This window comes from Lentzea sp. NPDC037011, from assembly GCF_055607425.1.
This window is the reverse complement of record NZ_JBVJRT010000001.1, coordinates 598,617-649,581: the sequence shown is the minus strand read 5'-3', so window position 1 is coordinate 649,581 and position 50,965 is coordinate 598,617. Positions and strand designations below refer to the sequence as shown.

57 protein-coding genes (1 of these 57 running past the window's edge) are annotated in these 50,965 nt (G+C 71.4%); 10 read left to right on the top strand and 47 right to left on the bottom strand.

Annotated elements, in window-relative coordinates; genetic code table 11:
* From ACZ7CH_RS03325 to menD, 6 genes are all read right to left on the bottom strand, one after another.
* The coding region (locus ACZ7CH_RS03325; RefSeq protein ID WP_470373069.1) for a helix-turn-helix domain-containing protein at positions 1-354 on the bottom strand (354 nt) is incomplete at its 3' end.
* Positions 355-421: 67 nt separating this feature from the next.
* Positions 422-1,636 (bottom strand): WXG100-like domain-containing protein, encoded by a 1,215-nt coding sequence (locus tag ACZ7CH_RS03320; protein WP_470369935.1) that lies wholly within the window; start codon positions 1,634-1,636, stop codon positions 422-424.
* A gap of 27 nt (positions 1,637-1,663) precedes the next feature.
* Positions 1,664-2,200 (bottom strand): DUF3558 family protein, encoded by a 537-nt coding sequence (locus ACZ7CH_RS03315; RefSeq protein ID WP_470373068.1) that lies wholly within the window; start codon positions 2,198-2,200, stop codon positions 1,664-1,666.
* 9 nt (positions 2,201-2,209) lie between these two features.
* Entirely contained in the window at positions 2,210-2,560 is a 351-nt protein-coding gene (locus tag ACZ7CH_RS03310) for a hypothetical protein (RefSeq protein ID WP_470369933.1), read from the bottom strand.
* 210 nt (positions 2,561-2,770) lie between these two features.
* Positions 2,771-4,273, bottom strand: coding sequence for a M1 family metallopeptidase (locus ACZ7CH_RS03305; RefSeq protein ID WP_470369932.1), 1,503 nt, complete (start codon positions 4,271-4,273; stop codon positions 2,771-2,773).
* Positions 4,274-4,339: 66 nt separating this feature from the next.
* A complete protein-coding gene (gene menD, locus ACZ7CH_RS03300; RefSeq protein ID WP_470369931.1) occupies positions 4,340-5,911 on the bottom strand; it encodes a 2-succinyl-5-enolpyruvyl-6-hydroxy-3-cyclohexene-1-carboxylic-acid synthase in 1,572 nt (523 codons plus the stop codon).
* Positions 5,912-5,930: 19 nt separating this feature from the next.
* On the opposite strand from menD, the gene ACZ7CH_RS03295 reads away from it, so the two are divergent.
* From ACZ7CH_RS03295 to ACZ7CH_RS03280, 4 genes are all read left to right on the top strand, one after another.
* On the top strand, positions 5,931-6,833 hold the full coding sequence (locus ACZ7CH_RS03295) for a 1,4-dihydroxy-2-naphthoyl-CoA synthase (RefSeq protein ID WP_458430132.1): 903 nt from the start codon (positions 5,931-5,933) through the stop codon (positions 6,831-6,833).
* 21 nt (positions 6,834-6,854) lie between these two features.
* Positions 6,855-7,892 (top strand): o-succinylbenzoate--CoA ligase, encoded by a 1,038-nt coding sequence (gene menE / locus ACZ7CH_RS03290; RefSeq protein ID WP_360399744.1) that lies wholly within the window; start codon positions 6,855-6,857, stop codon positions 7,890-7,892.
* Positions 7,893-7,981: 89 nt separating this feature from the next.
* A complete protein-coding gene (locus ACZ7CH_RS03285; protein ID WP_470373067.1) occupies positions 7,982-9,070 on the top strand; it encodes a hypothetical protein in 1,089 nt (362 codons plus the stop codon).
* Between the two features lie 45 nt (positions 9,071-9,115).
* On the top strand, positions 9,116-9,988 hold the full coding sequence (locus ACZ7CH_RS03280; protein WP_470369929.1) for a 1,4-dihydroxy-2-naphthoate polyprenyltransferase: 873 nt from the start codon (positions 9,116-9,118) through the stop codon (positions 9,986-9,988).
* Positions 9,989-9,995: 7 nt separating this feature from the next.
* On the opposite strand, the gene ACZ7CH_RS03275 is transcribed toward ACZ7CH_RS03280, so the two are convergent.
* The 9 genes from ACZ7CH_RS03275 to ACZ7CH_RS03235 are packed head-to-tail and all read right to left on the bottom strand — an operon-like array spanning position 9,996 to position 17,257.
* The gene (locus tag ACZ7CH_RS03275; protein WP_360399753.1) at positions 9,996-10,397 is read right to left on the bottom strand and encodes a hypothetical protein; all 402 of its coding nucleotides are present in this window, start codon (positions 10,395-10,397) and stop codon (positions 9,996-9,998) included.
* Positions 10,397-10,846 (bottom strand): hypothetical protein, encoded by a 450-nt coding sequence (locus ACZ7CH_RS03270; protein WP_360399756.1) that lies wholly within the window; start codon positions 10,844-10,846, stop codon positions 10,397-10,399. The genes ACZ7CH_RS03275 and ACZ7CH_RS03270 overlap by 1 nt, the downstream gene beginning before the upstream one ends.
* Before the next feature lie 10 nt (positions 10,847-10,856).
* A complete protein-coding gene (locus ACZ7CH_RS03265; RefSeq protein WP_458430126.1) occupies positions 10,857-11,837 on the bottom strand; it encodes a hypothetical protein in 981 nt (326 codons plus the stop codon).
* Positions 11,834-12,217, bottom strand: a complete 384-nt coding sequence (locus ACZ7CH_RS03260) for a hypothetical protein (protein ID WP_360399762.1) — start codon at positions 12,215-12,217, stop codon at positions 11,834-11,836. Before ACZ7CH_RS03260 ends, ACZ7CH_RS03265 begins: the two co-directional genes overlap by 4 nt.
* A complete protein-coding gene (locus tag ACZ7CH_RS03255) occupies positions 12,214-15,048 on the bottom strand; it encodes a DNA polymerase III subunit gamma/tau domain-containing protein (RefSeq protein WP_470373066.1) in 2,835 nt (944 codons plus the stop codon). Before ACZ7CH_RS03255 ends, ACZ7CH_RS03260 begins: the two co-directional genes overlap by 4 nt.
* Positions 15,045-15,350 carry a hypothetical protein gene (locus ACZ7CH_RS03250; protein ID WP_360399768.1) on the bottom strand — a complete coding sequence of 102 codons (306 nt, stop codon included), beginning with the start codon at positions 15,348-15,350 and terminating at the stop codon, positions 15,045-15,047. Before ACZ7CH_RS03250 ends, ACZ7CH_RS03255 begins: the two co-directional genes overlap by 4 nt.
* A 55-nt stretch (positions 15,351-15,405) precedes the next feature.
* Positions 15,406-16,494, bottom strand: coding sequence for an L-cysteine desulfhydrase Cds1 (gene cds1, locus ACZ7CH_RS03245; RefSeq protein WP_360399771.1), 1,089 nt, complete (start codon positions 16,492-16,494; stop codon positions 15,406-15,408).
* 27 nt (positions 16,495-16,521) lie between these two features.
* Complete coding sequence (locus tag ACZ7CH_RS03240; RefSeq protein WP_360399774.1) at positions 16,522-16,791, bottom strand: DUF4229 domain-containing protein; 270 nt, start codon at positions 16,789-16,791, stop codon at positions 16,522-16,524.
* A gap of 4 nt (positions 16,792-16,795) precedes the next feature.
* Positions 16,796-17,257, bottom strand: coding sequence for an Lrp/AsnC family transcriptional regulator (locus ACZ7CH_RS03235; RefSeq protein ID WP_360399777.1), 462 nt, complete (start codon positions 17,255-17,257; stop codon positions 16,796-16,798).
* Positions 17,258-17,498: 241 nt separating this feature from the next.
* Here ACZ7CH_RS03235 and ACZ7CH_RS03230 point away from each other — a divergent pair, with 241 nt between their 5' ends.
* Both ACZ7CH_RS03230 and ACZ7CH_RS03225 read left to right on the top strand, forming a co-directional pair.
* On the top strand, positions 17,499-17,708 hold the full coding sequence (locus ACZ7CH_RS03230) for a BldC family transcriptional regulator (protein WP_053737033.1): 210 nt from the start codon (positions 17,499-17,501) through the stop codon (positions 17,706-17,708).
* A gap of 57 nt (positions 17,709-17,765) precedes the next feature.
* Positions 17,766-17,933, top strand: coding sequence for a hypothetical protein (locus ACZ7CH_RS03225; RefSeq protein WP_086667950.1), 168 nt, complete (start codon positions 17,766-17,768; stop codon positions 17,931-17,933).
* Between the two features lie 54 nt (positions 17,934-17,987).
* On the opposite strand, the gene ACZ7CH_RS03220 is transcribed toward ACZ7CH_RS03225, so the two are convergent.
* The 4 genes from ACZ7CH_RS03220 to ACZ7CH_RS03205 all read right to left on the bottom strand — a co-directional run bounded on the left by ACZ7CH_RS03220 (position 17,988) and on the right by ACZ7CH_RS03205 (position 22,707).
* Positions 17,988-19,388: a MinD/ParA family ATP-binding protein gene (locus tag ACZ7CH_RS03220; RefSeq protein WP_470373065.1), complete on the bottom strand. Its 1,401-nt coding sequence runs from the start codon at positions 19,386-19,388 to the stop codon at positions 17,988-17,990.
* Positions 19,389-19,490: 102 nt separating this feature from the next.
* A complete protein-coding gene (gene ccsB / locus ACZ7CH_RS03215; protein WP_360399785.1) occupies positions 19,491-20,414 on the bottom strand; it encodes a c-type cytochrome biogenesis protein CcsB in 924 nt (307 codons plus the stop codon).
* A complete protein-coding gene (gene resB / locus ACZ7CH_RS03210; protein ID WP_470373186.1) occupies positions 20,414-21,889 on the bottom strand; it encodes a cytochrome c biogenesis protein ResB in 1,476 nt (491 codons plus the stop codon). The genes ccsB and resB overlap by 1 nt, the downstream gene beginning before the upstream one ends.
* Before the next feature lie 41 nt (positions 21,890-21,930).
* Positions 21,931-22,707, bottom strand: coding sequence for a cytochrome c biogenesis CcdA family protein (locus ACZ7CH_RS03205; protein ID WP_458430123.1), 777 nt, complete (start codon positions 22,705-22,707; stop codon positions 21,931-21,933).
* Between the two features lie 127 nt (positions 22,708-22,834).
* On the opposite strand from ACZ7CH_RS03205, the gene ACZ7CH_RS03200 reads away from it, so the two are divergent.
* A complete protein-coding gene (locus ACZ7CH_RS03200) occupies positions 22,835-23,827 on the top strand; it encodes a M64 family metallopeptidase (protein WP_470369926.1) in 993 nt (330 codons plus the stop codon).
* Between the two features lie 177 nt (positions 23,828-24,004).
* Here ACZ7CH_RS03200 and ACZ7CH_RS03195 read toward each other — a convergent pair whose 3' ends face one another.
* From ACZ7CH_RS03195 to ACZ7CH_RS03110, 18 genes are all read right to left on the bottom strand, one after another.
* Positions 24,005-24,562: a TlpA family protein disulfide reductase gene (locus tag ACZ7CH_RS03195; RefSeq protein ID WP_360399793.1), complete on the bottom strand. Its 558-nt coding sequence runs from the start codon at positions 24,560-24,562 to the stop codon at positions 24,005-24,007.
* Positions 24,559-25,188, bottom strand: coding sequence for a histidine phosphatase family protein (locus ACZ7CH_RS03190; protein ID WP_360399796.1), 630 nt, complete (start codon positions 25,186-25,188; stop codon positions 24,559-24,561). The genes ACZ7CH_RS03195 and ACZ7CH_RS03190 overlap by 4 nt, the downstream gene beginning before the upstream one ends.
* The gene (gene hemL / locus ACZ7CH_RS03185; protein WP_360399798.1) at positions 25,185-26,480 is read right to left on the bottom strand and encodes a glutamate-1-semialdehyde 2,1-aminomutase; all 1,296 of its coding nucleotides are present in this window, start codon (positions 26,478-26,480) and stop codon (positions 25,185-25,187) included. Before hemL ends, ACZ7CH_RS03190 begins: the two co-directional genes overlap by 4 nt.
* A gap of 11 nt (positions 26,481-26,491) precedes the next feature.
* Positions 26,492-27,112 carry a hypothetical protein gene (locus tag ACZ7CH_RS03180; RefSeq protein ID WP_470373064.1) on the bottom strand — a complete coding sequence of 207 codons (621 nt, stop codon included), beginning with the start codon at positions 27,110-27,112 and terminating at the stop codon, positions 26,492-26,494.
* On the bottom strand, positions 27,109-27,531 hold the full coding sequence (locus ACZ7CH_RS03175; RefSeq protein ID WP_470373063.1) for a hypothetical protein: 423 nt from the start codon (positions 27,529-27,531) through the stop codon (positions 27,109-27,111). The genes ACZ7CH_RS03180 and ACZ7CH_RS03175 overlap by 4 nt, the downstream gene beginning before the upstream one ends.
* A complete protein-coding gene (locus ACZ7CH_RS03170) occupies positions 27,531-28,151 on the bottom strand; it encodes a hypothetical protein (protein WP_360399807.1) in 621 nt (206 codons plus the stop codon). The genes ACZ7CH_RS03175 and ACZ7CH_RS03170 overlap by 1 nt, the downstream gene beginning before the upstream one ends.
* The gene (locus tag ACZ7CH_RS03165; protein ID WP_360399810.1) at positions 28,148-28,564 is read right to left on the bottom strand and encodes a hypothetical protein; all 417 of its coding nucleotides are present in this window, start codon (positions 28,562-28,564) and stop codon (positions 28,148-28,150) included. The genes ACZ7CH_RS03170 and ACZ7CH_RS03165 overlap by 4 nt, the downstream gene beginning before the upstream one ends.
* A complete protein-coding gene (locus tag ACZ7CH_RS03160; RefSeq protein ID WP_458430116.1) occupies positions 28,561-29,004 on the bottom strand; it encodes a hypothetical protein in 444 nt (147 codons plus the stop codon). Before ACZ7CH_RS03160 ends, ACZ7CH_RS03165 begins: the two co-directional genes overlap by 4 nt.
* A gap of 9 nt (positions 29,005-29,013) precedes the next feature.
* Positions 29,014-29,529, bottom strand: a complete 516-nt coding sequence (locus ACZ7CH_RS03155) for a hypothetical protein (protein ID WP_360399816.1) — start codon at positions 29,527-29,529, stop codon at positions 29,014-29,016.
* Positions 29,514-30,488, bottom strand: coding sequence for a porphobilinogen synthase (gene hemB, locus ACZ7CH_RS03150; protein WP_458430115.1), 975 nt, complete (start codon positions 30,486-30,488; stop codon positions 29,514-29,516). The genes ACZ7CH_RS03155 and hemB overlap by 16 nt, the downstream gene beginning before the upstream one ends.
* 79 nt (positions 30,489-30,567) lie before the next feature.
* Entirely contained in the window at positions 30,568-32,100 is a 1,533-nt protein-coding gene (locus ACZ7CH_RS03145; protein ID WP_360399822.1) for a bifunctional uroporphyrinogen-III C-methyltransferase/uroporphyrinogen-III synthase, read from the bottom strand.
* An 18-nt stretch (positions 32,101-32,118) separates the two neighbouring features.
* Complete coding sequence (gene hemC, locus ACZ7CH_RS03140; RefSeq protein WP_360399825.1) at positions 32,119-33,054, bottom strand: hydroxymethylbilane synthase; 936 nt, start codon at positions 33,052-33,054, stop codon at positions 32,119-32,121.
* A complete protein-coding gene (locus ACZ7CH_RS03135) occupies positions 33,051-34,367 on the bottom strand; it encodes a glutamyl-tRNA reductase (protein WP_360399828.1) in 1,317 nt (438 codons plus the stop codon). Before ACZ7CH_RS03135 ends, hemC begins: the two co-directional genes overlap by 4 nt.
* 37 nt (positions 34,368-34,404) lie before the next feature.
* On the bottom strand, positions 34,405-35,145 hold the full coding sequence (locus ACZ7CH_RS03130) for a redox-sensing transcriptional repressor Rex (protein ID WP_360399914.1): 741 nt from the start codon (positions 35,143-35,145) through the stop codon (positions 34,405-34,407).
* Positions 35,146-35,353: 208 nt separating this feature from the next.
* A complete protein-coding gene (locus ACZ7CH_RS03125) occupies positions 35,354-36,823 on the bottom strand; it encodes a molybdopterin-dependent oxidoreductase (protein ID WP_458430114.1) in 1,470 nt (489 codons plus the stop codon).
* Between the two features lie 69 nt (positions 36,824-36,892).
* Positions 36,893-37,789, bottom strand: coding sequence for an HAD family hydrolase (locus ACZ7CH_RS03120; RefSeq protein WP_360399834.1), 897 nt, complete (start codon positions 37,787-37,789; stop codon positions 36,893-36,895).
* A 221-nt stretch (positions 37,790-38,010) separates the two neighbouring features.
* On the bottom strand, positions 38,011-39,093 hold the full coding sequence (locus ACZ7CH_RS03115) for a DUF5667 domain-containing protein (protein WP_360399837.1): 1,083 nt from the start codon (positions 39,091-39,093) through the stop codon (positions 38,011-38,013).
* Between the two features lie 54 nt (positions 39,094-39,147).
* Positions 39,148-39,723: a sigma-70 family RNA polymerase sigma factor gene (locus ACZ7CH_RS03110; RefSeq protein WP_360399840.1), complete on the bottom strand. Its 576-nt coding sequence runs from the start codon at positions 39,721-39,723 to the stop codon at positions 39,148-39,150.
* Between the two features lie 207 nt (positions 39,724-39,930).
* Here ACZ7CH_RS03110 and ACZ7CH_RS03105 point away from each other — a divergent pair, with 207 nt between their 5' ends.
* Both ACZ7CH_RS03105 and ACZ7CH_RS03100 read left to right on the top strand, forming a co-directional pair.
* Positions 39,931-41,406 carry an AMP-binding protein gene (locus ACZ7CH_RS03105; RefSeq protein WP_470373062.1) on the top strand — a complete coding sequence of 492 codons (1,476 nt, stop codon included), beginning with the start codon at positions 39,931-39,933 and terminating at the stop codon, positions 41,404-41,406.
* 1 nt (position 41,407) lies between these two features.
* Positions 41,408-41,644 carry a glutaredoxin family protein gene (locus tag ACZ7CH_RS03100; protein ID WP_360399846.1) on the top strand — a complete coding sequence of 79 codons (237 nt, stop codon included), beginning with the start codon at positions 41,408-41,410 and terminating at the stop codon, positions 41,642-41,644.
* Here the strand turns inward: ACZ7CH_RS03100 and ACZ7CH_RS03095 are convergent.
* The gene (locus ACZ7CH_RS03095) at positions 41,633-42,295 is read right to left on the bottom strand and encodes an ArsR/SmtB family transcription factor (protein WP_470373061.1); all 663 of its coding nucleotides are present in this window, start codon (positions 42,293-42,295) and stop codon (positions 41,633-41,635) included. The two genes, ACZ7CH_RS03100 and ACZ7CH_RS03095, sit on opposite strands and share 12 nt — an antisense overlap.
* A gap of 56 nt (positions 42,296-42,351) precedes the next feature.
* Here ACZ7CH_RS03095 and ACZ7CH_RS03090 point away from each other — a divergent pair, with 56 nt between their 5' ends.
* On the top strand, positions 42,352-43,584 hold the full coding sequence (locus ACZ7CH_RS03090) for an isocitrate lyase/PEP mutase family protein (protein ID WP_470373060.1): 1,233 nt from the start codon (positions 42,352-42,354) through the stop codon (positions 43,582-43,584).
* Here the strand turns inward: ACZ7CH_RS03090 and ACZ7CH_RS03085 are convergent.
* From ACZ7CH_RS03085 to ACZ7CH_RS03045, 9 genes are all read right to left on the bottom strand, one after another.
* On the bottom strand, positions 43,553-44,512 hold the full coding sequence (locus tag ACZ7CH_RS03085; RefSeq protein WP_470373059.1) for a lysophospholipid acyltransferase family protein: 960 nt from the start codon (positions 44,510-44,512) through the stop codon (positions 43,553-43,555). The genes ACZ7CH_RS03090 and ACZ7CH_RS03085 overlap by 32 nt on opposite strands.
* Positions 44,513-44,527: 15 nt before the next feature.
* Positions 44,528-45,565, bottom strand: a complete 1,038-nt coding sequence (locus ACZ7CH_RS03080; protein WP_360399858.1) for an NAD-dependent epimerase/dehydratase family protein — start codon at positions 45,563-45,565, stop codon at positions 44,528-44,530.
* 263 nt (positions 45,566-45,828) lie between these two features.
* Positions 45,829-45,930: a 30S ribosomal protein bS22 gene (locus tag ACZ7CH_RS03075; protein WP_015105422.1), complete on the bottom strand. Its 102-nt coding sequence runs from the start codon at positions 45,928-45,930 to the stop codon at positions 45,829-45,831.
* A 131-nt stretch (positions 45,931-46,061) separates the two neighbouring features.
* On the bottom strand, positions 46,062-46,274 hold the full coding sequence (locus ACZ7CH_RS03070; protein WP_053737062.1) for a helix-turn-helix domain-containing protein: 213 nt from the start codon (positions 46,272-46,274) through the stop codon (positions 46,062-46,064).
* 212 nt (positions 46,275-46,486) lie between these two features.
* Positions 46,487-47,296, bottom strand: coding sequence for a pyrroline-5-carboxylate reductase (gene proC, locus ACZ7CH_RS03065; RefSeq protein ID WP_470373058.1), 810 nt, complete (start codon positions 47,294-47,296; stop codon positions 46,487-46,489).
* A gap of 10 nt (positions 47,297-47,306) precedes the next feature.
* Positions 47,307-48,089 carry a thioesterase family protein gene (locus ACZ7CH_RS03060; protein WP_470373057.1) on the bottom strand — a complete coding sequence of 261 codons (783 nt, stop codon included), beginning with the start codon at positions 48,087-48,089 and terminating at the stop codon, positions 47,307-47,309.
* A complete protein-coding gene (locus ACZ7CH_RS03055; RefSeq protein WP_470373056.1) occupies positions 48,086-48,982 on the bottom strand; it encodes a proline dehydrogenase family protein in 897 nt (298 codons plus the stop codon). The genes ACZ7CH_RS03060 and ACZ7CH_RS03055 overlap by 4 nt, the downstream gene beginning before the upstream one ends.
* A gap of 89 nt (positions 48,983-49,071) precedes the next feature.
* Positions 49,072-49,914, bottom strand: a complete 843-nt coding sequence (locus ACZ7CH_RS03050) for a sugar phosphate isomerase/epimerase family protein (RefSeq protein ID WP_360399870.1) — start codon at positions 49,912-49,914, stop codon at positions 49,072-49,074.
* A protein-coding gene (locus ACZ7CH_RS03045; RefSeq protein WP_470373055.1) for a hypothetical protein crosses the window boundary here: on the bottom strand, positions 49,911-50,965 show its 3' portion. The gene runs 322 nt beyond the window's last position; the window shows 1,055 of its 1,377 coding nt (coding positions 323-1,377); its start codon lies beyond the right edge, outside the window; the stop codon is at positions 49,911-49,913. The genes ACZ7CH_RS03050 and ACZ7CH_RS03045 overlap by 4 nt, the downstream gene beginning before the upstream one ends.

The following is a 50,965-nucleotide window of genomic DNA, read 5'->3' as shown; positions in this document are numbered from 1 at the left end:
CACGGCCACCGTCAACGTGTCGTAGTTGAGCATCTTGTCGGCCGTCGACTCGGCCAGGGCGAGCGTGCGGACGTTGTCCGAGACCTGGACGATGTACTCGTCGAAGGCGTACCGGTACCTGCGCCGGAAGTCCTCGAAGAAGTCGACGTCCTTGCCGCACATCGTGATGAACTGGACCAGGTCGACCTCGCTCGGCCGGGTTTTGCCCTTTTCGATGGTGGACACCTTGCTGGGGTCCCAGCCGAGCCGTTGCGCCATGGCGTTTCCGGTGAGATCGGTGCTGGACTCGCGCAGCCGGCGCAACTCGTCGCCGAGATCGCGGCTGTACGCGGTGGATGGAGTGCTTGGGGCCATGTCCATCGAGGGTATGACGTGTTTCTATTCCAAGATACTGGCTCGTTCGGGTGAAATGGGGACGAGCTCATTCCCCGATGACCGGGGGAACGACCATCCGGTTGTCGTCGAAGTACTCGTCGGTCGGCACGAGGTAGTTGGACCGGTGTTCCTTGTCCTCCTCGCCGCCGTTTCCCGCGCCCGCGGCGGGGCCGGCTCCGACTGGGCCGGGAGCGCCGTTCCTGCCCGCTCCGGGAGCACCGCCGCCGCCGCGCGTTCCCTCCGCACCCGGCGCGACGCCCGCGGCACCGCCCGGTGTGGCGGGACCGAACGTGCCCCGTCCCGCGGCACCACCGGGGCGCGCCGTGCCGAACCCGCCGGCACCGCGGCCACCGCCCGCTCCCCCGCCCCTGCCCGCGGCGGTGCGCGGGGTGCTCATGCCCTGGACGGCTCCCGAGGAGACCGGTGAGCCCGAACCGGGTGCGGGTGGCGTGCGGTCGGGCGGCGTCGGGCCAGGCGGCGTGGGGTGGGCGGCCGATGCGGACCACGCGGTCCTCGTGGCGCTGGAGTCGCCGGCCGGGTTGCCGTTGACCGGGCTGACCGGGCTCACCGGGACGCCGGGCACACCGACGACGGGGGTGCCGACCTGCGTGGCCGGGTGCACCGCGTTCGGGTTCACCGTGGCCGTGGTGTGCGCGAACGTCGTGCTACTCGTCGTCGTCACGCCCTGGTCGCCGGTGGTGACCTGCGGGACGTCGTCGAAGGCCGGCAGCAGCGCGGCGGAGGCCGCCAGCGCGTTGTCGCGGGCCTGCACGACCCGTTCGGCCTCCTGCTTGGCGGCCTTGGCCTTCTCGTACTGGGCCAGGACGTCGAACGGGGCCGCCACCATGCGGACCGGGTTCCAGCTGGTCGCCGCGTCCTTCAGCATCCGCGCGGGGTCGAACGGGACCTCCTGCGGGAACGCGCTCTTCACCGCCACTGCCGCCGCGGCCTGCTCCTCGACCACGCGGGCCGTTGCGGTGAACGTCGACGCCAGCTCGTCCGTGAAGGAGCAGATCTTCGTCAACGCCGCCGACGCACCGGCGCCCGCAGCGCCCGACCAGCCCGCGCGCAGGCCGTTGACCACCTCGTTGATCCCGGCCGCCAGCTCGGTCAGCTCGGTGCCGATCGACCTCCACTCGGCCGCGATCTCCCCCGCGAGCGCCGGGTCGTTGCCGTCCATCGCCAGCCGGTGCAGGTCTGCGTGGCTGTGCGCCGAGTAGTTCACGTTCGGCTGCGGTAATCGCGGCGTGTCGTGCGGCATCGTTCGTCCCCCTCGCGGATCTGTGGATCAGGGCAGCCTGGCGGCCACCAGCTCGGCCGATCTCGTCGCCAGCGCGCAGGCCTTGGCGGTGTCGGCCGACGCGCCGCCCGCGCTCGCCACGAGCTGCACGCTCGACGACGCGGACACGGAGATCACCGCGTGGCAGAGGTCCTTCGCCCCGTCCGGCGCCGCCACGCTGAAGCCGTCGCGCTCGCCGAACCTGGCCGGGGTCTTCGCGTCACCGGAGTAGTCGAGGGCGTCGGCGCCCCGCCGCACGTCCACGGCGACGGTGAGACCGCCGTTCCCGCTGCCGTCCCACTCGCAGGTCTGCAGGCCGGCGGTCGTGCGGGGGCGCGGCGAGACGAGGCCCAGGCCGGCCGCCTCCGCCCCGCTGATCAGCTCGCAGGGCTTGACCCCGGCGAGCCCTGCGCCGGACGTGCGGCTGACCTCGCTGGTCACCGGCGTCCGCACCGAGGCGGGACGGGCCCGGCCGCTCACGCCCCCGTCCGAACAGGCCGCGGCGAACAGGGCCAGACCGACCACGGCGATGCGCATGCGGTTCATGAGTTCCCGTCAGAGTCTGTTCAGCGTGTCGGACGTGCTCTCTTCCACGTTCCGGTACGACCGGCTGCTCTTGTCCAGCTCGGCCCTCAGCTCGTCGATCACCCTCAGCAGGCCGGGGATGACCGTGGAGCGCGCGAGCTCGCCGACCCGTTCGTTGATCGAACCCACGGCCTGCGCGTAGCCCCCGCCGAGCGGGGTCCTGGTCGCGAGCAGCGACGACCTGCGCTTGATCCGCTCCAGGGTCCGCTGGAGGTCGTCGAGCTTCCCGATCGCCTTGTCGACGGCCTGCGGGTCGTGTTCGATGTACAGCCCGGAGGTGTGGGCCTGAGCGCTTTCCCCGGCACTGTTCTGATCCGCCACAGGCTCACCTCCCCGAGACCGGCACCGTGATCCGGGGAGTGACGTTAGGGCAGAATCAGGGGAACAAAAACGGATTGACCCGCAAAACACCCCGTTCGGATTAACCGGTTCCACCGGATCGGGAATACATTGATCGCGATCCAAGCACAAAAAAGCCGTGAGCGGTTTTGGTCATATCAATGACAAAAACCGCTCACGGCCGGATGGCGACTACTTGTGGGCGTCCAGCAGCTCGTGCGTCAGCGCGATCTTGGCCCGCGACTTCGGCTCTGCGGCCTTCGCCGTGGTCTTCGCCGTCAGGGCGGCGGACCGGCCGGGGGCCTCCGCCGGCTTGCCCTTGGTGAAGAGCCAGGTCTGGAACAGCTGGTCGAGCTGCTGCCCGGAGACCCGCTCGGCCAGCGCGATGAACTCCTCGATGGTGGCGTCGGAGTACTTCTTCTCGGCCTGCCAGGTCTTGAGGACCTCGAAGAACTTCTCGTCGCCCACGGCCACGCGCAGCGCGTGCACCGCGAGCGCACCGCGGTCGTAGACGGCGCCGTGGAAGACGTTGTCAGCACCGGGGTCGCCGGGCAGGACCTGCCAGAACGGGTCGTCGGCCGGGTAGGAGTCGTAGACGAAGTCGGCGTTCTCCTGGGCCGTGCCCTCGCCGACGTGCTCGGACCACAGGAACTCCGCGTAGGAGGCGAAGCCCTCGTTCAGCCAGATGTCGCGCCAGTGGTGCACCGACACCGAGTCGCCGAACCACTGGTGGCCGAGCTCGTGGGCGACGACGTAGGTGTTGGCGCCGCGGCGGAAGAACGCGTCGTCGTAGGTGGGCCGGGTCTGGTCCTCCAGCGCGTAGCCGAGGTCGGGGGTGACGACACCGCCCTGCGCCTCGAACGGGTACGGGCCGAAGTTGCCGGACAGGAACTCGATGACCTCGGGGGTGCGTTCGACGCTGGCCCTGGCGGCGTCGGTGGAGTCGCCGAGGCGCGTGGAGTAGGCGTTGAACACCGGCTGGCCGTTGGGCGCCGCGTACTGGCGGAGCTCGTACTGGCCGATGGTGAGGAACGTCAGGTAGGTGGCCTGCGGCTTGGTGCTGCGCCAGTTCCAGCGGGTCCAGCCGTTGATCTGGCGGGTGTTGCCGAGGAAGGTGCCGTTCGAGATGACCTCGACGCCCTCCGGGACGGCGACGTTGACGTCGAAGGTGGCCTTGTCGGTGGGGTGGTCGTTGGCGGGGAACCACCAGCGGGCGATCTCCGGCTCACCGATCGCGAGCGCGCCGTCGGGCGTCTTCGTCCACGCCGTGTAGCCGTTGTGGTCCTTGACCTGCGACGGGACGTCGGCGTAGGTCACCACGACGGTGACGTCCTGGCCCTTGCGCAGGCCGCCGCGCGGGGTGACGACGAGCTCGTCGCCGTCCTGGACGAACGAGGCGGGGGCGTTGTTGACCCGCAGCGTCTTGACCTTGAGCAGGAAGTCCAGGTTGAACTGGGTGAGGTCCTCGGTGGCCTTGGCGAGGATCGTCGTGGTGCCGGAGAGCTGGTCGCCGTTGGGGTTGTAGTTGAGCCTGATGTCGTAGTGGGAGACGTCGTACCCGCCGTTGCCGTAGCCGGGGAAGTACGGGTCGCCCGCGCCGGGGGCACCGGGCGCCGCGGCGAGCGCCGTTCCCGCGAAGAGCGTCACTGCGGCTGCGGACGCGACCGCGGCCGTTGCCTTGGTTCTGATCGACATGCGCCGGACGCTATCCACCCCTTTCCAGGGGAAACCACCGACTTACGTAGGTTTCGGAGGGTTTTCCTACCTGCTGAAAACCGTTGACACCGTCGACTTGAGACGTTGGTGCAAAGAGCGCAGTTCGTCTCTTTTCGACCGCACTTCCACCACTTGGATGCCCTCCGGTGGCGCAAGTGCGCTACGGAACTCCTCCTTGCCGTCCACAATGGAGTGCCTGATTCGGTGTCCGGCGCACAATGCCGCGAGATCAGCTCCGTGCGGCGTGCCGAAAATCCGCTCGAAACTCTTGTCGTGTTCCGGCGCGCCCTGTTCCAGCAACGAGAAGATGCCGCCGCCGTCGTCGTTGAGCACCACGATCGTCAGGTCCGGCCGCCGGTCGGTGATCAGGCCGTTGAGGTCGTGCAGGAACGTCAGGTCGCCCATCAACGCGTAGGCCGGTCCTTCGTGCGTGGTCGCCAGCCCGATGGCCGTGGACACGCTCCCATCGATGCCCGCGGCACCCCGGTTGGCGTGGACCTCCAGGTCGTCGCGGCGCTCGCCGGCGAAGTCGACGTCCCGGATGGGGTTGGAGGAGCCCACGAAGAGCATCGAGCCGGCCGGGACCGTGTGCGTGAGCTCGCGCGCCACGTGCAGCCCTGTCGGCCACGGCTCGGCGTCCAGCAGCTCGTCCACGGCGGCGCTGACGTCCTTGACCGCGCTCTGCCAGGCCTGCGCCCAGTCCTGGTCGACGGCCTGCGGCTCGGGCAGCCACGTCGAGGCGCGGGTGGCGGTGAACTGGGTGTCCGCCCACTCCGCCTGGTCGCCGACGGCGTGCACGACCGCGGTGTTCTTGAGGAGCGCCTGCTGGCCGCGGCTCAGCGTGACCCGGCCGACGACCAGGACCGCCTCGGGCTCCAGGTGCTCCGGCAGACCGGCGTTGAGCAGCAGTGAACCGTGGCGGAGGCCGCCGGGGGCGGTGGGTTCGGCGATGACGGGCCAGCCGAGCCGCGCGGCTTCCCGGACGCGGCCGGGGTGGTCGTCGCCGAGGAGCACCAGCGTTTTCGCGGGCAGGTCCGACGGGCGGGTTTCGATTGCGGTGGTTCGGTCTGTGGCCGTCCACGGGGTGCGGTCGGACGTGGGCCACGCGTCGTCGTCGGGGGTGAGCGGCGGACGGAACGGGATGTTGATGTGCGACGGGCCGTCGGTGGCCATCGCGCGACAGATGAGAGATCGCGTCGTGGGCTCGTCGGCGGCCTCGGGCATGTGGAGCGTCCGGATGCCGAGGATGTCGTGCTGGTTGATCGTCTGGCTGGCGCCGGTGCGGTAGAGCTCGACCGGGCGGTCGGCGGTGAGCGCGACCAGCGGGACGTGCGTCAGCTCCGCCTCGACCACCGCCGGGTGCAGGTTCGCCACGGCGGTACCGCTCGTGCAGGTGACGACGGCCGGCGTGCCCCGCTTGGCCAGGCCGAGCGCGAGGAACCCCGCGGTGCGCTCGTCGATCCGCACGTGCAGCGTCAGCAGGCCCCTCTGCTCGGCCTGGTGCAGCGCGAACGACAGCGGGGCGTTGCGCGAACCGGGGCACAGGACGACGTGCCGCACGCCGTTGCGCACCAGCTCGTCGACGACCACCCTCGCCTGCAGCGTTGCCGGATTCATGCGCCTAGAGTCTCAGACCGTGGCAGACCAGGACCTCTTCGACCCGTCGTTGTGGAAGCCGATCGAGGGCTTCGACTTCACCGACATCACCTACCACCGCGCGCTCGACCAGGGCACCGTGCGCATCGCGTTCAACCGGCCCGAGGTGCGCAACGCGTTCCGGCCGCACACGGTGGACGAGCTGTACCGGGCGCTCGACCACGCGCGGATGTCGAGTGACGTCGGGTGCGTGCTGCTGACGGGCAACGGGCCGAGTCCCAAGGACGGCGGCTGGGCCTTCTGCAGTGGCGGTGACCAGCGGATTCGCGGGCGCAGCGGGTATCAGTACGCGTCGGGTGAGACGGCGGAGACGGTGGACCCGGCGCGGGCGGGGCGGTTGCACATCCTGGAGTGCCAGCGGCTGATCCGGTTCATGCCGAAGGTCGTCATCGCGGTCGTGCCGGGGTGGGCGGCCGGGGGTGGGCACAGCCTGCACGTGGTGTGCGACCTCACCATCGCGAGCGAGGAGCACGCGCGGTTCAAGCAGACGGACGCGGACGTCGGCTCGTTCGACGGCGGGTACGGGTCCGCCTACCTGGCGCGGCAGGTGGGGCAGAAGTTCGCGCGGGAGATCTTCTTCCTCGGGCGCACGTACAGCGCCGAGGACATGTTCAAGATGGGCGCGGTCAACGCGGTCGTCAAGCACGCCGAGCTGGAGACCACGGCGCTGCAGTGGGCCCGGGAGATCAACGGCAAGTCGCCGACCGCGCAGCGGATGCTCAAGTACGCGTTCAACCTGATCGACGACGGCCTGGTCGGGCAGCAGCTCTTCGCCGGGGAGACGACGCGGCTCGCGTACATGACCGACGAGGCGGTCGAGGGGCGTGACTCGTTCCTGGAGAAGCGCGACCCCGACTGGTCGAACTACCCGTACTACTTCTGAGTCCGCACTCCTCTTGGGCAGGTGACCGTGCTCGACGAACTGCGCGCGGCGCTCTCCGGTGGCGAACCGCTGGTGGACGGACCGCTCGACGGCTGGGAGAAGCGGGCCGCCATCGGCGTGCCGACCTCCGGGTCCACGGGCGAGCCGAAGACGGTGCTGCTCGACGCCGAGGCGCTGACCACGTCCGCGGAGGCCACGCACGAACGGCTGGGCGGGCCCGGCACGTGGCTGCTGGCGTTGCCGACGGGCCACATCGCCGGCATCCAGGTGCTGGTGCGGTCCGTCGTCGCCGGCACGACACCCGGTGAGCTGGACCTGTCCGGCGGCTTCCGCGCCATGGGGTTCGCGCTGGCCGCGCGGCCGGTGCTGGCCGAACCGGGGCGGCACTACACGGCGCTGGTGCCCACGCAGCTGTCCCGGCTCGTCGCCGGGGAGGGGCCGGGGCTGGAGGCGTTGCGGCAGTTCGACGGCGTGCTGATTGGCGGGGCGGCCACCCCGCCGCGGCTGTTGCAGCAGGCGCGCGCGCTCGGGGTGCAGGTCGTCACCACGTACGGAATGAGCGAGACGGCCGGCGGGTGTGTGTACGACGGTGTGCCGCTCAAGGACGTCGAGCTGCGCACGGACGACCTGATCGAGATCAGCGGGCCGGTGCTGGCGCTGGGGTACCGCGGCAGCCCCGAGCCGTTCGGCGAGTGGTTCCGCACCGGTGACCTCGGGCGGCTGCGCGACGGGCGGCTGGAGGTGCTCGGGCGGGCCGACGACATGATCGTCACGGGCGGCGAGAAGGTGCCCCCCGTGCTGGTGGAGAGGGCCCTGGCCACGGTGGACGGCGTGCTGGAGGCGTGCGTCGTCGGCGTGCAGGACGACGAGTGGGGCCAGGTCGTGGCGGCCGCCGTCGTCGCGCGCGGCGGCACTCCCCCGGTCGAGGACCTCAAGGCCGCGGTGGCAGAGCAGGTGGGCCGGGCAGCGGCGCCGAAGCTGGTGCGGTTCGTCACCGAACTGCCGTTGCGCGGACCGGGCAAGGTCGACCGGACCGCGGTGGCCGACTCCTTCAGGTGACCTCCTTTAGGTGAACCTTTACCGCTGAGGACGACTCTCGCCGCGAAGCGCACGGACCCAGGCCGTGCGCGCTGGCGATGGGGGTTCTCATGCGCTACCTGTTACCGCTGGTCGTCGGGGCGGCCCTGACGGTCGGACTGGCGGCACCCGCCCAGGCCGCCTCCAACGAGTGGACCGTCGACGCGAGCGGGCACGCCGTCTCGTGGGGTGGCGCCCCGCGGATCGGTCTGGTCGAGCTCGGGACGCACCGGCTCGCGCGGCCCGCCAACGCGGTCACGGCGGCGGTGACCGGCGACGGCGTCGTCGACGTGCGCGGACTGCGCGCCGACGGGCAGTGGACCGAGTGGTACGAGGCACCGGCGACGTTGCCGGTCACCACCTCGACCGTTCAGGCGCGGGTCGTCCTGAACAGCGGCAAGGCCTCGAAGGTGAAGGTGTCGGCGTACACCGCGCCCGCTGCCGCCGAGGACGTGTCGGCGCTGGCCGCCGGGCGTTCGTACCGCGTCTACGCCACGCGGGAGGGCCTGGTCGGCGGCACCACCGCCAACGGGCACGTGATCCGCTCGCGCGACCACTTCGTCGCCCTGCCGTCGCGGCGGGGCCTGGCGGGCAACAACTCCGGCAACTACAGCGTGCAGGTGTGCGCGTCGAACGGCCGCTGCGAGTGGGCGCCGGTGTGGGACGTCGGCCCGTGGAACACCAAGGACGACTACTGGAACCCGGCCACGACCCGCGAGATGTGGAAGGACCTGCCGCAGGGCAAGCCGGAGGCGCAGGCCGCGTACGAGAACGACTACAACGGCGGCAAGGACCAGTTCGGCCGCGCGGTCGCGAACCCGGCGGGCATCGACCTGGCCGACGGCACGTTCTGGGACGGCCTCCAGCTGTCGAACAACGCGTGGGTGACCGTGACGTACCTGTGGACCGGCTCCGGTCCGGTCGGGACGGTGCGCACGTCGGCGGCGAACGGCACGGTGAACGTGCGGTCCGGCGCGAACTCCTCGTCCTCCCAGGTGGGTCTGGCCGCGAACTACGCGCAGGTGCGGGTCACGTGCCAGCTGACCGGCGAGTCGGTGTCAGGCACGCAGGGCACGTCGAACGTCTGGTACCGCATCGCGTCCGGCAAGCACGTCGCGAAGGCCTACGTGGCGGGCGTCTCCGGAGCGACTAGCTGCTGATAACCCCTCGGCGGGTCCCCGGTGGCCATAGCGGAGGATGGGGGCATGGCCTCAGTCGTCCAGTGGATCCAGGGGACCCGCCCCCGCACGCTGCCGAACTCGATCGCACCGGTGGTCGTCGGCGCGGCGGCGGCGCACCACATCGACGAGTTCAACGCGCTGTTCACGGGACTCGCGCTGGTCGTGTCGATCGCGTTCCAGATCGGCGTGAACTTCGCGAACGACTACTCCGACGGCATCCGCGGCACCGACGACGACCGGGTGGGGCCGTTCCGCCTCACCGGTTCCGGTGCCGCGGAGCCGAAGAACGTGCGGCTGGCGGCGTTCATCAGCCTCGGTGCCGGCGCGCTGGCCGGGATCGCGCTGGTGGTGCTGTCCGGGTACTGGTGGCTGCTGGCCCTCGGTGCCGTGTGCATCGCGGGTGCGTGGTTCTACACCGGCGGCAAGCGCCCCTACGGTTACGCGGGCCTGGGCGAGATCGCGGTGTTCCTCTTCTTCGGGCCGGCCGCGGTGCTGGGCACGCTGTACGTGCAGACCGGGGAGATCACCGGGATCGGCATCGGCTCGTCGATCGCGATGGGCTGCATCTCGGCGGCCGTGCTGGTCGCGAACAACCTGCGGGACATCCCGACCGACGCGGTGTCGGGCAAGCGCACCCTCGCGGTCGTGCTGGGGGACAAGGACACCCGCCGGCTCTACCTGGCACTGGTGGCCGTGCCGTTCCTGATCGCCGTGGGCATGACCGTGCGGGTGCCGTACGCGCTGCTCGGGTTCCTGGCGGCGCCGGTGCTGCTGCCCGCCGTGCGCCGGGTCGCGGCGGGGCGCCAGGGGCGTGAGCTGATCCCGGTGCTGCAGTTCACCGGGATCGCGATGCTCGCGTGGGCCGTGCTGGTCAGCGTGGCCCTGGTCCTGGACTGACGGCCCGCTACCAGGCGTCCTCGGTGAACTGGGTGGGCTCGTCGTCGTCCTGGCGCTGCGGCCTGCGGGGCTGCGGCGGCCTGGCCGTCTCGCCCTGGATCAGCTCGTCGAGCCTGGCGCGGTCGGCTTCGAGCGCCTGGCGCACCAGCGGGTCGTGCGACGCCTCGCCGGTGAGGACCTGACGCCAGCTCAGCCCGGCACCGCGGGCGATGCGGTCGGCCAGCTGCCGCATCGCCGGTGACGCCTCGCTCGACTTCGCGAACTGCATCACCCTGCGCACGTCCTCAGTGGACGGTTCCTTGCCGCGCAGGTTCTGCGCGGTGGTGCGCATGTCCTGCTCGGCCTGCCGGACCGCCTGGGTCAGGAAGTCCTCCGCCGCCCGGATGTCCGGTGTCCGCCAGGCCGTCATCACCACTTGTCCTCCGTGAAGATGCCGGGGTCCATCTCGTCGCCGTCCTCGCCACCGCCGCGGCGCGGGCCCTGGGCGTTCATGATCTCCTCGGCGGTCATGCCCTCCTGGAGCATCTGGAACGCCTGCTTCATCTTGTTGACGTTCTCCTGCTGCATGGCCTGCACGTCCGGGTCCTGCGCGACCTTGCCGGAGACGACGTCCTCCCAGGTGAACTCGCCCGCGTCCACCTTGCGCTTCAACGCTTTCAGCTGCTCGGGCGCGTCCCGTTCCTGCGCGGCGCGTTCGACCTGCTGGGCGATGGCCTTGAAGTCGACGGGCGGCACCGGCGGCAGCGGGGTGTCCTTCAGCCGGTTCGCCAGGTCCTGCGCCTCCTTGAAGCGCGCGTCGACCTGCGCCTCGGCCGCACGCAGCTCCGGCGTCTTCCAGCTGTCGTTGGGCGTGCTCATGCTCTCCCCGTCAGTTCGACCCGAAGAGACCGCGTGGCAACGGCCTGACTTCGTCGCGTACGTCGGTGACCTCACCACGCGTGGCGAACGTGCGCCACTGGCGGAAGTCGACCTCGGTCAGGCCCAGCTCCTGCGCCTGCTGGTAGTTCTCACCCAGGTAGTGCAGGGTGACCTGGTCGCTCTGGATGCCCAGGACCTCGAACGGCGCGCCGCGGTACGTGCAGAGCTTGCGGACGTGCACGAGCTCTTCGACGGCCGCGTCCGGCAGCTCCAGCGACCAGTGTCCGTTGCGGTCGGTGAAGTCCTCCGGCACCGTCTGGCCGGGGAACGGGTGCAGGATCAGCGCACCCGGCCGCGGCGCGAAGTCGACCTCGAAGTCCTGGCCGCGGTAGCGCGCCATCAGTCCACGCCGGACGGTCGGGCGCAGCGGAACCGGGCCCTGCCAGTACCTCCCCGGCCCGAAGCCCACGTCCCCCGTCGGCACCCAGCCGACCTGGCGGTCGACGTACTTGCCGACGCTGCGGCCCTCGCCGTTCGGCTCGAACCGCCACAGCTCGGTGCCGGCCGCGAACTCGCTGAGCTCCATGACGTACTCGGGGATCGGCGTGGCGCTCGGCGTGTACCCGGTGCCCGTGAACGGCAGCGGGTAGACGCGCGTCGTGCCCATCTTCCGCGCGCCTTCGAGGTCGGGACCGCCGAAGCTGGTCTCGAAGAGCTCCGTCGTGTGCGCGTAGAACCGCAGCAGGTACTGCGTGCCCTGCGGCCAGCCCTCGACCCGATCGACGCCGAACGCCTCGGCGAACTGCGTGCTCGTGCCCTGCGGGAAGTCCTGGCCGCGGGTGACGAACCCGGCGGTGCGGTGCGGCTCGAACCGGCCGGTGACCGTGACGTTGCCCAGGTAGAGCTGCGCCGTCGCCGGGTGCACGATCTTCTGCAGGATGGTCTCCGGCCCGATGCCCGCTGCCTTGTGCACGGCCTGTGGCGTGGTCATCCCAGGTTCTCCTTCTTCCACCGCGCCAGGTGGTCGGTGCGGTCGACCCGCACGTCCTCCAGCTCTGCCGCACTGATCGTGCCGTAGAAGCCGTTGTACCGGTCGCCCTGGAGCCCGTTCTGCGCGGCCCAGGTGCCGTCGTGCCCGACGTAGTCGACGGTCGCCGTGCCGTTGCGCACCTGGCCGACCCGGAACGGCTGCCCGCGCCACGTCGCGGTCGTGCGGTCCCGGTACCAGGCGTCCAGGTCGGCGATGGGCACCTGCCGCTCCGGTGCCTGCTCGCCGATCCGGATGAGCCAGACGTGGCCCTCCGCCGCCTCGCTCGTGCTCGTGCGGAAGGTCTCGCCGCGGTACTCGGCGACGTCGAAGTCGTGGGTCATGGCGTGCCCGCGGGCAGCTGGTACCAGCCGTACCGGCTGTCGTAGACGGCGTGCAGGCGCTCCCCGCCGGCCCGGTCGACCTGCCAGATCTCGGCGCGGTCAGGCAGGTCCGTGCCGCGCGGCACGATCCACTCCGGCACGCCGCCACCGGTGGACCCGGTGCCCGTGAACGGGTCGAGGTTCCGGTTCGGCGTGGCCACACCACCCGCGTCGGCCATCCGCTGCGCCGCGTCGTCGTAGCGCCGCTGCTCGGCCGCGTCCGCGTAGGTCTCCTTGTTCGGCCCGCCGAACGGGATGAACGCCTCCCCCGCCGTGGTCGCGTCGAGCTTGTAGCGCAACTGCATCGCCGAGTCCGCGTTCGCCGGGATCGGCGTCCAGCCGGCGCCCTTGTCGTCGAGGGCGAGACCGTCCCGCAGCCCCTGCGGCGTGTTGATGTCCACCACGTCCACACCGCGCGCGATCGACCCGCCGACCTGGGTCTGCCAGTCCTGCCTGCGGTCGCCGTCCGGGTGCGGCGTCGCCGGCAGGTAGGTGTCCATCGCACCCTGGTTGAGGGCCTTGGTGACGATGTCGCCGTTGCCGACGGTCAGCTGGTTGCGGACGTCCGCGACGTGCCGGGCCTCGTCCGGGGTGAGGTTCGTCGACAGGGTCGTGCTGAGCTGCTCGTACCGCTGGCGGTCGGCCTCGTTCGGGAGGATGTGCTCCAGCTGCTGCCGGTAGCCCTCGCCCTGCGCGGCCATGGCCGAGTTGTCGAACTGCGGGGTGAGGTCGTGGCCCTGCGGCGACCGGGGCGGACCATCGCCGCCGCCACCGTTGTCGTCGCCGTTGTTGTGGTTGTCGGTGTTGTGGTTGTCGCCGGTGTTGTGGTTGCCGGGGGTGTCGTGGTCGGCGGGGCGGTCGGTGCCGGGGTCGCGGTCGTGACCGGTGGGGGTGTCGTCGTGGGGACGTGCGTCGTCGGCGCCGCTCGTGCCGGTGTCGTGCGGCTTGCCGTCGGTGTCGTGCGGGCGGGTGCCGTCCGTGTCGTGGGGACGGGTGCCGTCGTGCGGGGTCGTCGTGTCGTGCGGCTTGGTGTCGTGCGGCTTGGTGTCGTGCGGCTTGGTGTCGGTCGGGGCACCGGTGCCGTCGTGGGGACGGGTGCTGTCGTGCGGCTTGGTGCCGCCGTCGTGGGGCGTGGTGCCGGACGGGGGCGTGTCGTGCGGACGCGGGGTGTCGTGGCCGGTCGGCGAGGGCAGGCCCGAGCCGGAACCGCCAGGCGTGTGACCCGCGGGCGAACCCGGAGTCGAGCCGTGACCAGCGGGCGAGGGCAGGCCGGAACCGTGGCCCGTCGGCGTGCCCGGAGTCGAGCCGTGGCTCGACGGCGAGCCCGGAGTCGAGCCGTGGCTCGAAGAGCCGTGTCCCGAAGGCGACGGCAGGCCGGACCCCTGACCGGACGGCGACGGCAGGCCGCCGGGGGTCGGGCGCGGGCCGGACGAGGTGCCGCCGGTGCCGGCGCCGGAGCCGGGGGTCGAGTGACCGGCCGGCTGGGGTGAGGGCAGTGCGGAACCCGAGCCGCCGGCCGGGCGGTGCTGCGGCGGGGCGGTGGGGGTGCCCGCAGCGGCCGTGGAGCCGGGGCGGGGGCCGGAGCGCTGCGTGTCGCCGCCGCCTGCACCGGGGGCCATGGGGGCGCCCATCGGCATGGCGCCGCCGACCGGGGTGCCGGAGTGCGAGGACGGGGCGGGTGCGGGGGCCGCGCCGGCCGCGTGGGTCGTGTCGGGGCGGGTGACCGCGGGGCCGCCGGAGTGGCCGCCGGACGGGGGTGCGCTCGCGCTGCCACCGCCGCCGGGGCGGACCGGGGGCGGGGCCGTCACGGCTCCGCCGCCTCCGCCGCCGCCACCGGACGAGGGGGCGGTGGTGTCGCCGGGCGACTGGACCGTGGGCGGTGCGGAGACCGGGGTGCCCGCGACCGGGGTGGAGACCGAGGCCGCCTTCGTGCCGTCGGCGCCGCCGCCGGACGGGGAGTAGACCTCGCGGACGGTCGAGCCGATGTCGCGTCCGCGCTCGCCGATCTCGGTGGCGGAGTCCTTGACGGACTGGATGTCCTCGTGGATGTCGCGGACGCTGTTGCGCACGTCGCGGGCACCCTCGGCCACCTCCTGGGTGGCGTTCATGGCCTCGGCGAGGGAGTCGGCGTCCTTCAGCTTGCCGAGTGCAGAGGCGACCCGGCCCACGGCGTCGAAGAGGGCCTTCACGTCCGTGATGAGCTTCTTGACCGTGTCGATGATGTCCATGACACGGCGGTAGATCTGGTAGGCGTTCCAGACCATCTCGGCTGCCTTGATCCAACCGGCCACCGGGACCCAGACGGTCGCTGCCGCCTGCATGAGCTTGTTGATCAGGTAGTCGAGCAGGCGGGCGGCCTGCCTGCCCAGGGCCTCGGCGCCGGAGGCGACCGTGTCGAAGCCCTTCGCGATGAGCTGGGCGACGCCCATCTCCGCGAGCAGACCGGCCTTCCAGCCCAGCGCGATGTACTTCTCGTGGCTGCTCGCGGCCTCGCCGTCCCACGCGTCCCGCACCTTCCCGACGGCGTCGGTGAGGTTGTAGGACATGTCGTTCATGGCGTTGCCGACCGAGCGCCAGGCGTCGCCGTCGGCGCGGATCTTCGACCAGTCACCGGTGATCGGCGTGATGATCGTGGCGACCAGGCTCTCGCCCGTCACGGCCTCGAACACCCAGTTGACGGCCTGGACGCCCCAGCCCTGGTCCTGGAGGACGTCGTTCAGCGCGGCCCGGTCGACCTCGGGCTGCTGCAGCGAACCCGAGACCGGGCGCGGCGAGGAGTACGTCGTCGTCATCGCAGGAGGCCCTCGAAGATCTTCCGCTGGGCCAGGTCGACCTGCTCGTAGACGGCGGCCGTGGCCTCCACGCCGGTGGCGGTGCCCTCCAGTTTGGACTTGCCGAAGTCGAGGGTCTCGTCGAACAGCGCGCGCACGAGGTCCACGCCCGGCTGCAACAGCGTCAGCAGGCCGGTGAAACCGCTCTTGTCGCAGGCCGTGGCGTGGACGTACTTGCGGATCGTCTCGAACTCCGCTGCCTCGGTGCGCAGGTACTCGGCGTACGCGCGCAGCTCGGCAGCGTCTGTTGAAAACAGCGCCACGGCGGTCCCCCTCGGACTCAAAGTGCTCAGGTCACGCTGTGACGCAGCGCTCTCGTCACCAGTTCCCCGTGCGGTGGAAGTTGTTGAGGCGGTCCAGGCACGGGGCGAGGTCCATGTCCTGGGCAGCTACCCATGAGTCGTCGTAGTAGGTGTTCGCGTAACGCTCGCCGCCGTCGCAGAGCAGGGTCACCACGCTGCCGCGGGTGCGCGACTGCCGCATCTGGGCCACGACCTGGAACGCACCCCACAGGTTCGTGCCGGTGGAGCCGCCGACCCGGCGTCCGAGCAGGTCCTCGACGTACCGGATCGTCGCCACCGACGCCGCGTCCGGGACCTTGATCATGCGGTCGATCACCTGGCCGACGAACGACGGCTCCACGCGCGGGCGCCCGATGCCCTCGATCCGCGAGCCACGGGTGCCGACCAGGTCCGGGTTGCCGTCGCGCCAGGCGTCGAAGAACACCGAGTGCTCCGGGTCCACCACGGCCAGGCGCGTGTTCAGCTTGCGGTAGTGGATGTACCGGCCGATGGTCGCGGACGTGCCGCCCGTGCCGGCGCCGACGACGACCCACTCCGGTTCCGGCGACGGCTCCAGCCGCATCTGGTCGAAGATCGACTCGGCGATGTTGTTGTTCCCGCGCCAGTCGGTCGCGCGCTCGGCGTGCGTGAACTGGTCCATGAAGTGGCCGCCCAGCTCCGCGGCGAGGCGGCGGGACTCGTCGTAGAGCGCCGACGGGTCGTCGACGAAGTGGCACCGGCCGCCCTGGCGTTCGATCAGCGCGACCTTCTCCGCGGACGTCGACCGCGGCATCACGGCGATGAACGGCAGCCCCAGCAGCCGCGCGAAGTACGCCTCGGACACGGCCGTGGAACCGGAGGAGGCCTCGATCACGGGCGTCCCGCCGGTCACCCAGCCGTTGCAGATCGCGTAGAGGAACAGCGACCGCGCCAGCCGGTGCTTCAACGAGCCGGTCGGGTGCGTCGACTCGTCCTTGAGGTAGAGGTCGATGCCCCAGTCGAGCGGCAGCGGGTAGCGCAGCAGGTGCGTGTCCGCGCTGCGGTTCGCATCCGCCTCGATGATCCCGACGGCCTCACACACCCAGTGCCTGGTCCTGCTGCAACACCGGTCCACAGAAGTGCTCACACCGGGCACGATATCCGCGCCACGGGCTCACGCCTGGGTGACGGGACCTTCGTCACCGCGGAGCTGGGCGCGCAGCTTGTCCCGCTCGGCCCTGCGCACGGCGTCGCGCTCGTTCAGACCGGCGGCGACCCGCTCGCGCAGACCCTTGAACACGAACAGCGACGCGGGCAGCGCCACCACGATGCCGACCACCAGCGCGACCAGCAGCGGGACCTTGAACAGCAGGAGCGCACCCGTCACCACCGCGACGAGACCGAAGCGGGCCAGAACGTACAGGGTCACATCTCGAGCGAGCACCCGTTCAGGTTACGTCGCCTTCGTCGGAGGTGTTCGGCCGTCCTTCGAAACGGGTGGACAGCACCACCGTCGTGCGCGTTCGGGCAACTCCGGGGATGCGCCGCAACCTGCCCAGCGACTTCTCCAGGTCGTCCACCGTGGCCACCCGGACCTTGACGACGAACGACTCGTCGCCCGCCACCCGGTAGCAGGACTCGACCTCGATGAGCTCGGCCAGCTCGTCCGCGACCTCGTTGTCGTCCGCGGTGTCCGTGGGGTGGATGCCGATCAGCGCGGTCACGCCCAGGCCGACCGAGCTGGGGTCGACGACGGCGTGGTAGCCCACGATGACGCCGGCCGACTCGAGCTTGCCGACCCGCTCGTGCACTGCGGAAGCCGAGAGCCCGACCTGTCGGCCCAGGTCGGCGTAGGTGGCCCGCCCGTTGGCACGCAGCGCGGCGATGATCTGGCGATCAAGTGCATCCACCCGCGACACCCTATGCCTCGCACACGCGTGCACGTCGTCCCGGTCACAGTTGAAGTGCACGCGGGGAGCTTTCGTTCACCAGGAGAGCACGGGAGGGCCCCGCGTGCGGCCGTCAACGGGGGGAGTGTCCGAAACGCGTCGGTCGTCCCATTACTACCTCTTTACCAAAAAACAAGCGTTCGAGTACCTGACGGGTGAGATGCCACGATCGGACCGGAACGTCTGATCTGAGGAGGCAGTAGTGACTGCTGCAGCGACCGAGCGCCTGTTGACGCCTGGAGAAGTGGCCAACCTGTTCAGGGTCGACCCGAAGACCGTGACCCGGTGGGCGACCGCTGGACGCATCGGCTCGATCCGCACCCCTGGAGGACACCGCAGGTTCCGTGAGACCGAGGTGAAGGCGCTGCTCACGGAGCTCACGACCGAGGCGACCGAACCCGTCCGCCATTGAGACCGCGGCAATCCCCGTGCCGCGGGTAATCTCGTGGCAAAGGGAGGTGGCGACCAGATGATCTACCTGCTGGCGGTGATCGGTGCGCTCACCGTGGCTGTGCTCGTGTGGCGGGCGTTCGCCCCACAGCATTCGGAGTACACCCCGGGCCGCAAGGTGATCGCACCTGACGACGACCCGGAGTTCCTCCGCAAGCTCGACGAGCAGCGCAAACGCGACGAGTGAACGACAAGGGGCCCCGTTCCCGGGGCCCCTCTCGCGTGCTCTGACGACCAGCGCCTAGGTGTTGGGGAAGTCGTCCGCGACCACCGCGGCGAGCTCCAGCAGCGCCAGGCGCGTCTCCGGCGCGAGCTTGTCCAGCTCGATCTCGGCGCCTTCCTCCAGGTGCGCGTCGAACGGCATGCGGACCACGGACCGGCAGCGCTGCGCGAAGTGCGCGGAGAGCTTGTCCAGGTCGACCTTGCCGGACTTCGGCCGCACCGAGTTGATGACGCACACGGACTTGGCGACCAGTGCGCCGTAGCCGTGCGCCTCCAACCAGTCCAGCGTGGCCGCCGACGTCTGCGCGCCGTCGACCGACCCGGACGACACCAGGACCAGCGAGTCCGCCTCGTCCAGCACGCCCTTCATGGCCGAGTGCATCAGTCCGGTGCCGCAGTCGGTGAGCACGATGTTGTAGAAGTGCTCCAGCAACGCCACCGTGCGCCGGTAGTCGTCCTCGCTGAACGCCTCCGACACCGCCGGGTCCTGCTCGGAGGCGAGCACCTCCAGGCGGGACGGCGACTGCGAGGTGTACGCGCGCACGTCGCTGTACTTCGTGATCCGCGAAGCGTCGCGCAGCAGGTGCCGCACGGTCGCCGTGGTCTCCCGCGGGATCTTCAGCGCCAGCGTGCCGCGGTCCGGGTTCGCGTCCACGGCGATGACCCGGTCACCGCGCAGCGACGAGAACGTCGAGCCCAGCGTGGTGGTCGTCGTGGTCTTGCCGACGCCGCCCTTCAGCGACAGCATCGCGATCTTGTAGCACCCGCGCAGCGGCTGGTTGATCCGCGCGATCAGCTCACGCCGGCGCAGGTCCGCCGGGCTCTCGCCGAGGTTGATCAGGCCGCCGCTCATCGAGTGGAGCGACTTGCGCCAGCCGGACGACGGCGGGCGCTTCTCCTTCTTGATCAGCTGCTGCGACGAGACTTCCTGGGCCTGCGAGCGGTACTGCTGCTGCGGGAAGTTGTTCGGGTACTGCTGGCCGGCGAACTGGCCGTACTGGGCCGTGCTGTGCTGACCGGACTGGCCGCCGCCGACCTGGTGCGGCCCGGACTGGCCGGCCACCGGGTACGGCCCGGACTGCCCACCGGGCACCGGGTACGCACCGGACTGCCCACCAGGCACCTGGTACGCACCGGACTGCCCACCGGGCACCTGGTAGGGCCCCGACTGGCCGCCCTGCACCGGGTACGCACCGGAGCCGCCCTGCACCGGGTACGCGCCCGAGCCGCCGGGGACCTGGTACGCGCCGGAGCCGTGCGGTGCCGGGTAGGGGCCTGACTGACCGCCGGCGACGGGGTACGCGCCGGACTGGCCGCTGATCTGCTGCGGACCGGACTGCTGCGGGTCGAGGTAGGCCGTCTGCGGGTCGACGTACTGCGGGCCCGAGCCCTGTTCCTCACCCGGTGGTTGCCGTGTCACCGCTGTGGCCCTCCCTGAGCAAGGAGGATCGAGACCTCCCCGACCCCCGGGTTGCGACGGTACGCAACCGGCAACGGTTCCATCGACGTGGGGGCTAACTCGTTAGAGACCCGCGTAGGAATGCAACCCGCTGGTGACCAAGTTGATGAAGAACAGGTTGAACACGTTCAGCGCGAACCCGGCCACGTTGATCCACGCGGCCCCGCGGCCACGCCAGCCGGCCGTCGCACGGGCGTGCAGGTAGGCCGCGTAGACGACCCACGACACGAACGCCACGGTCTCCTTGGGGTCCCAGCCCCAGAACCGGCCCCAGGCCGCCTCCGCCCAGATGGCGCCGCAGATGATGCCCGCGGTGAACAGCGGGAACGCCAGCACCGTCGTGCGGTAGGCCAGGCGGTCGAGCACGTCGGCCGACGGCAGCCTCGGCAGCCGGTCGTCCCTGCCGTCCTTCAGCAGGTAGAGGACCGAGGCCACACCGGGGATCAGCAGGACGCCGGACGAGATCGAGATCACCGAGACGTGGATCACGAGCCAGTACGAGCGCAGCGCCGGCTGCACGGGCGCGGACTCGGCGTAGAGCACCGTGCCGCCGAGGAACAGCAGCACCCAGATCGGCACCAGCACGAACGCGCCGAGGCGGCGGATGGGGAACTTCGCCATCAGCACGATCCACGCCACCACCGCGGCCAGGCACAGCAGCGACATGTACTCGTACATGTTGCCCCAGGGCGCCCGCCCCGCGGACAGGCCGCGCATGACCAGCGAACCCAGGTGCAGCACCGCGCCGAGCACGGTCAGCGCGGCACCCATGCGGCCGAACCGCTCCGGCCGCGAGACCTCGCGCCTGGTCGGCTCCTCGGCCGGTCCCGGGACCGGCGCACCGGCGCCCACCAGCGCCTCGGCCTTGCGCGGCGCCCGCGTGAAGGCCTGTTCGACCAGGTAGAACGCCATCGCGAAGAGGTAGACGCCGAGGGCGCTGCGGTACAGCCAGTCGCTGTAGGTCGCGAGTGTCTCGTTGACCGGCATCAGGACTTCTCCCCTATCAACACCGCGCGGGCCAGCCGCGTGAACTCCTCGCCGTATCCGGCCTGGTCAGTGCGGGCGAGGCCGCCGACCTCGACCAACGTACGCCCGTCCTCCCGAGGAGTCGCACGCACCCAGACGCGACGGCGCTTGACCGTGAGCGAGACGCCGAGCCCGAGGATGATCAGCACGGCGAACGCGAGCACGTACCCCTGGGTGGGGTCGTGCGAGACCTGCAACGACACCCAGTCGTTGACCGAGTCGAACCGGACCTTCGTGCCGTCGTCGAGCGCGATCTCCTCGCCCAGCGCGAGGTTCTTGCGCGCGACCTTCTGCAACCGGCCCTGCTCCACCAGCTCCTGATCGATCGAGAAGATCGACTGCCCGCGCCCGTCGTCCACGCCGAGGTCGCCGCGGTACACGTCGACGGCGACCATCGGGGCGTTCAGCGCGGGGAACTTCGAGTTCAGGATGTTGCCGTGCAGCAACGGCGTCGGCGCCAGCAGGCCGGTGACCGCGATCTGGTTCTTGCGCCGCTGCTCGGAGTCGGTGATGCCCGGCGGGTCGAACTTCGTCGCCCCCTCGGAGGCGAGCGTCAGCTGGTCGGTCGGCAGCCACTGGATGCCCTGCGTACGCTTCTCCCCGTTGGGGAACGTCACCGTGAACGTGGGCGTGTAGCCGTGGCCGAGCAGGTAGAGCCGGTCGCCGCTGGTCCGCAGCGGGTGGTTGACCTGCAGCGTGTACGGCCGCCAGGTGTTCGTCTCCAGGTCAGCGCCGGACTGGTAGCGGATGTCGGCCTGGTAGCCGACGGGCTGACCGTTGTCGAGGTACTCGGCGGAGAACTTGCCGATCTCGACGCAGAACGGCGTGAGGTCGGTGCCGTCGATGCGCAGACCGGGCCGGAACTGGTCGTAGTTGAAGATGCCGCCGTTGCAGAACTGGCCGCCGTCGGCCTGGACGATGACCTGGCCCTCGTAGTTGTACATCTTGCCCAGCGCGAACGAGACGAGCAGCCCGAGCAGCGCGAAGTGGAAGACCAGGTTGCCGGTCTCGCGCAGGAACCCGCGCTCGGCGCTGACCGTGCCCTCGCCGGTCTCCATCCGCCAGCCGCGCATGGCCTCCTTCGCCCTGGCGACCGCCTCGTCCGGCGTGATGTCGAGCTCGGCCTGCGCGTGGTGCGGCATGCGGGAGAGGTTGCGCGGCGTCAGCACCGGCTTCGCGCGCATCTGCTTGAAGTACTCGACCGTGCGCGGCAGCAGGCAGCCGACGAGGCTCGTGAACAGCAGCAGGTAGATCGCCGCGAACCACGGCGTCGCGTAGACCTCGAAGAAGCCGAGGTCCTGCAGGAGCTCGCCCCACCAGCCGCGTTCGCGGACGTAGTCGTCGACCCGCGCGGAGTTCAGCGACCGCTGCGGCAGCAACGCGCCGGGCATGGCCGCGAGCGCGAGGAGGAACAGCAGGGTGAGCGCGGTCCTCATGGAGGTGAGGCCGCGCCACGTGTTGCGCAGGAAGGCGATCACTAGAGCGGCAACTCCACTACGTCGACGAACGAGTAGCGCAGCCACCCGACGAACTCACCCCAGAGCCCGGTGACGAGCGCGATGCCGACGAGGATCAGCAGCACCCCGCCGAAGACCTGCACCTGCCGCGCGTGCGCGCGCAGCCACTTCGTCACGCCCAGCGCCCACCGCGCCCCGAGCGCCAGCACCACGAACGGCAACCCGAGCCCCAGGCAGTAGGCCAGCACCAGCACCGCACCGCGCGCCGACATCGACCCGACCTCGGTGCTCTGCGCCACCGCCAGCACCCCGGCGAGCGTCGGCCCGAGGCACGGCGTCCACCCGAGCGCGAACACCGCACCGAGCAGCGGCGCCCCGACGAGCCCGGCCTTCGGCCTGCTGTGGAACCGCACGTCCTTCTGCAGCGCGGGCACCAGCCCGATGAACACGAGTCCCATGAGGATCGTGACGACGCCACCGATCCGCTGGAACAGGTCGGCGTTGAAGAGCAGCGCGTGCGAGACCCCGAGCACCGCCATCGACGCCAGCGCGAAGACCACGGTGAACCCGAGCACGAACAGCAACGACGCACCCGCGACCCGCCACCGCCCTGCCTTGGCCGGCTCGTTCGCCTCGACCCGCGGCGCCTCGGCCCCGACCAGTCCGGCCAGGTACGCCAGGTAGCCGGGCACCAGCGGCACCACGCACGGGGAGGCGAAGGAGATGAAGCCAGCGAGCAAGGCAACCCCGGTGGCCAGCAGCAACGGCCCGGAGATCGCCAGATCGGTGGGGTTCACACACCTCAGGGTAGGTAGTTGCCCAGATCACGCGACGACCGGTGTCACCTTCGGGTCGCGCCCTTGGGCCGGAAGTACCGACGATTGCCGCCTTGTGGGTGACAACACGTGTGCTTAGCGTCATCACATGCGACGTTCCCGGCTGATCTTCCCGGCGTTGACCGTCACCGCCCTGGCCCTCTTCGCCCAGTCCCCGGCCGGCGGCGCAGCCCCCGCGATGGAGTGGCGCGAGGTCTTCAACGAGGACGGCTCCATCACCCAGGCCCTCACGCCCAAGGCTCCCAAGGAAAGAGCCACCGACCTGCGCACACTGGCCGCGGCCGAGGTCGTCCCGGTCCAGGTGACCGGCGACTCGGCCGACCGCTTCGACCTCGTCTTCGTCGGCGACGGCTACACCGAGGCGGACCTGCCGACCTACACCGCGAACGTCCTCAGCAAGTGGACGGAGCTGTCCGCCGTGGAACCGTTCGCGTCCTACAAGGACTACTTCAACGTCTGGCAGGTCAACGTCGTCTCCGCGGAGTCCGGCGTGGACAACGACCCGGCCAAGGGCGTCGAGAGGAACACCGCACTGGACATGGGCTTCTGGTGCCAGGGCCGCGACCCGAACACCGAGCGCCTCCTGTGCGTGAACGAGACGAAGGCCAAGCAGTTCGCCGCCCTCGCCCCCGCCGCCGACCAGGTCATCGCCCTCGGCAACACCGCGAAGTACGGCGGCGCAGGCGGTTCCGTCGCCACCGCCGCCGGCTCCAACGACCAGGCGGGCCAGATCGCCGTCCACGAGCTCGGCCACTCCATCGGCGGCCTCGCCGACGAGTACGACTACCCCTACGCCACCTACACGGGTTCCGAACCGCGCGAGGTCAACGTCACCAAGGACCCGACCGGGGCACTGAAGTGGTCGGCCCACCTCGGCCAGCCCTCCCCGGACGGCGGCGTGATCGCACCGGTCGAGGGTGCCCGGTATTACAAGAACGGGCTGTACCGGCCGACCCAGAACTCGATCATGCGCACGCTGGGCAAGGAGTTCAACTCGATCGGGCGGGAGGCGATGGTGAAGGCGTTCAAGGCCAAGATCCCGTCGCTGACCACCCCGACCGCACCGGCCCCGGTCAGCTGACCGAGTGCCGCAGCCCCGCCCATCCCCCGCTCCCTGAAAGTCACGCGGGGACCCCACGTACCCCTGGAGGGCACGCGGGGACCCTACGTACCCCTGAAAAAGTCACGCGGGAGCCCTACGTTCCCCCTGGAGGGAACGCGGGGCCCCCGCGTGACGTGCGAATGCGGGGAGGCGGGGTCACTCCTTGGCGAGTTCCTCCACCACGGGCTTGAGGTCCGACTCCAGCACCGCCTGCAGGAACACCGCCGCGACCCGGTGCTCCTTGTCGAGCACGAACGTCGACGGCACCGAGTTGGGCGACAACCCCTTGAACACGTTGATGAAGCTGCGCCCCGACGGGTCGTAGATGGACGGGTAGGTCAGCTTCCGGACCTTCATGAAGTCCCGCGGGTGCTCCGGCGAGGTCTCCTTCACGTCGATCCCGATGACCTGCGTCCCCGCCTCGTACAGCTTCTGCATCTCCGGCGCCTCGGTGCGGCAGGGCCCGCACCAGGCTCCCCAGATGTTGACCACGACGGGCTTGCCCGCGTAGTCGGAGAGCCGGACCGTCTTGCCGGGTTCCAGCAGCGACTCGCCTTCGAGGCCCTTGAGGGGTTTGCGGTCCGCGACCTCGTAGCGGAGGTTCACCTGGCCACCGGGGGCGACGAGGTAGAAGTCGCCGCCGCCGACCTGGGACGCGTCCTTGCCGACGGTGCAGCCCGAGACGAGCAGGAGCAGCACGAGCAGGCGTTTCATGCCCCGGTCACCCGCGGGTTCGTGGCGCCGGCCGGCTCGGAGTACCGGATGCGCACCAGCTGTTCGCCCTCGAAGTGCAGCGAGGTCAGGGAGGCGAGCGAGCACTCGCGCCTGCGCGGGTCGTGCCACATGCGCTTGCCCTCCAGGAACCGGCGGACGGTCCAGATCGGCAGCTGGTGGGACACGCAGACGGCCTCGTGGCCCTCGGCGGCGACGCGGGCGCGCTGGATGGCGCCGAGCATGCGGTGGGCGATCTCGATGTACGGCTCACCCCAGGAGGGCTTGAACGGGTTCACGAGCTTCGGCCAGTGCTCCGGGGAGCGCAGGGCGCCGTCGCCGACGGAGACCTTCAGGCCCTCGAACTGGTTGTCCGCCTCGATCAGGCGCTCGTCGGTGGCGAGCTCCAGGCGGTGGGAGTCGGCGATCGGTGCCGCGGTCTGCTGGGCGCGGTCGAGCGGGGACGCGACGACGTGCACGACGTCGTGGTCGGCGAGGTGCTCGGCCACGGTCAGCGCCTGCTTCTGGCCGCGTTCGGACAGCTTGAAGCCGGGGATGCGGCCGTAGAGGATGCCGGTCGGGTTGTGCACCTCGCCGTGGCGGAGCAGGTGGACGACGGTGCTGGTCACTTGCGGGCCTCCTTGGCGGCGCGGGCCGCGTGGGGCAGCGCGTCGGCGATCACGGCGAACTCCTCTTCACCCAGTGCGGCGTTGACGAACCACGCCTCGAACGCCGACGGCGGCGCGTAGACGCCGCGGTCGAGCAGGGCGTGGAAGAACGGCGGGAAGCGCCACGTCTCGCACGCCTGGGCGCCCGCGTAGTCCTTCACCTCTTCAGAACCGAAGAACACGCTCACCAGGTTCCCGGCGAACTGCACGCGGTGCTCGACGCCCGCCTCGGTCAGCGCGGCGGTGAACAGCGCGCCCAGGCGGGTCGCGTTGCGGTCCAGCGCCTGGTAGACGTCCTCGTCGGCGGCGCGCAGCGTGGCCAGGCCGGCCGCCACGGCCACGGGGTTCCCGGACAGGGTGCCCGCCTGGTAGACGGGGCCGGAGGGCGCGAGGCGGGCCATCACGTCCGCGCGACCGCCGAACGCCGCCGCGGGCAGACCGCCGGACATGACCTTGCCGAACGTGTAGAGGTCGCCCTTGACCCGCTCCAGGCCGTACCAGCCGGCGCGCGAGACGCGGAAGCCGGTCATGACCTCGTCCATGATCAGCAACGCGCCGTCGGCGTCGCAGAGGTCGCGCAGGCCCTGGTTGAAGTCGGCGAGCGGGGCGACGGCACCCATGTTGCCCGCCGCGGCCTCGGTGATCACGCAGGCGATCTCGCCGGGGTTCTCCGCGAACGCCGCGCGCACCGCCTCGATGTCGTTGTACGGCAGCACCAGCGTGTCCGCGGCCTGCGCGCCCGTGACACCGGGCGAGGTCGGCAGGCCCAGCGTGGCGACGCCGGAGCCGGCCTGGGCCAGCAGCGCGTCGACGTGGCCGTGGTAGCAGCCGGCGAACTTGATGACCTTGCGGCGCTCGGTGAAGCCGCGCGCGAGGCGGATCGCGCTCATCGTGGCCTCGGTGCCGGAGTTGACCAGCCGGACCTGGCGGACCGGCTCGACCCGGTCGACGATCTCGGCCGCGAGGTCGATCTCCCCCTCGGTCGGCGTGCCGAACGACAGGCCGTGGACCGCGGCCTTCTGCACCGCCTCGACGACGGCCGGGTGGGCGTGGCCGAGGATCATCGGGCCCCACGACGACACCAGGTCGACGTAGCGGTTGCCGTCGGCGTCCCACAGGTGCGGGCCCTCGCCGCGGACCATGAACCGCGGCGTGCCGCCGACGGAGTGGAACGCCCGCACCGGAGAGTTGACCCCGCCGGGGGTCAGCGTCGACGCGCGCTCGAACAGGGCCTGGGATCGACTCGCAGTCACGTACCCCAGTCTCACACGTCGGCGTCGGCGGCTTTCCCCGGCCGGGTGCGCGCGGCCAGCACGAGCTGGCGGACCGCGTCGAGCAGCAGGATCGCGGACACCGTGACGGCGGCGACGGCCGTGCCCAGCCAGTTGCCCTCGTAGCGGGTCGAGATCAGCGGGTCGCGGCCTTCGAGCGGGTAGGCGAGCGTGCTGATGCCCCGGTTCCACGCCCAGACGGCGACCAGCACGAGGACGACGGCCACCACCAGCTCACCGGCGGCGATCAGGGCGCGTTTGGGCTGGTGGAGGTCGGGAGCGGGCTGCGTGGCGGGGTACGGGCCCTGCGCGAGGGCCGCCGCGTGGGAGCGCTCCTCCGCGGTGGGCTCGAACTCCTCGGCCAGCTCGGCGGGCCCGCCACCGGCGGGCGCGGGCGACCCGGCACCGGCCGCTCCGGCCGCGGTCGCCCCGGTCCCGGTCGCCCCGGTCCCGGTCGCCCCGGTCCCGGTCGCCCCGGTCCCGGTCGCCCCGGTCCCGGTCGCCCCGGTCCCGGTCGCCCCGGTTCCAGTCGCCTCGGTCCCGGCCGACCCGGTCCCCGGCGTCTCGGTGTCCGACGACCCGGTGTCCGACCTCGCCTCTGTCACGTCGCTCACCCTCTCACGACCTTGAGCAGCGCGGCGACCAAGGCTTCCGGATCGCGCGCCCACCCGAGCACCACGGTGCCGTCGAGCAGCCGCAACGGCACGGCGGTCGTCCCCTTGGGCACCGACCAGCCACCGCCGAGCACCCGCGCCCCGGTCGGCGCGCCCACGTCGCGGAACGCCTCGACCATCGCAACCGGCAGGCGTTCCCGCCCGAACTGCACGTCCTCGGTCGTGAGCCGCACGCTGCCGACCTTGCGCCGCCCGTTGACCCACAGGAACGCGGCCAGCAGCAGCCCGAGGCCCACGATCGTCCACAGCGCGACGGACGCGGGCCCGGTGATCAGCTCGACCAGGTAGCCCGCGACGGCGAACGCCGGTCCCCACACCAGCGGCCACCGGCTGCCGCCGGACTCCTGGTACAGGGGCACTAACGCACGTACCTGTTCGACGCCGGCATGAACTGCAGCACCACGGCCGCGACGGTCAGCCCCATCACCAGCAGCGTCAGCAGCACCCCCGGCTGCCACGAGTCGGCGCGCACGGCGAACAGCAGCGTGCCGATCATGTTCAGCAACCCGAGCGCGCCCAGGATGGTCAGCAGGATTCGCGCCCAGTTCTGCCCGTTGCGCAGCACGACCGCAAACGCCACGTACGGCGCGGCCGCCACGAGCATGCCGAAGCCCGCGAACACCGCGATCGTCGTCACGCCCAGCTCAGCCGCCTGCCGGTCGTCCTCCCTGATCGTCGAGTCACCGATCAGCGCGTCGGCGTTGCCGAGGATCAGCACCGGCAGCACGGCGACGGCGAGGACCGCGGCGGCGATCCAGGTCCACATCGCCGCGGTGATCGTCGCCGGTCGCGGCGGCGCCAGCTCCTGGGGCAGCACCGGGGTCAGCGGTGCCATCGACCAGGCCGGGTTGTGCACCGGCTGCACCTGGTACTGGCTCGTCGGCTGCGGGTACTGGCCGGCCTCGTAGGGCGCCGCCTGGTACTGGCCGGGGTTCTGCCACTGCTCCGGGTTCTGCCAGGAGCCCTGCGGATCGCTCACTCGTCACGCACCTCCGCGAACCACTGTGCCGTACGCGACTGCCACGTGAAGACGATTGCGACGGAGATGAGCAGCAACGTGACCAGGTTCGCCGCGCTCACCCCGAGGAACAGCAGCCAGACCATGTGCACGACCGCGATCACCGACAACGCGATCCGGGCCCACTTCCTGCGGCGCAGGAACGCGCGGGTCAGCCAGGCGTAGGCGGCCGCGAACAGCACGGCGATCACGGTGAGCGTGGTCAGGAAGCTCGTGACCTGCCCGGACGTCCACCTCGTGAGCTCCTGCACCTGCCCGCGCTGGAACCACAGCCCCGCGGTCACGAACAGCACGAACACGGCGATGGCGAGCCACAGCCCGACCGCGGTCCGCACCGTCCTGGGCGTTCCGGTGTCCTCCAGCGGTTCCTTCACAGCGCCTGCTCACGGGTGAGGTAGTCGGTGGACTGGCGGAAGAACAGCAGCGCGAGACCACCCAGCGCGATCACGACGACGACCAGCCCGAGCAGGTTGTCGACGAACAGCTGGAAGAACAGCGCGATCATCAGCGTGATGAACAGGCTCGTGCGGCTCCTGCGCGAGCCCTGGCGGACCCGGTTGCCGAAGAACACCGCCAGCGCGGCCAGCAGCACGTTCACGCCGAGCGCGACCAGCAGCACCGTCGGCACCAGGTCGGCGATCTCCTGCGCGGTGAGCCCCTGGTCGGTGTTCGCCTTCACCTGGGCGTCGATGAGCACCTGCCGGTTGACCCACAGGAAGAGCGAGGTGAGCACGACGAACGCCATGCCGACCACGACCAGCCAGAACCCCGCGGTGATCGTGCCGGGAGCACCCGACCGCTTCGGAGACGTCACGGTCGGAACTTAGGGCCGCAGGAAGTCGGTGTCCACCGCGACGCGCGTCCTGAAGTGCGCGGACGACCGCCACATCAGCACGATCGCGGTGGCGTCCAGACCGGCGGTGACGACCGTGACCACCAGGTCGACCGGCCGCAGCACCACACCGACCTCGGCGGCGATCCCACTGGCCCAGGCGAACACCCGGAACACTCCGAAGAGGACGGACGCGGCGCCGATCGCGGTCAGCACGACGCGGGCCCAGTTCTTCCCGCGTGCCATGGTGTTCGCGAGCCGGGTGTACGCCAGCAGCACGGCCGTGACGATCAGCAGTCCGAACAGGATGCCACCGTTGACGCCGGCGTCGACCTGGTCCTGGCCCATCCCGGGGTTCTGCCGCCGGGCCTCCGCCACGAGCGTCTCGCGGTCGAACAGCTCGGCGACGAACCGCACCATCCCGAGCAGCGCGCTGGAGATCCACAACCAGCGCGCCGCGTTCACGAGCTTCGGGACGGGCGGTGGAGCGGTTACCGGTCCAACCACCGCGCGGCTTCCACGGCCCAGTAGGTCAGCACGATGTCGGCACCGGCGCGCCGGATCGACGTCAGCGACTCGAGGATCGACCGCTCGCGCTCGATCCAGCCGTTCGCGGCGGCGGCCTCGATCATCGCGTACTCGCCGGAGATCTGGTACGCCGCGACGGGGACGTCCGACACCTCGGCGACCGCGCGCAGCACGTCCAGGTACAGCAGCGCCGGCTTCACCATGACCATGTCCGCGCCCTCGGCGAGGTCGAGCTGCACCTCGCGCATCGCCTCACGGGCGTTGGCCGGGTCCTGCTGGTAGGTCTTGCGGTCACCGGCGAGCTGCGACTCGACGGCCTCGCGGAACGGGCCGTAGAACGCCGAGGCGTACTTGACCGCGTAGGCGAGGATGCCGGTGTCGGCGAAGCCCGCGGCGTCCAGGGCGTTGCGGATGAACGCGACCTGGCCGTCCATCATGCCGCTGGGGCCGACGACGTGGGCACCGGCGCGGGCCTGGGCCACGGCCAGCTCGCCATAGGCCTGCAGGGTGGCGTCGTTGTCCACGGTGCCGTCGGCGGCGAGCACGCCGCAGTGGCCGTGGTCGGTGAACTCGTCGAGGCAGCAGTCCGACATCAGCACGGTGCTGTCGCCCAGCTCCGCGCGCAGGTCGACCAGCGCGGCGTTGAGGATGCCGTCCGGGTCGGTGCCGGCGGAGCCGACGGCGTCGCGCTCGGCCGGGACGCCGAACAGCATGATGCCGCCGACGCCCGCCTGCACGGCCTCGACCGCGGCTTTGCGCAGCGAGTCACGGGTGTGCTGGAGAACGCCGGGCATGCTCGTGATCTCGGCCGGCTCGCGCAGGCCCTCCTTGACGAACATCGGCAGGATCAGCTGCCGGGGGCGCACCTCGGTCTCGGACACGAGGCGGCGCATGGCGGGCGTCGTGCGCAGACGCCGGGGCCGGTGCAGTGGGTACATCGCTTGACTCCCTGACTTCAAGAGAGTCGAAGGGGCCACCCAAAGGATCTTGGAGTGGCCCCGACGGCTTCAGTGTCTTCTAGCTCCTGCGCAGACGCTTCGTCTTGCGGGGAGGAGGCAGCGCTCCCTCGGCGCGCAACCGGGCGGCGTGGGCGGCCAGCGCGTCGACCAGCGCGGGCACGTTCGCCTCCTCGGGCTGCACGTCGACCCGGAGGCCGAACTCCCGCGCCGTCTCGGCGGTCTGCGGGCCGATGCACGCGACGAGCGTGCGGGCGTGCGGCTTGCCCGCGATGCCGACCAGGTTCCGCACCGTGGACGACGAGGTGAAGCACACCGCGTCGAAACCACCGGACTTGATCATCTCGCGGGTGTCGGCGGGCGGCGGGGCCGCACGCACGGTGCGGTACGCCGTCACGTCGTCGATCTCCCAGCCACGTTCGCGCAGGCCGGCGGCCAGCGTCTCGGTGGCGATGTCGGCCCGCGGCAGCAGCACGCGGTCGACCGGGTCCAGGATGTCGTCGTAGGGCGGGAAGTCGTTGAGGAGGCCCTCGGACGACTGCTCACCGGACGGCACGAGCTCGGGGATGATGCCGAACGAGCGCACCTTCGCGGCCGTGGCCTCGCCGACGCAGGCGATCTTCACGCCGGAGAACGCGCGGGCGTCCAGGCCGAACTCGCGGAACTTCTCCCACACGGCGCGCACGGCGTTGGTCGAGGTGAAGACGACCCACTGGTAGCGGCCGTCGACCAGGCCCTTGACCGAGCGCTCCATCTGCGCGGGGCTGCGCGGCGGCTCGACCGAGATCGTCGGCACCTCGACGGCGATCGCGCCGTGCGAGTGCAGCCGCTCGGACATCGCGCCGGCCTGCTCCTTGGTCCGCGGGACCAGCACGCGCCAGCCGTACAGCGCCCGCGACTCCCACCAGGAGAGCTTCGAGCGCGCGGCGGCGGCGGCACCGACCGTGACGACCAGCGGGCCGCCCAGGTCACCGGCGTCCGCGGCCGCGGCGGCCAGCGTCGTGTCGACGGTGCGCTGCTGGAAACCGGTGCCCTCGGCGGTCACGGCGACCGGCGTCTGCGGCGCGAGACCGTTCTCGACCAGGTTCGACGCGGCTTCCGCCAGGTGCGAGCCGGTCGCGTGCAGCACGAGGGTGCCGGGGGCGGACGCGAGGCCTGCCCAGTCCGTCACCGCGCGCACGTCGACCTCGGTGTGCACGCCGCCGAGCGCGACGCCCGCGTACGCCGGTACGGCGGTGCCCGCGGGCACGCCGGGTACGACGTCGAACGGGATCGTCGACTTCGCGACGGCCTGCGCCTCCTTGACGACCGAGTCGAGCGTCAGCGGGTCACCCGCGACGAGGCGGACGACCGTGGCGCCGTTCTTCGCCTCGTTCACCAGGTCCTTGGCCACGTCGGCGGACTCGCCGACGGCGGGGCGGACCTCGACTCCCTCCGCCACGGTCGCGAGGACGTCCGAGGGGACGTCCGGGTCGGTGACCACGAGTTCAGCCCTGGTGAGCAAGTCGTGGGCCCGGACCGTGAGCAGCCCGGTGTCGCCGGGGCCGGAGCCCACGAAGGCGATGCGTCCGGGGGTCTTGCGTGCGCGGGTCATCAGGGCACTCCCCATCGATTACGCCTCTGGACCGCTGAGAACCGCGGCCCCGAGGTCGAGCAACTCGGCGGCCAGCGCCCGGCCGAGTCCCTCAGCTTCGGTCAAGTCACCGGTGGCGGACGCGCGGAGGAGATCGTTCTCCGGCGTCGCTGCGACCCCGCGCAGGGAAAGTCGGTACACGACCTTGCCCTCGTCGTCGAGGTCCTCCACCACATCGGCCAGCGCGCCGACCGGCGCGCTGCAGCCCGCTTCGAGCGCAGCCAGCATGGCGCGCTCCGCGGTCACAGCGGCCCGGCTGGCCGAGTCGTCCAAAGTGGACTGGATCAGGTGCTCGGAGTCGACGTCGTCGATCCGGCACTCCACTGCCAACGCGCCCTGTGCGGGTGCGGGAAGCATCTGGATGGGCTCCAGGCTCTCGGTGATCTCGCTCGTGCGACCGAGGCGCGCGAGGCCGGCGCGAGCCAGCACCACGGCGTCGAGGTCGCCGTTGCGGACCTTGCCGATGCGGGTGTCCACGTTGCCGCGCAACGGAACCACGTTCAGCCCGAGGCCGAGGGCCTCCAGCTGTGCCGCACGGCGCGGGGAACCGGTGCCCACAGTGGACCCCGGCGGCAGCTCGCCGAGCGTGAGCCCGTCGCGCGCCACGAGGGCGTCACGCGGGTCCTCGCGCTGCGGCACGGCCGCGAGCACCAGACGGGGATCCGGCGCGGTCGGGAGGTCCTTGTAAGAATGGACGGCGACGTCGATCTCGCCGTTCGCGAGCGCGTCACGAAGGGCCGACGTGAACACGCCGATGCCGATCTGGGCGATGGGCGCGTCGGAGAGGTCGCCCGGCGTCTTGATGACGACGATCTCGACCTGTGCTCCGGCAGCCTTGAGCGCCTCGGCCACGGTCCCCGTCTGGGCGAGCGCCAGAGCGCTGCCACGGGTACCGATCCGTAGGGTGCGGGTCACCGCGTTTCACCATCCACAGAAGCTTGCTTGGTCTGACTGACGGCCCCTGGCGTCTGGGGGTCGAGCCCGAACAGTTCGCGGAGAGCCTCCGCGTAGCCGGTACCACCGGGGGAGGTTGCGAGCTCCTTCACCCGGACGGTCGGCGTGTGCAGGAGCTTGTCTACAACGCGGCGCACCGTCTTGGCCAATTCACCGCGTGTCGCGGCGTCCAGTTCGGGAAGCCGCGAATCGAGGCGGAGCAGCTCGGCGTCGACCACCTCGGCCGCCCGCTTGCGCAGCGCCGTGACGGTCGGGGTGACCTCGGCGGAGCGCTGGGTGGCGAGGTAGGCCTTCACCTCGTCGGCGACGAGCCGGGCAGCCAGCCTGGCGTCCTGTCCGGCCGGGGCGTCCGAGAGGCGCCGCTGCAGCGTTTCCAGGTCCACCACACGAACGTTCGGCAGTTCGGCCGCGGCCGGGTCGACGTCCTTGGGCAGGCCGAGGTCGCACACGACGAGCGGGCGCGAGCGGGCGCTGATCATGTCCGCGCGGACCACCGTGTCGATCGAGCCGGTGCACGCGAAGACGATGTCCGCGAGGTCGATCTCGACGGCCAGCGCGGCGAGGTCGACGGCCGTCGCGGGGACGCCGTCGGCCCGCAGGGACGTGGCGAGGCGCACACCGTTGGCCTGCGTCCGGTTGGCGATGACGACCTCGCCGATGCCCGCCCTGCGCAGGTGAGCGGCGGCCAGGCCGCCCATGGCGCCGGCGCCGACGAGCAGTGCGCGCCTGCCGACGAGGGTGCCCAGCTCGGACTCCGCGTCGCCGAGGGCCTCGGACACGACCGACGCGCCCGCGTGGTCGATGCCGGTCTCTGCGTGCACGCGCTTGCCGACGCGCAGCGCGTTCTGGGTGAGCTCGTGGACGGTCCTGCCGACGGTGCCCGCCTCGTCCGCCGCCGCGTACGCACCGCGCAGCTGACCGAGGATCTGGGACTCGCCGACGACCATCGAGTCGAGGCCGGCCGCGACGGAGAACAGGTGCTCGACGGCAGCGGCGGCGTAATGCACGTAAAAGTGTTCGTACAGCGACTGCGGGTCGACCTGGGCGTGCTGGGCCAGCACGTCGACGACCTCGGACATGCCGCCGTGGAACGACTCGACGACGGCGTAGACCTCGACCCGGTTGCAGGTGGAGAGGACCATCGCCTCGGAGACGCTCGGGGCGGCGAGCAGCTGGCCGAGGACCTTCGGCAGCTGGGGCTCGGCCACGGTGACGCGTTCGAGGACCGGGACGGGTGCGGTGCGGTGCGAGAGACCGACTACGAGCACGCTCATGCACTCACCACGTCTGCCGGAGCCGTCTGGCTCACGCTCACGGGCGAATCACCATCCCGTCCACACCATGTCCGTTGTTGCCTGCCGGGCCGATCCCCGCCGAGACGCCGCCTGCTGCGTGCACAGCCTCGTCCGCACGCCGAGCGACGTGGAACGACAGGATCTGCATCTCGACCGCCAAGTCAACCTTGCGCACCTCGACGTTGTCTGGAACCTGGAGGACAACCGGTGCGAAGTTCAGGATGCACTGCACGCCCGCAGATACCAAACGGTCGCAAACCGACTGAGCGGCGGGCGGCGGCGTCGCGATCACGCCGATCGACACCTCGCGCTCGATGCAAACAGCGGTGATCTCGTCGATGTGGTTGACCGGAATGCCCCCAACAGGCACTCCGACGAGATCGGCGTCCACGTCGAACAGGGCGGTGACCGGGAACCCGCGGCCGGGGAACCCGCCGTAGTTGGCGAGAGCGTGACCAAGGTTACCGATGCCGACGACGGCCACGGAGTGGTTGCGGGTGAGGCCGAGGATGCGCTCGATGTGGCTCACGAGGACCTCGACGTCGTACCCGACGCCCCTCGTGCCGTACGAGCCGATGTAGCTCAGGTCCTTGCGGAGCTTCGCGGCGTTGACGCCGGCCGCCTGGCTCAGCTCCTCGCTGGAGACCGCGGTCACACCCTGGTCCGACATGCCGGACAGGACGCGGAGGTACACGGCGAGCCTGGCCACCGCCGCCTCCGGGATCGCACGCGCGCGCTCCCTGTCGGCGGGCTCCAGAGGGGTGGCGGTCGTCTCACCTTCGCCCCGCTGTGCTGCCACGCGTCCGACCTCCGGGTGTGCTCCACCGCAGGGAGCCCGCGGCGTTGGTGATGCTCACACCGTACCGCTTGTGAACGCATGCACAAAGTCGGCGCTCGTCGGTCGCGACGGCGGTGACGGGCTGTGACCAGCACTTCCTCGGCTCATGATCATTCCGGGTGAGCGCCTACTCGACGGTGAACGTGACCGAGTGCCATCCCGTCGCACCGTCGGGAACGGGGTCCAGGCGCGCCTGGTCCTGGGTGTACCCGGACTTGTCGGTGGCCCGGCACTCGACCGTGTGACTGCCGGGCCGGAGGTCCTCCTCGACCCGCCACATCCGCCACGTGCTGTCGCTGACGTCGGCGGCGAGGACGGCCTCCCGCCACGGCCCGCCGTCGAAGCGGACCTCGACCTTGGCCACGCCCTTCGGCTGCGCCCACGCCGTGCCCGCGACGACGGTCCTGCCCCGGACCTTCGCGAGCCCCCTGGGCCGGTCGATCCGCGACATCGTCTTGATCGGCGCCCTGGTCGCCCAGCCGCGCGGGATCCAGTAGCCCTGGTCCTTGGCGAACGTGGTCACGTTGAGGTCGGTGACCCACTTGGTGGCGGAGACGTAGCCGTAGAGGCCGGGCACGACGAGCCGCGCGGGGAAGCCGTGCTCGGCGGGCAGCGGTTCGCCGTTCATGCCGATCGCGATCATGCCGCGTTCCAGCACGTAGTCGAGCGGGCTGCCCGCGGTGAACCCGTCGTCGCTGGTGCTGAACAGCTGGTCGGCGCCCGCCCGCACGCCAGCCTCGCGCAGCACGTCGCCGATCGGGATGCCGATGAACTTGGCGGTGGAGATGTAGGGGCCGCCGACCTCGTTGGACACGCAGGCCAGCGTGATGACTTCTTCTGTGAGGTCGCGCCTGCGGATGTCGTCGAACGTGAGCACGGTCGGCCGTTCGACCATGCCGTGCACCCGCAGCGACCACTCCTCGGCGCGGAGCCGCGGGACGCTCAGCGCCGTGTCGATCCGGTAGAAGTCGTCGCCGCTGGTGATGAAGCTCGGCGTGCCGTCCCCGGTGAAGTCGGCGCCCGGTGGCGGCTCCGGCGCTGGCGTGGCGGCCTTGAGCTCGCCGATCGCCTGGCGGGAGCCCTCGACGTCGGTCCGGCTGCCGAACAGCTGCCCCGCGACGCCCGCGACGGCCGCGAGCCCGGCGGTGACGAGGAAGTCCCGCCGCGCGCCGTCGTGCTGGGCCTCCCGGTGCAGGTAGCGGAAGACGTAGAGGCCGGCGGCGAGGCTCGCGACCGGTGCGAGGACGCTGAGCTGGCCGACGTCCGGCCGGCTCAGCACGGCCGCGATGCCGACGACGCCGAGCGCGACCGCGACCACCGAGCCGGGGGTGGGGCTGGTGCGGCTGAGCAGGCCCGCCGCGACGCCGACGCCCGCGAGGACCAGCGCCATGCCGGTGAGCAGCACGAGCTTGTCGTAGGTGCCGAACGTGGCGACGGCGAAGTCCTTGAGCCACGACGGCGTGAGGTCGATGGCGGCGTTGCCGACCGCGAGGTACGGCGAGGCGCTCAGGCCCACGAACGCGGCCACCAGGTGCCCGGCCGCGAGAGCGGCGATGACGGCGAGCAGTCCCGTGAGAGCGGCCTTGGCGGGCTTCATGCCTCTCATTCGACACCGACCCGGCCCCGGTTCGCACGGCCCGTAAGGGGTCGGTAATCAGCCCGCGGGCTACCTGACCCGGCGCCGCCACGCCATCGTGGCCGCCACGGCACCCGCCAGCGCACCCACGCCCAGCACCGACGGCACGCCGATCTTGGCCGCCTTGCGCCCGGTGCGGAAGTCGCGGATCTCCCAGTCCTTGCGGCGCGAGATCTCCCGCAGCTGCGAGTCGGGGTTCACCGCCACCGCCGTGCCGACGACCGAGAGCATCGGCACGTCGTTCGACGAGTCCGAGTAGGCCGTGCACCGCCGCAGGTCGAGCCCCTCCTTGGCGGCCAGCGACCGCACCGCCTGCGCCTTGGCCTTGCCGTGCAGCAGGTCGCCGACCAGCCGGCCGGTGTAGATGCCGTCGGCCGACTCCGAGACCGTGCCGAGCGCACCGGTGAGCCCCAGCCGCCGCGCGATGATCTGCGCCAGCTCGACCGGCGTGGCGGTGACCAGCCAGACCCGCTGCCCCGCGTCGAGGTGCATCTGGGCGAGCGCCTGCGTGCCCTTCCAGATCCGGTCGGCCATCAGCTCGTCGTAGATCTCCTCGCCCAGCGACACCAGCTCGGCGACGCTGCGCCCGGCCACGAACGACAGCGCCTGCTCCCGCGAGGCCTTCACCGACTCCGGGTCCTCCCGCCCGCCGACCCGGAACTTCAGCTGCTGCCAGACGAACCCGGCCAGGTCCGACGACGAGAAGTACTTGCGCGCCGCCAGCCCACGCGCGAAGTGGAAGATCGACGCGCCCATCATCATCGTGTTGTCGACGTCGAAGAACGCGGCCGCCGTCAGGTCCGTCGGCACCGCCAGCGAGGCTTCGAGCTCGGGCGCGGCGGCAGCGGCGGCCACGGCCGCGTCGGCTGACGCCTCACCCGCGAGCTCGGCCAGCCGGTCGCTCTGCACCTCACGCTTGCCTGCCATGTGACCAGCCTAGCGATCTGGTCCGGTCGAAAACGCCCGACTGCGCCGAAGCGGATTCCATGTCGTGCCGGAACGAGACCTGGTGGGTGACGGGTGGCGGGTGGTGCCGAACGGGCGGCGACGCCCGGCGGACCAAGCCCCCGGGCCGCCTCCTCCCGGCGGCCGAGCGCACCCCGGCAGCACGCACCGCGCCGGCCCCGGCCGGCCGGCGGGCGGCCGGGTCAGCCGAAGCTGATCCCCGGCAGCAGCGGCAGCGAGATGCTCGGCAGGGGCAACGGCAGCGGGATCGTGATCCCCGGCTTGCCCGACGTGGGCGGCGGGGTCGTGTCCGGCTGACCGGACGGCACCGGCGGCGTCGAGACCCCCGGCAGGCCGGGCACCGCGGACTGCGTCGGCTGCACCGGCGGCTGGCCGGACGCGGACGGCACCGGCCGACCGGACGGCGTGGGGGCCACCGGCGAGCGGCTGGGGGTGGTGCTCGGGGTCGGCGCCGCGGCGCACGCGTCCTTCGCGGGCAGCGGGCCGAGCGGGTCGGAGGTGCCGCTGACCACGTCGGGGCAGGCGGCGCGGGCGGCCAGGTCGTGGGCGCGCTGGGCGATGGAGGCGAGCAGCCACATGGTGGTGTCAGCGTGCTTGCCGGCGTCCTCCGGCAGGCGGGGGCGCAGGACGCCGAGCTTCTCGTACTGGTCGAGGGCCCAGTCGCGCAGCGAGGGCAGGACGGTCTTGTCCGCCACGGTGCCGTACGCGGTGAGCTGGCGCGCGCCCTCCACGGCGTCGGCGTCCAGGTCGGCGAGGGCGGTGAGCTGGCTCGCCGAGTCGGCGCCGCGGTCGGCGAGCGTCTCCATCTCGGTGACGCGCGAGGCGGCGAACTCCAGGTGCTTCAGCGCGCGCGACTCGTCGTCGAAGGTCAGGCCGAGCGAGGCGCCCTCCGCGGTGCGCTTCACCCCGTACAGCGGGTCTCCCGGGAGCGCGTCACGGCTGAGCAGCACGCTCATGCCACCGAGTGACATCAGCAGGCACAGCACCGCGGCGGCGGCGACCGCCATCCGGCCACGCGCTCCCACGCGTCTTACCGACAGGAGCACCGGCGCTTTCTCCGGTGGCGGCGCGGTCAGGACGCGCTGCCTCATCCGCTCGCGGGTCGCGGCGTCAGGGCCGACGTCCAGGCCGCGCAGCAGCTCGACGACCGCGAGCTCCTCTGCGAACGAGTCACCCCCGACCGGCTGCGGACCGCCTTCCACGGCACGGGCGAATCGCTCGTGCTCCGTCTGCCGCCACCGCGGTGTTCTTCCCTTGCCGTCCATCTCAGCCCGAGTAACGAAGTTGATCTGCTTTGGGTTACGCGTCTGCGATCGCGATCACCGCAACCACGACGGGAGGATCTGTGCGAGCCGCCGGACGGCTCGGTGTTGCAACGCCTTCACGGCGCCCTCGTTGCGGTCCATGAGCTCCGCGACCTCGGACACCGACTTGCCCTCGATGAACCGCAGCCGGATGCACTCCTGCTGGTCGTCCCCCAACTGGGAGACGCAGCGGAGCAGCTCCGCGTTGGTCGCCTCGGTCATCACCTCTTGCTCGGGGCCGCTGGTCTCCTCGCGGTTGTCCTGCAGCTCCGCGGTCGTGACCTCCAGCCGGTAGCGGCTGGACTTCACGTGGTCGTACACGATGTTGCGGGCGATCGTGACGAACCAGGCGCCGACGTCACGGCCCTGGTAGCTGACCGACCCGATGCTGCGCAACGCGCGCAAGAACGTCTCGCTGGTGACGTCCTCGGCGAACGCCCGATCGCCGCCCACCCGGAAGAGGACGTAGCGGAACACCATGTCGACGTACTTGTCGTAAAGCACTCCGAACGCGTCGGTGTCACCCTCTTGGGCGGCCTTGACGAGCTGCCACGGCTCGTCGCCTGCGTCGTCGTGCTGACCTCCCGTCATGGTCCGGGTGGTCCTGATCGTCGGTCGTGCCCGCGCGGTCATCGGCTGGCGGCACCTCCACAGAGTCGCCGTGGCGGCAGCATACGTGTTGTTACTCCGTAGTAGGTAGTGGACCGATTGTGATGTGGAGACGCACCAACCGCGTATTCGTGACGCCGCCGGCGCGTGGAAGACTGCTCGGAGCGCCCAGTTGTTCATGAGGAGGCCATGGTGACTTCCGCTCGCAATGTCGCAGATCTGGTTCGTGCCTCGGCACAGCGGGGGCCGGGCCACGTCGCACTGGTCGACGTCACGAGCGGGTTGAGCCTCACGTGGGAGACCATCGACGGCGCGGTCGACGCTTTCGCCCGCCGTTTGGCCGATTCTGGTCTGGAAACCGGCGACCGGGTGGCGGTACGGCTGCCCACCGGGCCCGAGTTCGTGGTCGCCGTGTTCGGCGTCCTGCGCGCGGGCGGTGTCGTCGTGCCGACCGGTCCCGGCACCCCGTCGCGCGAGCTGCAGCGCATCCTGGCCGACTCCGGGGCCGCGTTGCTGGTCGGTGACGGCGAGGGGTCCGACGCCACCGTGCTCGACCTGCCGGACGTGCGGGCGACCGCGGAACCGTTCGAGGCGGTGGGCGGCGGCGAGGACCTGGCGGTGCTCGGCTACACCTCCGGCACGTCCGGTGTGCCGCGCGGCGCGATGCTGTCCCACCGCGCGCTGCTCGCGAACGTCGCCCAGTGCGCCTCGCTGCGCCCGGCGCCGGTGACCGCGGGCGACCGGGTGCTGCTCGCGCTGCCGCTGTTCCACGTCTACGGCCTCGGACCCGGTCTGCTGCAGGTCGCGGGCGCGGGCGCCACGGCCGTGCTGCTGGAGCGCTTCGACCCGGCCGGCGCGCTGGACGTGATCGAGCAGCACCGGGTGACCACGATGGTCGGCGTGCCGCCGATGTACCGGGCGCTGCTGGCGCACCCGGTCGAGGTGCTGCGCGAGAAGCTCGCCACGGTCCGGCTCTTCACCTCGGGCGCGGCGCCGCTGCCCGCCGGGGTCATCAACGAGATGAAGACCGCGCTCGGCATCCCGGTCTTCGAGGGCTACGGCCTCACCGAGACGGGCCCGGTGCTGACGTCGACGCTGGTCGGCGGCACGCCGAAGCCGGGTTCGGTCGGCAGGGCGCTGCCCGGCGTCGAGATCCGGCTGGTCGACACCGACGGCTCGGTGCTCGACATCGACGAGGACGAGCCGGGTACCGGCCTGGTGTCGGCGAAGGGCGACAACCTGTTCTCCGGCTACTGGCCGGACGGTGCGCACGGGCCGGACGCGACCGGCTGGTTCCGCACCGGCGACGTCGGGTTCATCGACGCCGACGGTGACCTGCACCTGGTCGACCGGGCCGGTGACCTGATCATCGTCAACGGCTTCAACGTCTACCCGCACGAGGTCGAGCAGGTCCTCGGCGAGCTGCCGGCCGTGCTGGAGGCGGCGGCGGTCGGCGTGCCGGACGAACGGACCGGCGAGTCGGTGAAGGTCGTGATCGTGCTGCGCGACGGCCAGGAGCTGACCTCCGACGAGGTCGTGGCGCACTGCGCGGCCCGGCTCGCGAAGTTCAAGGTGCCGACGTCGGTGGAGTTCGCGGACGCGCTGCCGCACTCGCCGACCGGCAAGCTGGCCCGCGCCGTGCTGCGCCGGCCGTTGGGAGCCTGACATGCACCACGTGACCGTCATGGGCCGCAAGGACTGCCACGCCTGCGAGGTCGCCGAGGCCGAGATCGCCCGCATCTGCGGCGAGGCCGGCGCGACCTGGTCGGTGGAGGACGTCGACTCGGACCCGGAGTGGCGTGCCGAGTACGGCGACCAGGTGCCGGTGTTCCTCGTCGACGGCGTCGAGCACGGGTTCTGGAAGGTCGAGGAGGACCGGCTGCGCGCGGCGCTAGCCGAGTAGGCCCAGGTCGCGCCAACCGTGCTCGCCCCGCGAGGTGAGCACGACGGCGCGGCTCGTGCCGATCCGCCTGACCCAGCCCCGCCGGAGGAACTCGCCGCACAGGTGGGCCCCGGCGGCTCCGGCGACGTGCGGGACGCGTTCGGTCCAGTCCAGGCAGGCCCTGCTGACCTGCCGCTTCGAGGGTTCGAAGCCGAGCTCCCCGAGCCAGGCCAGGCCGTGCCGCGTCACGGCGAGGTCGGCGGTCAGCACGCCCAGCCCCAGCAGACCGGTCTTGAGCGCGATGCCGAGCTGTCCGGCGAGGTGGTCGTAGCAGGTCCGGCCACGGGCCAGGGCCTCCGACGCCGCCGCGGCCCTCAGCGTGCGCGGCTTCTCCCCCGGCCCCGCGAACGCGGTCATCGACTCCAGCAGCTCGGCGACGTGCGGTCCTGCCAACGAGACGTACCGGTGCCGGCCCTGGCGGTGTTCGGCGAGCAGACCGCCCTCGACGAGCCGGGTCAGGTGCTCGCTCGCGGTCGACGGCGCCACACCCGCGTGCCGGGCCAGCTCGGTCGCGGTCCAGGCCCGGCCGTCCAGCAGCGCCGAGCAGAACGCGGCCCGCGTCCGGTCCGCCAGCAGCGCGGCCACCTGTGCCAATGCCTCCACGACGGCCATTCTGCGCCTGCGACGATTCGGTCAGCGCCGAACCGTCCCGGCCCTAGCCTCGTGACATGACCGAAGAGCCGCTGAGCCTGCCCGTGCCCAGCGTCCCCGCAGGTGAGAGCGGGGTGGCGTGGCTTCGATCGCAGGTCGTCCGGTTCAGCGACGGCCCCGAGCACACCCGCCGGCGCGCGCTCACGACCGCGTTGCTGGAGGGGGTCGACGCCACCACGCTCGACGAGCTGGCCGACCGGGTCCTGCCGGGCGCGCCGGCCGACGTCGCGGAGATCGCGCCGAGCTACCAGCCGCACGAGCCGATCACGGCGCAGGCTGACGCGGCCGTGGAGCGGCTGGTGGCCCGGCACGGGCGCACGGAGACCACCGCGGCCCGGATCGGGCTCTTGGTGCAGGCCTGGGCGGCAACGCGGGCGTTCGCCGACCACCTGACAACCGGTGATCGGACGCCTCCGGTCCCGCTGACGCGCCGCCAGAGCGCGCAGGGCGTGGTCGAGGTCGACCTCACCGCCCACCCGTTCGGTCACGGTGCCCACGCCTGCCCCGGCCGCGAGCTCGCCACGAAGATCGCGAAGAACATGGCGTTCAAGGCGCTGCACCACCGCGCCGAGCCGTTGCTGCTGCCGAACGCCTGGGACCACGCCACCGGCGTCGCGCTCCAGGAAGCCGGTTACCCCGCCGTCGGCACCACGAGCTTCGGGGTCTCGGCGGCGCACGGCGTGCCCGACGCGTCCGGACTCGCCAAGGAGCACACCCGCGCCTTGGCCCGGCTCATCGGCACGCTGCCGTGCCCGGTCACCGCCGACGTCGAGCACGGGTTCTCCGAAGACCCGGACGAGGTCGCCGAGTACGTCGCCTCGCTCGGCGTCTCCGGGATCAACCTCGAAGACGGCCGCGGCGACCACCTCGCCGACCCGGCCGATCAGGCGGAACTGGTCGCGGCGGTCAAGCGGCGGACGCCGGGCGTGTTCGTCAACGCCCGCGTCGACACGCACTGGCTCGGCATCGACGCGACGACCACCGAGGTGCTGCGCCGCGCCGAGCACTACCTCGCCGCCGGCGCCGACGGGATCTTCGTGCCGAGGCTGCCGCTGCCGGGCATCGCGACGTTCACCGCCACGTTCGACACCCCGCTGAACGTGCTGGCCGGCGAGCCGGTGCACCGCCTGGCCGACCTCGGCGTGCGGCGGATCAGCACGGGCTCGCAGCTGTTCCGCGCCGCCCGCGCCGCGACCGTCGAGACGGCGAACGCCCTGCTCAGCCCAGGAACACGTTCCGGCGCTGCGTGAGCAGCCGGTAGAGCGTCTGCTGGATCGTCTCGCGCACCTGGTCGGTCAGGTTGAACACGAGCATCGGGTCGTCGGCCGCGTTCTCGCCGAAGACGTCCGTGCGGATCGGCTCGCCGAACTCGATGTACCACTTCGACGGCAGCGGGATCGCGCCCAGCGGCCCCAGCAGCGGGAAGAACGGCGTCACCGGGAAGTACGGGAACCCGAAGAGCCGGGCCAGCGCCTTGATGTCGCCGATCATCGGGTAGATCTCCTCCGCGCCCACGATCGAGCACGGGATGATCGGCGTGCCGGTCTTGAGCGCCGCCGCCACGAACCCGCCGCGGCCGAAGCGCTGGAGCTTGTAGCGGTCCTTGAACGGCTTGCCGATGCCCTTGAAGCCCTCCGGCCACACGCCCACGAGCTCACCGGACGACAGCAGCCGCTCGGCGTCGGGGTTGCAGGCCAGCGTCTGCCCGGACTTGCGGGCGAGCGCGCCCAGCACCGGCGTGCGGAACACCAGGTCGGCGCCCAGCATGCGCATGTGCCGCTGCGCCGGGTGCTCGGAGGCGATGCCGTACGACGTCATCAGCGCGTCGAGCGGCAACGTGCCGGAGTGGTTCGCCACGATCAGCGCACCACCGGCCGCCGGGACGTTCGACATGCCGATCGTCTCGACCCGGAACCACTTCTCGTACAGCGGCTTGAGCGGCGGCATCAGCACGTTCTCGGTCAGGTCCTTGTCGAACCCGAACTCGTCGACCTGGTAGTCGCCCGCGATCCGCCTGCGCGCGAACGACAGCAGGTCGGTCAGCCGGCGTTCCCAGTCCGGCACCCCGGACTGCTGCTGCGCGGGCTCCGGGACCACCTCGACGTGCCGCGCTCTGCGTGCGGCGTCGCGTTCCGGGTCGTGCAGCGGGATAACGCGCGCTCCTGCCACTGCGTTCATCTCCTCAGGCAAAGATCAGCGGAAACGGGCGGCCGCGTCGAGGATTCCCCGTTCCGCGGCGTCCACCGTCTCGGGATCGACGAGCGGCTTGAGACCCCGGCCGCTCACGTAGTCGTCGAACGCCTGCTGGGTGGTCCACCGCGGTGTGAACCCGAACTCCCTCTTCAGCAGGGTCGTGTCGACCACCCGCCCCCAGTTGAGGAACCTCATCTGGTCGGGTGAGAAGTCGACGAGCCGGGCGCTCCGGAAGAAGCCGCCGACTGTGGGCACGGCCGCGCTGGGCACCGGCAGGGCCAGCCTGCCCGCCCTGCGGATGGCCTGCGACAACAGCAGCACGCCGTCGCCGCCCACGTTGAACACGCCCGGCAGGTCGTGCAGCGTCGCGCGTTCGAGGACAGCGAGGGCGTCCTCGGAGTGCAGCAGCTGCACGCGCGCGTCGTAACCCAGGACCGTGGGCACGACCGGGAGCGCGAAGTACCGGGTGAGGACCGTGTCGATGCGCGGTCCGATGAAGTTGGTGAAGCGCAGGGTCGTGACGTTCACGTCCGGCCTGCGGCGGCCGAACCCGCGCACGTACCCCTCGACCTCGACCGCGTCCTTGGCGTACCCGGACGACGGCAGGTCCTTCGGGCCCATGTCCTCGGTGAACACCGCCGGGTCGCGCGAGCTGGACCCGTACACGGCGCTCGTCGACTTCACCACGAGCTTGCGCACGTTCGGCGACTTCTGGCACGCGGCCAGCAGCTGCATGGTGCCGATGACGTTCATCTCCTTCATCGCCGTGCGGCCGGTGGGCCCGGCCGGGTTGGCGGTGACGGAGGCGTGGACCACCGTGTCCACGTTCGCCGTGGCGATGACCTTGCTGATCAGCGGGTTGCGGATGTCCGCCCGCACGAACTCGGCCCGCCCCATGCGGCGCAGCAGGTCACGCGGCGGTGGCTCGGTGTCGACCCCGAGCACGCGCTCGACGTCCGGGTTCGCGGCGAACCGCGCGGCGAGGTGGCCGCCGAGGAAGCGGCTGACTCCGGTGACGAGGACGACCTTGGGCGTCATGCGACTCCAAGCAGACGGGTGGTGCGATTGGTCGATGCTACAAGCCCGGCCGACGAGCCCAGGGAGCCGGAACGCCGTCTTGACGCAGGTCACGCAGCCTTTACGGCCCAATCACCCGATCGGCGGCGACCGTTCCCGTGTTTCCGGGCAAGCGTCTCACTGGGTGAAATTCCGTGCCAGTGCAACTACCGGGCGTGCCGGAAAAGCAGCCACCGCCGGCCCCTGCGAGAGGGACCGGCGGTGGCGAGAGCCGCACATGGGCCTTACTTGCCGCGCTTCCTGCGCTGGACGCGAGTCTTGCGCAGCAGCTTGCGGTGCTTCTTCTTCGACATGCGCTTGCGGCGCTTCTTGATGACCGAGCCCATGCGGGATCCTTAGCTCTAGACGTTGCTTTTACTGGCGCGCCCCAGCCTTGGCCGTGTCAAGCACGGCGCGCCGGTAAGCACGATCGGCCTGCCAGTCTACCCGCTGGGGTTCGCCAGTCCTGCAACGCCCTTCAGCCGGCGTCGAAGTACGCGTTCTCGAGGTAGGCGTGCACCGCTTTCTCGGGCACCCGGAACGACTTGCCGACCCGCACAGCGGGCAGCTCACCGGAGTGCACCAGGCGGTACACGGTCATCTTCGAGACCCGCATCATCGAGGCCACCTCGGCCACGGTCAGGAACTGCACCTGAGCGAGACCTGTTCGTTCGTTCTCCTTCGCAGACATGCATCACCGCATCCTTCGACACGTGTCGTGCCGTCGGTCTTCCCCACCGACGGTTCGACACGCACGTGCTGCCCTGAGAGTAGCGGGACTGGTGTGACCACTGCGACGACCAACCGGTCAGTCTTGATGTCACGCGGGAGTCCCACGTTCCCCTGAGGGGCACGCGGGGCCCCCGCGTGCCCCAGGAGAGTACGAAAGCTCCCCGCGTGCACTCAGTCCTCGTGCTGGCGGCCCAGTTCGACGGAGCGGTCGCGGGCCGACTCGATGGCCGCCAGCAGGGCCGCGCGGACGCCGTGCTTCTCCAGCTCGCGGATCGCCATGATCGTCGTGCCCGCCGGTGACGTGACCGCCTCGCGCAGGATGACCGGGTGCGACTGGCCCTCCGCCAGCATCGTCGCGGCGCCCACGGCCGACTGGATGATCAGCTGCGAGGCCAGGTCACGGGGGATGCCGAGCAGGATGCCCGCGTCGATCATCGCCTCGACGAGGAAGAAGAAGTACGCCGGGCCGGAACCGGACAGGGCGGTGACGGCGTCCTGCTGCGACTCGGGCACCACCGCGACCTTGCCCACGGTCGACAGCAGCTCCTCGACGACCTTGAGGTGCTCGGGCGTGGCGTTGGACCCACCCGAGATGGCGCTCATCGCCTCACCGACGACCATCGGCGTGTTCGGCATGACCCGCACCACCGGCGTGCCCTCCGGCAGCCTGCGTTCGAACAGGGCGGTCGGCAGCCCCGCGCACAGCGACACGACCAGCGCGCCCGGCTTCAGCACCGGCTTGAGGTCGACCAGCAGCGGCTCGATGTCCTGCGGCTTGACGGCGACGATGAGCACGTCCGCGCTCGTCGCCGCACCGGCCACCGTGGTGCCCTCGATGCCGTACTGCTCGGTGAGCGAGCGCGCACGGGCCTCGTGCTTCTCGGTGAACATCAGATCGGCGGCCGGACGACCGCCCTGCAGAAGCCCGGACAGCAGCGCCTCACCGATCTTGCCCGCGCCGAGCACCGCGATCTTCGTCATCGGTCAAGTCTCACACAGCGGGTGTCAGCGCCAGCTGCCGTGCCTGGCACACCAGCCGGCCGGTCGCGTCGATGACGGTGGCGTCCTCGTCGAACCACTGCCCGTGCACCGCCTGGCAGGTGACGTGGATGCGCAGCCACCCCGGTGCCGGCCGCGCCCGCAGCAGGGCCGTCAGCTGCACCGTCGGCGACCACCCGAACCGGCCGAGGTTGAACGTCACCGGCATCGACAGGTCGCCCGCGAGCAACGCGAAGAGCAGGTCGGGGTGCTCGTCGACCGGCCGCGCCCACAGCTTGAACGTGAGCGGCCCGTCCGTGCGCCGTTCGAGGAACGCCGCCGACTCCCGGTCCACCCGCAGGTCGCACAGGGCGCCGACCTTGTAGGCCTCGCCGGTCGGGAACGACGCCAGCTCGATCGACCCCGGCGGCGGCGCGGCCGGCACCTGCGGCAGGTTCGCGTAGTCGGCCCGGTTCTCCGGGATGCGCCCGAGCGTGACCGACGCCTCGACGCACACCTGACCGCGCTGCTCCAGCGTCACCGCCACCACCGTGGCCGTGCGCCCCGCCTTGCGCAGATCGGTCCTGACCAGCACCGGACCGACCTCGGGCGCGCGCAGGAACTGCGCGGACACCGCGAGCGGGTCGTGGCCGGTCAGCTCCGCGGCGGCCCTGGTCATGACCGCGAGCAGGAACCCGCCGTGCGGCTTCGGGCCCACGGTCCACTCGGCCGGGAGCGAGGCGGTGAAGGTTCCGTCACCGAGTGACCGCACCGCGCTGGACTTCGAGAAGGTCATGAGCGGCTGGCCAGCGACCGCAGGAAGAAAGTCACGTTGGCAGGCCGTTCCGCAAGTCGCCGCATGAGATATCCGTACCACTGCTCGCCGTACGGGACATAAACGCGCGTCCCGAGCCGCTTCTGCTCCTCCGGCCGGATGCCGTAGAGCATCTGGAACTCGAAGTCGGTTTTGTCATACCACCGCGCCCGCTCACCGATGATCTCGATGAGCCGCGGGTCGTGCGTGCCGAACATCGGGTACCCCTCTCCTGCCAGGAGCACGTTGGCGCAGCGCACGTAGTTCAGGTCCACCTCGTGCGGGTCCTGGATCGCCACCTCCGGCGGCTCCGCGTAGGCGCCCTTGACGAGCCGGACCCGGCTGCCCTCGTGGCTGAGCGCCCCGCAGTCGTCGAGCGTGCGGTGCAGGTAGGTCTGCAGCACCGCCCCGACCCACGGCCACGTCCTGCGCAGCTCGCGCAGGACCTCCAGCGTGGAGTCGGTGGTGGTGTGGTCCTCCATGTCGAGCGTGACCGTCGTGCCGCACTGCTCGGCCGCCGCGCAGATCCGCGAGGCGTTCGTGAGCGCGAGCGACTCGTCCAGCGACTGGCCGACCGCCGACAGCTTCACGCTGACCTCGGCGTTCGCCGCCAGGCCTGCGGCGTGCAGGGCGTCGAGCAGCTCCAGATAGGCCTGGACGGTCTTCTCCGCCTGCGCCTTGTCGGTGGTGTCCTCTCCGAGGTAGTCGAGCGTCACCGGCAGTCCGAGATCGCGGACGACCCGCACGGCGTCCGCCGTCGACTCGCCGGCCACGAACCGCCTCACGACGTCCCGGCTGATGGGCGCGTTGGCGACGAGGTGCCGCACCGCCTCGTTGCGAGACGCGGCCATGATCAACGCTCGCAGCGGGTCCACACCGGAACCCTAACCCGCTGGCCTCCGCCGCTCAGCGCACGCGGGGTCCTTTCGTGCGCTGTGGGAGTACGAAAGCTCCCCGCGTGCACTCAGGACAGGGCGGAGCGAGGGGTCGTGGAGGGGCCGTCGGCCGGCCAGTCGAGGTGCAGCCGCGCGAACAGCAACGCCTCGGCCAGCATCTCCCGCCGGGCCGCCGGGGTCACCGCACGCCGGGTGTTGACCTCCAGCACGACCTGCCCGTCGAACCCGCTGCGGGCGAGCCGCTCGCACAGCTCGGCGCACGGCTGCGTGCCGCGGCCGGGGATCATGTGCTCGTCCTTCGGCGCGCCGGAGCCGTCGGCCAGGTGGACGTGCCGCAGCCCGTCGCCCATCCGCTTCGCCAGCTCCAGCGCGTCCACGTGCGCCGCGGCCGAGTGCGAGAGGTCCAGGGTGTAGTTGGCGTGGCCGACGTCGGTCGGGTCGATGGAGGGCTTGAACGCGGTCATCTGCACCGACCGGCCGCGACCGAGCGGGCGCTTCACCGGGAACATGTTCTCCACGGCGATCGCGATGCCGCTCTCGTCCTCCAGCGACGACACCAGGCCGGCGAAGCCGTCGGCGTACCTGCGCTGCCAGCGGAACGGCGGGTGCAGCACCACGGTCGGCGCGCCCAGGTCCTGAGCGGCCCGCACGGCCTTGCGCAGGCGTTCCACCGGGTCGGGCGACCAGACCCGCTGGGAGATCAGCAGGCACGGGGCGTGCACGGCCAGCACCGGCAGGCCGGAGCGGGTGGACAGGCGGTCCACCGCCCGGATGTCCTGGGAGACCGGGTCGGCCCACACCATCAGCTCGACGCCGTCGTAGCCCAGCTCGGAGGCGATCTCGAAGGCAGCTCCGGCGGGCTGCGGGTAGACCGATGCCGTGGAAAGCCCGACCGGGATGCGGGCCGTCAACTCTTCACCAGCAGCATCGCCGCTGGTGACACGGTGACGATGAGGCCCACGAGGATGGCGAGCAGTGTGGTTTGCAGGTCGTCGGCGCGGCGGATCTTGCGGACCAGCAGCACCAGGCCGACGGTCACGGCCAGTGCGACCACCAGCGCCGCCACGGCCTGGGTGCGCCAGAGGAAGTTGAACGCGAGCCACAGTGCCGCGCCGCCGAGGACGCCGACCGCGAGCTGGCCGATCATGACCAGCCACTCCTTGGCCGGCGACCGCTGCGCGTCCTCCTCCGGGTCCTCCTCGGCCTCGCTGACGTCGTCGAGGCCCGCCGGGCGTTCGTCGTCGTCGATCTCGTCCGCATCGGCGAGGTAGTCGTCCTCGCGGTAGACGGCGTACTCCTGCGAGTCGTCGTCGTCCACGTACGGGCCCGCGTGGGCCGCGGTCGACTCCATCGGCGGCAGCGACAGGTCGGTCTTCTGCAGGTCGGGCTCGTCGTCGCCGAACCACGCGTCGGCGTCGTTGCCGGGCAGCGGCTCCGGCAGCTTCGGCGGTGCGGGCGGCACGATCAGGACCGACTCGGTCTCCAGCGCCGCGATCTGGTCGACCGGCGCCTTCGCCGGGATGCGCGGGAGCTGCTCGGTCATCGCCTCGCGCGGCGGACCGGGGACCGGCAGCGGCACCGACGGCTGGCCGGGCTTCGGCGGGCGCGCGATGTTCGTGCGCGACGCCGGCGGTGCGGCGGGGTCCAGCCGGGACTCGATGCGGGCGCCGTCCGGGCGCGGCAGGTCGGACCGGGAGACGTCGGGCCTGGCCACGTCCGGGCGCGGCAGGTCCGACCGGGACACCTCGGGGCGGGCCAGGTCGGGACGGGGCAGGTCGGGACGGGGCAGGTCGGAGCGCGACGGCTGGTCGCGGACCGGCGGCACCTGCCGGGTCTGCTCGGCGGCAGCGGCGGGCGGGGGCACGGGAGCGGGCTGGCCTGGTCTGCGGACCTGCGGCGCCACCGGCGGCTGCGGCTTGGGCAGCTGCTGCGACGGCTGCGGCTGCGGGGGCTGCGCTGCCG

What these genes read in the sequence shown, in the direction of transcription:
- ACZ7CH_RS03320 (WP_470369935.1), bottom strand. Translation starts at nt 1,636, where the DNA reads ATGCCGCACGACACGCCGCGATTACCGCAGCCGAACGTGAACTACTCG.
- ACZ7CH_RS03315 (WP_470373068.1), bottom strand. Translation starts at nt 2,200, where the DNA reads ATGAACCGCATGCGCATCGCCGTGGTCGGTCTGGCCCTGTTCGCCGCG.
- ACZ7CH_RS03305 (WP_470369932.1), bottom strand. Translation starts at nt 4,273, where the DNA reads ATGTCGATCAGAACCAAGGCAACGGCCGCGGTCGCGTCCGCAGCCGCA.
- menD (WP_470369931.1), bottom strand. Translation starts at nt 5,911, where the DNA reads ATGAATCCGGCAACGCTGCAGGCGAGGGTGGTCGTCGACGAGCTGGTG.
- ACZ7CH_RS03285 (WP_470373067.1), top strand. Translation starts at nt 7,982, where the DNA reads ATGCGCTACCTGTTACCGCTGGTCGTCGGGGCGGCCCTGACGGTCGGA.
- ACZ7CH_RS03280 (WP_470369929.1), top strand. Translation starts at nt 9,116, where the DNA reads ATGGCCTCAGTCGTCCAGTGGATCCAGGGGACCCGCCCCCGCACGCTG.
- ACZ7CH_RS03275 (WP_360399753.1), bottom strand. Translation starts at nt 10,397, where the DNA reads ATGACGGCCTGGCGGACACCGGACATCCGGGCGGCGGAGGACTTCCTG.
- ACZ7CH_RS03270 (WP_360399756.1), bottom strand. Translation starts at nt 10,846, where the DNA reads ATGAGCACGCCCAACGACAGCTGGAAGACGCCGGAGCTGCGTGCGGCC.
- ACZ7CH_RS03265 (WP_458430126.1), bottom strand. Translation starts at nt 11,837, where the DNA reads ATGACCACGCCACAGGCCGTGCACAAGGCAGCGGGCATCGGGCCGGAG.
- ACZ7CH_RS03260 (WP_360399762.1), bottom strand. Translation starts at nt 12,217, where the DNA reads ATGACCCACGACTTCGACGTCGCCGAGTACCGCGGCGAGACCTTCCGC.
- ACZ7CH_RS03255 (WP_470373066.1), bottom strand. Translation starts at nt 15,048, where the DNA reads ATGACGACGACGTACTCCTCGCCGCGCCCGGTCTCGGGTTCGCTGCAG.
- ACZ7CH_RS03225 (WP_086667950.1), top strand. Translation starts at nt 17,766, where the DNA reads ATGATCTACCTGCTGGCGGTGATCGGTGCGCTCACCGTGGCTGTGCTC.
- ccsB (WP_360399785.1), bottom strand. Translation starts at nt 20,414, where the DNA reads ATGCCGGTCAACGAGACACTCGCGACCTACAGCGACTGGCTGTACCGC.
- resB (WP_470373186.1), bottom strand. Translation starts at nt 21,889, where the DNA reads ATGAGGACCGCGCTCACCCTGCTGTTCCTCCTCGCGCTCGCGGCCATG.
- ACZ7CH_RS03200 (WP_470369926.1), top strand. Translation starts at nt 22,835, where the DNA reads ATGCGACGTTCCCGGCTGATCTTCCCGGCGTTGACCGTCACCGCCCTG.
- ACZ7CH_RS03195 (WP_360399793.1), bottom strand. Translation starts at nt 24,562, where the DNA reads ATGAAACGCCTGCTCGTGCTGCTCCTGCTCGTCTCGGGCTGCACCGTC.
- hemB (WP_458430115.1), bottom strand. Translation starts at nt 30,488, where the DNA reads ATGTACCCACTGCACCGGCCCCGGCGTCTGCGCACGACGCCCGCCATG.
- ACZ7CH_RS03145 (WP_360399822.1), bottom strand. Translation starts at nt 32,100, where the DNA reads ATGACCCGCGCACGCAAGACCCCCGGACGCATCGCCTTCGTGGGCTCC.
- ACZ7CH_RS03135 (WP_360399828.1), bottom strand. Translation starts at nt 34,367, where the DNA reads ATGAGCGTGCTCGTAGTCGGTCTCTCGCACCGCACCGCACCCGTCCCG.
- ACZ7CH_RS03125 (WP_458430114.1), bottom strand. Translation starts at nt 36,823, where the DNA reads ATGAAGCCCGCCAAGGCCGCTCTCACGGGACTGCTCGCCGTCATCGCC.
- ACZ7CH_RS03120 (WP_360399834.1), bottom strand. Translation starts at nt 37,789, where the DNA reads ATGGCAGGCAAGCGTGAGGTGCAGAGCGACCGGCTGGCCGAGCTCGCG.
- ACZ7CH_RS03115 (WP_360399837.1), bottom strand. Translation starts at nt 39,093, where the DNA reads ATGGACGGCAAGGGAAGAACACCGCGGTGGCGGCAGACGGAGCACGAG.
- ACZ7CH_RS03110 (WP_360399840.1), bottom strand. Translation starts at nt 39,723, where the DNA reads ATGACGGGAGGTCAGCACGACGACGCAGGCGACGAGCCGTGGCAGCTC.
- ACZ7CH_RS03105 (WP_470373062.1), top strand. Translation starts at nt 39,931, where the DNA reads ATGGTGACTTCCGCTCGCAATGTCGCAGATCTGGTTCGTGCCTCGGCA.
- ACZ7CH_RS03100 (WP_360399846.1), top strand. Translation starts at nt 41,408, where the DNA reads ATGCACCACGTGACCGTCATGGGCCGCAAGGACTGCCACGCCTGCGAG.
- ACZ7CH_RS03095 (WP_470373061.1), bottom strand. Translation starts at nt 42,295, where the DNA reads ATGGCCGTCGTGGAGGCATTGGCACAGGTGGCCGCGCTGCTGGCGGAC.
- ACZ7CH_RS03090 (WP_470373060.1), top strand. Translation starts at nt 42,352, where the DNA reads ATGACCGAAGAGCCGCTGAGCCTGCCCGTGCCCAGCGTCCCCGCAGGT.
- ACZ7CH_RS03085 (WP_470373059.1), bottom strand. Translation starts at nt 44,512, where the DNA reads ATGAACGCAGTGGCAGGAGCGCGCGTTATCCCGCTGCACGACCCGGAA.
- ACZ7CH_RS03080 (WP_360399858.1), bottom strand. Translation starts at nt 45,565, where the DNA reads ATGACGCCCAAGGTCGTCCTCGTCACCGGAGTCAGCCGCTTCCTCGGC.
- ACZ7CH_RS03075 (WP_015105422.1), bottom strand. Translation starts at nt 45,930, where the DNA reads ATGGGCTCGGTCATCAAGAAGCGCCGCAAGCGCATGTCGAAGAAGAAG.
- ACZ7CH_RS03070 (WP_053737062.1), bottom strand. Translation starts at nt 46,274, where the DNA reads ATGTCTGCGAAGGAGAACGAACGAACAGGTCTCGCTCAGGTGCAGTTC.
- proC (WP_470373058.1), bottom strand. Translation starts at nt 47,296, where the DNA reads ATGACGAAGATCGCGGTGCTCGGCGCGGGCAAGATCGGTGAGGCGCTG.
- ACZ7CH_RS03060 (WP_470373057.1), bottom strand. Translation starts at nt 48,089, where the DNA reads ATGACCTTCTCGAAGTCCAGCGCGGTGCGGTCACTCGGTGACGGAACC.